Annotated in this window: 45 protein-coding genes, 1 pseudogene and 2 riboswitches (1 of these 48 running past the window's edge); of the genes and pseudogenes, 30 read left to right on the top strand and 16 right to left on the bottom strand. The window is 45.5% G+C overall.

Translation table 11 applies throughout. The annotated features are described in order from the left end of the window. The 6 genes and pseudogenes from J7529_RS05755 to J7529_RS05730 all read left to right on the top strand — a co-directional run. A pseudogene (locus J7529_RS05755) lies at positions 1-1048 on the top strand (hypothetical protein); the annotation flags it as partial. A gap of 41 nt (positions 1049-1089) precedes the next feature. After that, complete coding sequence (locus J7529_RS05750) at positions 1090-1944, top strand: hypothetical protein (protein ID WP_271936466.1); 855 nt, start codon at positions 1090-1092, stop codon at positions 1942-1944. A 35-nt stretch (positions 1945-1979) separates the two neighbouring features. Next, entirely contained in the window at positions 1980-4202 is a 2223-nt protein-coding gene (locus J7529_RS05745; RefSeq protein WP_318728199.1) for a VgrG-related protein, read from the top strand. Positions 4203-4326: 124 nt separating this feature from the next. Continuing rightward, positions 4327-5487 (top strand): DUF4336 domain-containing protein, encoded by a 1161-nt coding sequence (locus tag J7529_RS05740; RefSeq protein ID WP_318728198.1) that lies wholly within the window; start codon positions 4327-4329, stop codon positions 5485-5487. A 78-nt stretch (positions 5488-5565) separates the two neighbouring features. After that, positions 5566-6225 (top strand): NAD(P)H-dependent oxidoreductase, encoded by a 660-nt coding sequence (locus J7529_RS05735; protein ID WP_318728197.1) that lies wholly within the window; start codon positions 5566-5568, stop codon positions 6223-6225. Positions 6226-6309: 84 nt separating this feature from the next. After that, on the top strand, positions 6310-6561 hold the full coding sequence (locus tag J7529_RS05730) for a hypothetical protein (RefSeq protein ID WP_318728196.1): 252 nt from the start codon (positions 6310-6312) through the stop codon (positions 6559-6561). A 120-nt stretch (positions 6562-6681) separates the two neighbouring features. On the opposite strand, the gene J7529_RS05725 is transcribed toward J7529_RS05730, so the two are convergent. The 3 genes from J7529_RS05725 to bchD form a co-directional block, all read right to left on the bottom strand. After that, a complete protein-coding gene (locus J7529_RS05725) occupies positions 6682-7410 on the bottom strand; it encodes a Bax inhibitor-1 family protein (protein WP_318728195.1) in 729 nt (242 codons plus the stop codon). Positions 7411-7503: 93 nt separating this feature from the next. Further along, entirely contained in the window at positions 7504-7716 is a 213-nt protein-coding gene (locus J7529_RS05720) for a hypothetical protein (RefSeq protein ID WP_318728194.1), read from the bottom strand. A 153-nt stretch (positions 7717-7869) separates the two neighbouring features. Next, positions 7870-9894: a magnesium chelatase ATPase subunit D gene (bchD, locus tag J7529_RS05715; RefSeq protein WP_318728193.1), complete on the bottom strand. Its 2025-nt coding sequence runs from the start codon at positions 9892-9894 to the stop codon at positions 7870-7872. 106 nt (positions 9895-10000) lie between these two features. On the opposite strand from bchD, the gene J7529_RS05710 reads away from it, so the two are divergent. The 6 genes from J7529_RS05710 (at position 10001) to J7529_RS05685 (ending at position 14276) form a co-directional block, all read left to right on the top strand. Further along, positions 10001-10930 carry a hypothetical protein gene (locus tag J7529_RS05710; protein ID WP_318728192.1) on the top strand — a complete coding sequence of 310 codons (930 nt, stop codon included), beginning with the start codon at positions 10001-10003 and terminating at the stop codon, positions 10928-10930. 14 nt (positions 10931-10944) lie between these two features. After that, a complete protein-coding gene (locus J7529_RS05705; RefSeq protein ID WP_318728191.1) occupies positions 10945-11151 on the top strand; it encodes a hypothetical protein in 207 nt (68 codons plus the stop codon). A gap of 71 nt (positions 11152-11222) precedes the next feature. After that, positions 11223-11363, top strand: a riboswitch (cobalamin riboswitch). A 239-nt stretch (positions 11364-11602) separates the two neighbouring features. Continuing rightward, a complete protein-coding gene (locus J7529_RS05700) occupies positions 11603-12340 on the top strand; it encodes an energy-coupling factor ABC transporter permease (RefSeq protein WP_318728190.1) in 738 nt (245 codons plus the stop codon). After that, a complete protein-coding gene (locus J7529_RS05695; RefSeq protein WP_318728189.1) occupies positions 12337-12654 on the top strand; it encodes an energy-coupling factor ABC transporter substrate-binding protein in 318 nt (105 codons plus the stop codon). Before J7529_RS05700 ends, J7529_RS05695 begins: the two co-directional genes overlap by 4 nt. After that, a complete protein-coding gene (gene cbiQ / locus J7529_RS05690; RefSeq protein WP_318728188.1) occupies positions 12638-13438 on the top strand; it encodes a cobalt ECF transporter T component CbiQ in 801 nt (266 codons plus the stop codon). The genes J7529_RS05695 and cbiQ overlap by 17 nt, the downstream gene beginning before the upstream one ends. Further along, on the top strand, positions 13431-14276 hold the full coding sequence (locus J7529_RS05685) for an ABC transporter ATP-binding protein (RefSeq protein ID WP_318728187.1): 846 nt from the start codon (positions 13431-13433) through the stop codon (positions 14274-14276). The genes cbiQ and J7529_RS05685 overlap by 8 nt, the downstream gene beginning before the upstream one ends. A gap of 124 nt (positions 14277-14400) precedes the next feature. Here J7529_RS05685 and J7529_RS05680 read toward each other — a convergent pair whose 3' ends face one another. Both J7529_RS05680 and J7529_RS05675 read right to left on the bottom strand, forming a co-directional pair. After that, positions 14401-14610, bottom strand: coding sequence for a hypothetical protein (locus tag J7529_RS05680; RefSeq protein WP_318728186.1), 210 nt, complete (start codon positions 14608-14610; stop codon positions 14401-14403). Between the two features lie 78 nt (positions 14611-14688). Further along, positions 14689-15426, bottom strand: coding sequence for a GUN4 domain-containing protein (locus J7529_RS05675; RefSeq protein WP_318728185.1), 738 nt, complete (start codon positions 15424-15426; stop codon positions 14689-14691). Positions 15427-15556: 130 nt separating this feature from the next. Next, positions 15557-15706, top strand: a riboswitch (cobalamin riboswitch). A gap of 24 nt (positions 15707-15730) precedes the next feature. Between J7529_RS05675 and cobW the strand changes: the two genes are divergently transcribed. Beyond that, positions 15731-16771: a cobalamin biosynthesis protein CobW gene (cobW, locus tag J7529_RS05670; protein ID WP_318728184.1), complete on the top strand. Its 1041-nt coding sequence runs from the start codon at positions 15731-15733 to the stop codon at positions 16769-16771. Positions 16772-16818: 47 nt separating this feature from the next. On the opposite strand, the gene J7529_RS05665 is transcribed toward cobW, so the two are convergent. Beyond that, positions 16819-17526 carry a hypothetical protein gene (locus J7529_RS05665; RefSeq protein WP_318728183.1) on the bottom strand — a complete coding sequence of 236 codons (708 nt, stop codon included), beginning with the start codon at positions 17524-17526 and terminating at the stop codon, positions 16819-16821. A gap of 314 nt (positions 17527-17840) precedes the next feature. Here J7529_RS05665 and J7529_RS05660 point away from each other — a divergent pair, with 314 nt between their 5' ends. Together J7529_RS05660 and J7529_RS05655 are read left to right on the top strand one after the other, a co-directional pair. Then, positions 17841-18203: a response regulator gene (locus J7529_RS05660; RefSeq protein WP_318728182.1), complete on the top strand. Its 363-nt coding sequence runs from the start codon at positions 17841-17843 to the stop codon at positions 18201-18203. A 168-nt stretch (positions 18204-18371) separates the two neighbouring features. After that, positions 18372-19427, top strand: coding sequence for a putative bifunctional diguanylate cyclase/phosphodiesterase (locus J7529_RS05655; RefSeq protein ID WP_318728181.1), 1056 nt, complete (start codon positions 18372-18374; stop codon positions 19425-19427). Positions 19428-19450: 23 nt separating this feature from the next. Here J7529_RS05655 and ruvB read toward each other — a convergent pair whose 3' ends face one another. After that, positions 19451-20560, bottom strand: a complete 1110-nt coding sequence (gene ruvB, locus J7529_RS05650) for a Holliday junction branch migration DNA helicase RuvB (RefSeq protein ID WP_318728180.1) — start codon at positions 20558-20560, stop codon at positions 19451-19453. Positions 20561-20674: 114 nt separating this feature from the next. On the opposite strand from ruvB, the gene J7529_RS05645 reads away from it, so the two are divergent. Next, the gene (locus tag J7529_RS05645) at positions 20675-21211 is read left to right on the top strand and encodes a hypothetical protein (RefSeq protein WP_318728179.1); all 537 of its coding nucleotides are present in this window, start codon (positions 20675-20677) and stop codon (positions 21209-21211) included. A 17-nt stretch (positions 21212-21228) separates the two neighbouring features. Here the strand turns inward: J7529_RS05645 and J7529_RS05640 are convergent, their stop codons facing one another. After that, positions 21229-21597 (bottom strand): hypothetical protein, encoded by a 369-nt coding sequence (locus tag J7529_RS05640; RefSeq protein ID WP_318728178.1) that lies wholly within the window; start codon positions 21595-21597, stop codon positions 21229-21231. Between the two features lie 206 nt (positions 21598-21803). Between J7529_RS05640 and nuoH the strand changes: the two genes are divergently transcribed. The 5 genes from nuoH (at position 21804) to J7529_RS05615 (ending at position 25811) form a co-directional block, all read left to right on the top strand. Next, complete coding sequence (gene nuoH, locus J7529_RS05635; RefSeq protein WP_271936109.1) at positions 21804-22922, top strand: NADH-quinone oxidoreductase subunit NuoH; 1119 nt, start codon at positions 21804-21806, stop codon at positions 22920-22922. 47 nt (positions 22923-22969) lie between these two features. Next, positions 22970-23563, top strand: a complete 594-nt coding sequence (ndhI, locus tag J7529_RS05630) for an NAD(P)H-quinone oxidoreductase subunit I (RefSeq protein ID WP_318728201.1) — start codon at positions 22970-22972, stop codon at positions 23561-23563. 5 nt (positions 23564-23568) lie between these two features. Then, on the top strand, positions 23569-24180 hold the full coding sequence (locus tag J7529_RS05625; RefSeq protein WP_271936108.1) for an NADH-quinone oxidoreductase subunit J: 612 nt from the start codon (positions 23569-23571) through the stop codon (positions 24178-24180). Positions 24181-24224: 44 nt separating this feature from the next. Beyond that, the gene (gene nuoK / locus J7529_RS05620; protein WP_271936106.1) at positions 24225-24536 is read left to right on the top strand and encodes an NADH-quinone oxidoreductase subunit NuoK; all 312 of its coding nucleotides are present in this window, start codon (positions 24225-24227) and stop codon (positions 24534-24536) included. 525 nt (positions 24537-25061) lie between these two features. Continuing rightward, positions 25062-25811: a GDSL-type esterase/lipase family protein gene (locus J7529_RS05615; protein ID WP_413038817.1), complete on the top strand. Its 750-nt coding sequence runs from the start codon at positions 25062-25064 to the stop codon at positions 25809-25811. Between the two features lie 13 nt (positions 25812-25824). Here J7529_RS05615 and amt read toward each other — a convergent pair whose 3' ends face one another. After that, positions 25825-28326 (bottom strand): ammonium transporter, encoded by a 2502-nt coding sequence (gene amt / locus J7529_RS05610; protein WP_318728176.1) that lies wholly within the window; start codon positions 28324-28326, stop codon positions 25825-25827. 188 nt (positions 28327-28514) lie between these two features. Between amt and J7529_RS05605 the strand changes: the two genes are divergently transcribed. From J7529_RS05605 to J7529_RS05580, 6 genes are all read left to right on the top strand, one after another. Beyond that, complete coding sequence (locus J7529_RS05605) at positions 28515-29180, top strand: ThiF family adenylyltransferase (RefSeq protein ID WP_318728175.1); 666 nt, start codon at positions 28515-28517, stop codon at positions 29178-29180. Positions 29181-29264: 84 nt separating this feature from the next. Next, positions 29265-29678 (top strand): hypothetical protein, encoded by a 414-nt coding sequence (locus J7529_RS05600; protein WP_318728174.1) that lies wholly within the window; start codon positions 29265-29267, stop codon positions 29676-29678. After that, positions 29675-30628 (top strand): DNA polymerase III subunit delta', encoded by a 954-nt coding sequence (locus J7529_RS05595; RefSeq protein WP_318728173.1) that lies wholly within the window; start codon positions 29675-29677, stop codon positions 30626-30628. Before J7529_RS05600 ends, J7529_RS05595 begins: the two co-directional genes overlap by 4 nt. 182 nt (positions 30629-30810) lie before the next feature. Beyond that, positions 30811-31515 carry a hypothetical protein gene (locus J7529_RS05590; RefSeq protein WP_318728172.1) on the top strand — a complete coding sequence of 235 codons (705 nt, stop codon included), beginning with the start codon at positions 30811-30813 and terminating at the stop codon, positions 31513-31515. 294 nt (positions 31516-31809) lie between these two features. Beyond that, positions 31810-33459, top strand: coding sequence for an adenylate/guanylate cyclase domain-containing protein (locus tag J7529_RS05585; RefSeq protein WP_318728171.1), 1650 nt, complete (start codon positions 31810-31812; stop codon positions 33457-33459). A gap of 239 nt (positions 33460-33698) precedes the next feature. Continuing rightward, a complete protein-coding gene (locus J7529_RS05580) occupies positions 33699-34880 on the top strand; it encodes an RtcB family protein (protein ID WP_318728170.1) in 1182 nt (393 codons plus the stop codon). Positions 34881-35149: 269 nt separating this feature from the next. Here J7529_RS05580 and J7529_RS05575 read toward each other — a convergent pair whose 3' ends face one another. Next, positions 35150-36097, bottom strand: a complete 948-nt coding sequence (locus tag J7529_RS05575) for a DUF1517 domain-containing protein (RefSeq protein ID WP_318728169.1) — start codon at positions 36095-36097, stop codon at positions 35150-35152. A 259-nt stretch (positions 36098-36356) separates the two neighbouring features. Between J7529_RS05575 and J7529_RS05570 the strand changes: the two genes are divergently transcribed. Continuing rightward, entirely contained in the window at positions 36357-36935 is a 579-nt protein-coding gene (locus J7529_RS05570; protein WP_318728168.1) for a hypothetical protein, read from the top strand. A gap of 87 nt (positions 36936-37022) precedes the next feature. Here the strand turns inward: J7529_RS05570 and J7529_RS05565 are convergent, their stop codons facing one another. Together J7529_RS05565 and J7529_RS05560 are read right to left on the bottom strand one after the other, a co-directional pair. Then, entirely contained in the window at positions 37023-38798 is a 1776-nt protein-coding gene (locus J7529_RS05565) for a DUF3352 domain-containing protein (protein ID WP_318728167.1), read from the bottom strand. A gap of 67 nt (positions 38799-38865) precedes the next feature. Beyond that, the gene (locus J7529_RS05560) at positions 38866-40308 is read right to left on the bottom strand and encodes an efflux RND transporter periplasmic adaptor subunit (RefSeq protein ID WP_318728166.1); all 1443 of its coding nucleotides are present in this window, start codon (positions 40306-40308) and stop codon (positions 38866-38868) included. 61 nt (positions 40309-40369) lie between these two features. On the opposite strand from J7529_RS05560, the gene J7529_RS05555 reads away from it, so the two are divergent. Further along, on the top strand, positions 40370-40987 hold the full coding sequence (locus tag J7529_RS05555) for a hypothetical protein (protein ID WP_318728165.1): 618 nt from the start codon (positions 40370-40372) through the stop codon (positions 40985-40987). Positions 40988-41110: 123 nt separating this feature from the next. Further along, positions 41111-42028 carry a hypothetical protein gene (locus tag J7529_RS05550; protein WP_318728164.1) on the top strand — a complete coding sequence of 306 codons (918 nt, stop codon included), beginning with the start codon at positions 41111-41113 and terminating at the stop codon, positions 42026-42028. On the opposite strand, the gene J7529_RS05545 is transcribed toward J7529_RS05550, so the two are convergent. The 4 genes from J7529_RS05545 to hemH form a co-directional block, all read right to left on the bottom strand. Further along, positions 42025-42924 carry a nucleotidyl transferase AbiEii/AbiGii toxin family protein gene (locus tag J7529_RS05545; protein ID WP_318728163.1) on the bottom strand — a complete coding sequence of 300 codons (900 nt, stop codon included), beginning with the start codon at positions 42922-42924 and terminating at the stop codon, positions 42025-42027. The genes J7529_RS05550 and J7529_RS05545 overlap by 4 nt on opposite strands. Next, a complete protein-coding gene (locus J7529_RS05540) occupies positions 42908-43690 on the bottom strand; it encodes a DUF3226 domain-containing protein (RefSeq protein ID WP_318728162.1) in 783 nt (260 codons plus the stop codon). Before J7529_RS05540 ends, J7529_RS05545 begins: the two co-directional genes overlap by 17 nt. Beyond that, positions 43687-44859, bottom strand: a complete 1173-nt coding sequence (locus J7529_RS05535) for an AAA family ATPase (RefSeq protein WP_318728161.1) — start codon at positions 44857-44859, stop codon at positions 43687-43689. Before J7529_RS05535 ends, J7529_RS05540 begins: the two co-directional genes overlap by 4 nt. A 299-nt stretch (positions 44860-45158) precedes the next feature. Further along, positions 45159-45262 carry the 3' portion of a ferrochelatase gene (gene hemH, locus J7529_RS05530; RefSeq protein ID WP_318728160.1) on the bottom strand. Its footprint extends 1063 nt past the window's final position, so only the last 104 of its 1167 coding nucleotides appear in the window; its start codon lies beyond the right edge, outside the window — the gene reads right to left on this strand; its stop codon occupies positions 45159-45161.

Below are 45262 nucleotides of genomic sequence, written 5' to 3'. Positions count from 1 at the left end.
CACTGATTCTCCTGCTGCACTCACCTCAAATCACCCAACTCCCTCGCCTCAAAGAACAGAAGAAATCACTGATTCTCCTGCTGCACTTTCCTCGGAAAAATTAACTCCCTCACTTCAAAGAACAGAAGAAACACCTAACTCTCCTACTGCACTTTCCTCAGAAAACTCAACTCCCTCACTTCAAAGAACAGCAGCTATCACTGATTCTCCTACTGCACTTGCCTCAGAACAACCAACTCCCTCGCCTCAAAGAACAGAAGAAACACCTGACTCTCTTGGCACACTTGCCTCAGAAAACTCAACTCCCTCACTTCAAAGAACAGAAGAAACACCTGACTCTTCTGGTGTACTTGCCTCAGAACAACCAACTCCCTCACTTCAAAGAGCAGAAGCTATCACTGATTCTTCTGCTGCACTTGCCTCAGAAAACTCAACTCCCTCGCCTCAAAGAACAGAAGAAACACCTGATTCTTCTGGTGCACTTGCCTCAGAAAACCCAACGCCATCAATACAAAGAATAGAAGAAATTAATGACTCTATATTAAATTCTGAGGGTAGTGTGTTAAGTGAACTTTCTGCTTCAGACAATGTGTTGCAAGGTCGTCTGGGTAATTCTGGAGATGGTTTGATGAGGAATAGGGGAATTTTAGGGAGAAGTAAAAAAATGCTGAATGTTAAACAGTCTATGTTTTTGCCTTCAGGTATTTCTATGAGTGCTAGTGGGGAGGTTTCTAGTAGTGATTTTACGAATAAACCTAGGAATTTAGAGCAGTTGATTCAAGAGTCTTTAAAGGCGAGAAGTGAATTAAAGGAAAAGGTTTCTCGACGTAAAGCGAGTGAGGTAAAACCTATTAGTAAGGACGAAACAGAACTTTACGAATATTCAGAAAATGTTACAACAGAAATGGAAGAGGAGGAAGAAAAGGAAGAAGATAAAACGGATGTGGTTGAATTGTTGGCTAGGGAGGTTTATGGATTGATTCGTCAACGATTGACTATTGAGCAAGAGCGCTATGGCTCTTTTTACTCTGGTCGTTTGCCTTGGTGATTTGGTTAAATAGGAAGGGTTAAGGATTAAGGAGGTGGGCAATGGGACTTTCGGATGCATTAACGTCGGCGACTAAGGGAGCGGTACTAACGGGTGCAGATCTACTGATGATGGAGGCAGCGATCTCCGCAGACAAAGAACGAGAAAATATTTATGATATAGTCGAGGCTGAAAAGCAGAAGGCTGCACTCCAACTCTATCAACAGCAGTTTCTACAAGGGGATGTACGTTTAGTTAAAGCGGCGTTGATTCCGAGGGATGGGGAAGCGAGCAGTATTATTCGCTTTATGTTTAATCCAGAGGAATTACGATTTAATCGGAGTGTTAAGATTGAAGATATGCAAGGGGCAAGAACGGAACGGGGCTTGCCGAAAGTGAATTTTGGATTTGTGGAACCCTACAAACTAACTTTGTCTAATTTAATTTTTGATACCTATGAGTCGGGAACTAATGTTTTAACGCAAATTCAACCCCTTCTAGATGCGGTGGATTTTAGTTCATTTAAAGATCCATTTGATGAACAAAAAGTTACAGTGAATGGAAAGAACTATTCTTATCAAGAACGAACCTTGGCGGTTTCGCTCGGAGATTCTATGCTCTCTTCGTTTACGAAGTCTATTAGTGGTGTTGATGTCTATGGTTTGGAGGAATATGGTTCAGAAAATCTATCCAAACAAGCGATTGAGTTAAGACGACCTCCTGTGTTTTATTTTATTTGGGGAGATAAGATTTATATGCGCTGCATGGTAGAGTCTTTGGATTATAGTTTGAATATGTTTCGGCCTAATGGAGTACCGGTCAGAGCTGTGGTAACCTTAAACTTGAAAGAGGTTGATCTAGGGGTGGCTAGTCGTAAGTTTAGCGAACGCCAGAGTTTTGTTCAAGGCGCTACTTAATATTGAGTGGATTGGTTTTTTGAGGAATTACGAGTATGAGTGATGAAACGCTGTTTGTTTCGACTCCTATGGTTGAGATTGAGGGAGCAACTGAGGAGGAGATGAGTAGTTTTATGCGGGATATTTTGCAAATTTCTGTGGAGGAGAGTTTGCATTTACCGGGAATGTTTACGCTGGTTATTAATAATCCGTATAGTCCGTTGGATGATGAGACACAAACTTGGCAACACGATCCTTTAATTCAAATTGGAAAAAAGGTTAAGATTGGTTTTATTGGCAGTACGTCGGAGGAAAATGAAGAGGCGAATCAGGATTGGTTGATTGATGGGGAAATTACAGGGATGGAAACCCATTTTACGAATACGACTCAAGCGCCGATTGTGATTCGAGGCTATGATTTATCCCATCGTTTGCATCGCGGACGTTTTAATCGTTCGTTTCAGGATTATACGGATAGCGATATCGTTCGGAAAGTTGCTAAGGAAATGGGGATAGAGGAGGGGCATATTGATGATAGTGGCAAGACTCACCCCTATGTTTTCCAGGAAAATCAAACGAATATGGAGTTTTTGCGGGAGAGGGCGGCGCGAATTGGGTTTGAGTTGTTTGTGCAGAATGGGACGTTGCATTTCCGCAGTCCGACGGAGAGTGAGGTGTTGCAGTTGGCTTGGTTGACGGAGGTGGAGAGTTTTCGGGTGCGGGTGACGAGTTCTGAGAAGGTGGATGCGGTTGAGGTACGGAGTTGGGATTATCGGTATAAAAAGCCGATTGTGGCTAAGGTTGATCGCCACAATCTGATCACGAATGTGGAGGGAAAGGGTGAGGGAATCGTGGATACGAGCGATACAAATGACAGCAGTATCCATTTTATTGAGGATAACTTTGGTTCTAATTTACCGTCTCCTCGGCTAATTGTGGTGGATAAACCGGTGGCTAGTCCGGATGAGGCTGATCGCATGGCTCAAGCGATTTATGATGAGTTGGGGGGGGAGTTTATCTATGCGGATGCCCATGCTCAAGGGAATCCTCTGATTCAGGTGGGTAAGGTGATTGAGCTAACCCAGATGGGGCGCTACAGTGGCAGGTATTATGTGACGGAAACTCGCCATCTCTATTATCAGGGGGTTTATACAACGGAATTTAGTATTCGGGGATTGCGAGGAGGGTCGATTTTCGATATTTTATCGCCGCAAAATCGTTTACGGCCGGGGCAAACGTTGATGGTGGGCATTGTGACGCATAATCGAGACCCGGAGGGGTTGGGGCGAGTGCGGGTTAAGTTTCCGACGCTGAACCCGGAACCCGATGGTAGTGCCCATGCGAGTCAGTGGGCTAGGGTGGTGAGCGTGGGTGGAGGTAAATATCGGGGGTTTGATTGTTTGCCGGAAATTAATGATGAGGTGTTGGTGGCGTTTGAACATGGGGATGTGCATCGTCCTTATATTATTGGTGGGTTGTGGAATGGGCAGGATAAACCGCCAGAACCGATCAATCGTACGATTTCCGATCGCGGAAAAGTGCGCTTAAGAACGTTCAAAACGCCTAGTGGCCATACCTTGCAGTTTGTGGAAGAAGACCAATATGCTAGTCGAGATGGGATTTATCTGCGCAGTAGTGCCGGTCATGAGATAGAACTCAATGATAGCGATCGCGCCCTGGAAATTACCACCAACGGCCAAAACAAAATCCGTTTTGATGACCGCAACCAGCGCATCGAAATTCAGACTAGAGGCGGCCATCACTACATTCTTGATGATACCCGGCATAATATGACCCTAAAATCTACGGGAACCATGAACCTGAATAGCTCTAGAGGGGTGCAAATTAACCCAGGACTGGGTCAAGTGGGTGTATCTGGGAATCTGAGCTGTCAAATCTTAACAACGGGACAATTGATTATCGGATTTGGGGCGAATCAAGTTAATGTGGGAGAGGCGATCTCTAACCTACAAAAACAGGTCACTCAACAACAACAAAGCTTCCAAAACTACGTTCAACAGCAACAAACCCTCGATCAACAGCAAGATGCAGCTCGAGCGCAACTGGCTCAACAACTGCAACAAGCACAAAACCAAGCGGCCCAACTTACCCAAACTCAACAACAACTCTTGCAAGAACAGCAACGCCAACAAACCGTCGATCAACAGCAAAATGCTGCACTACAACAAACTCAAAATCAACTGAATACTCTCATTAACCCAGCCAGTCCGAGTCCGAGTCCTACCCCTACTCCAACTCCAACCCCTCCCGCACCATAGCTCCAGAGTTCCAAGCTATGAGACAATATAAAAGGCAGTTTGGGCAGGTCTACTTCTTTTTGAAACAATAAACTTTTAATCCTATCTCCCCATTCCCTGTTTAATCTCTAACGTTCAACCCCCCTTGAGTGACCTATCTTGGCCCTTTTGGCCCCTCTTACCTCTCTATCCCTACGGTCAACGGCGAACCCTGCGCCAAGAAGTCGTCCAAGACACCATCTGGACGTTTGACCAGCTTCAAGGCATTCTCTACGTGGTCGTTCCCATTCGCATGACGATTATCAAACTCTCCTCTGGGGGGTTACTGGTCTATGCACCGGTTGCACCTACTCCCGAATGTGTGCGATTGGTGAATGAATTAGTCGATCTCCATGGAGATGTTAAATATATTATCCTGCCCACGGTTTCGGGACTCGAACATAAAATCTTTGTCGGCCCCTTTGCCCGTCATTTCCCCCAAGCTCAGGTTTTTATTGCTCCCCACCAATGGAGTTTTCCCTTCAATTTACCGGTGACCTGGCTGGGGTTACCGGGCAACCGCACCCATATTTTGCCTACGGACAGCCGTCAAGCCCCCTTTGGTGCTGAATTTGACTACCATATTCTCGGGCCGATTAACCTCGGGCCGGGACAGTTTGAAGAAGTTGCCCTGCTCCACCGAGCTACGGGTACAGTCTGCGTCACGGATACCATTATCTCTCTTTCTGAACAGCCACCAGCGATCGCCCAATTTGACCCCTATCCTCTCCTCTTTCACGCCAAAGACAGCGCCTCAGATCCCATTCAAGATACCCCAGAAAACCGTCGCAAAGGATGGCAACGCATTTGTCTGTTTGCCCTCTATTTCCAACCCAGCGTCCTTGAAACTCCCAAATGGTCAACGGTTTTAAAAAAAGTCATCAGCGCCCCAGACCGGTCTAAAAAAGCCTACTTCGGTCTCTTTCCCTTCAATTGGAAAGCCAATTGGAAACAAGCCTTTCAACCCCTGAAAAATCGTCTCTGGGTCGCTCCTGTTCTACAAACTTTGATTCTCAACCGCGCTCCCCAAGAAGTCTTAAATTGGTCTGAAAAAGTTGCCCGCTGGGACTTTCAGCGTCTGATTCCCTGTCACTTTAGTGCCCCCATTCGTGCCACGGGTTACGACTTCCGACAAGCCTTTTGCTTCCTCAAACAACACCCTCTTAGTCCCTATTCCTTACCCCCAGAAGACCTCAAACTTCTGCAAACGATCGATCGCAATTTATCCCAACGCCGAATTGTTCCCCCTGCACAACAGAAAGTTTAGAGGTAGTGATTCTGTTCGGTTAAGCCCTGCGGTAGGATAATCAATGCGATCGCACTAAACATTCTTGAGAAAACACCTATGACTGTTGATACCGTCTCCGCTGATAGCGTCCTGAATCAACTCCAGTGGCGTTATGCCACCAAAAAATTCGATCCGACGCGCAAAATCCCAGATCCTGTATGGAACGTCCTAGAGCAAAGCTTAGTCCTAACTCCTTCTTCCTTTGGACTGCAACCGTGGAAATTTTTTGTCCTCACAGACTCTCCTGTGCGCCAGCAGTTACTGGAGCATTCTTGGGGACAAACCCAAGTTGTAGAAGCTTCCCATTTAGTCGTATTGGCAATTAAAAAAGACTTTGGTGTAGCAGAAGCAGAGCGATATATCGAATATATGGCGCAAGTACGAAATACCCCCATCGAAAAACTAGAAGGGTTTGGGAAGATGGTTAAAGGGTTTTTGGGGAGATCGCCCGATCAATTTAATGTCGATGATTGGTCCACTCGGCAAGTCTATATCGCGATCGGTCAATTCATGACTACTGCTGCTATGCTAGGGGTAGACGCTTGTCCCATGGAAGGCTTTATCCCCGATAAATACGATGAAATCCTCGGATTAAGTGCAAAAGGCTATCATTCAGTTCTCCTCTGTCCTGCTGGATATCGTGCTGAAGACGATAAATACAGCCAACTACCCAAAGTTCGCTATCCGACCGAAGACATTGTAGAGTATATCCAGTAATCATTACAATCTTGAGGGTCAGTCTGAAGGTTTGACCTTCATCCCTCTAACGCATTAAACTCACTTACCCCCTAAAAAACATTCATGCTTGATGACCTACTCAATTCCAAGAAAGCCAGGAAGAGCTTAAAAAAAAGCTTTTCAACCGTTGAAAAACTAGCAACCAACAGTTTGAGCAGTAAAGAAACTTCTGACTTGATCTATAAATCAAAGAAAAATGACTTAAGCGATCAAGAGGTTGCCAACTTACGCGAAAAAGGGATAAAAGGCTATAAATTTATTCAAGAAAATTTCCTCAGTAAGAAAAAGAAAAAGAAGAAAAAAGATCTTTTCTAGAATTCAGTCATCTATAGCACTTCGCGCTATAGATGTGTTGACCTAAAGGATGCGGGTTAGCTGAAACCCCTCCAGCTAACCCGCCTTTATGTTAATTCACATTAATCGACAGTGAATGGCTTAATCTCGGCCAAAAATTGCAATCAGCAGGCGCAAGATAAACACAAACAAGTTAATGTACGTTAGGTACATCGACAGAGCGGCAGATAGATATTGCTCATCCCGATAGGTACGGGGGAGAATAAAGAAATCTACTACGGCAACGCCACAGAAGAGGAAAACGCCAAAACCAGAAATGGCAATTTCTAACCAGTTGGGGGTATAAACGCCAAAGAGAGAAAAGATAACTTGGGCTAAGATAACCACGACAAAGGCAACTAAGGCCATTTGAATCGTTTGGGTTAGAGCCAAACCATCTTGCTCAGAGAGGTTCGATCCAATTTGGCGAGCGAAGACAAAAGCGACTCCACAACCGAGAGCAGCGAAGGCAATACCTTGCATTCCTACACCTTCGGTTCCTAGGGCAACGTAAACTAAGCCACTCAGGGTATAGCCAGACAGGAGACTATAGGTTGCCAGCAACGGGAGAGCAGTGCTGTTATTGGCTTTTTCTGCAACTCCTCTAGCAACAAAGAAAAGCACTAACTCGGCAATCATGGCCACAATAAAACTGGGCATGAAGATACCGGGGTTAGTTTGGATGACGGTTAAGCCACCATAGGTTCCGAGAGCGGTTAAAACCAAGCCTCCGCCGACATAGGGAAGGGCGTTAGGAATTACATTGGGTCCAACAACCAGTTGTCCCTTTGCTTCACGAATGTCATTGAGAAAGTTTGAACTGTTACTCATGGGTGTTTCAATGAAACGTCTATTACAAAGCCATATTTTATATTGTGGCGCAAAGCTCCGTGGAGTTTCCAATAATTACCCAGTTTGCTTAATCTAAAGGAGGATTAACAGCACAATCACACTGAGGAGGGCAAGGATCGCAGCAGAGGGGCGATCGCCTTCATCCTCTCGATAATCGCGATCGCATCTATCCAAAGAGCGCTCTAACCCACATTTGAGACAAACATAGCGACGGGGGTTTTTGGGATCTTGCACAAAAGGACAATAATTTTGGGAACAATCCGTCAGACAAGTTTTTCTAGACATAAGCAGAAATCCTCAACCCTTCTGGTTGCTCCATACAGGGGGGTTGAGGTTGCTTCCGGAAGATGGAGGATTGGGGGATTGGGAAACACGGAGACACGGAGACACGGAGAGAATCAATCACCGATTACCGATTACCGATTACCCATTACCCCATCATCTGGCTTTGATATCGGCGATCGCACTTCGAGCAACGCCGGCGATCGCCTGATCCGTTGCTTTGGGCAAATGATAATAACTCCCACCCGCCGTTTTTGCTAACTCCTTACCAAATCCTGTGGAAATAAACTTGCGCTCCGTATCAATGACCAACAGCTTAATCCCCAGGGCACGAATACGAGCTGCAATTTCTAATAACTCGTTCTTAATATCCGGTTTTTCCTCCCCTTCCAAGGGTTCACCCAAGGAACGTGCCAGGGGAATATTCCCTCGACCATCCGTAATTGCCACTAGAACCACTTGACCAATATCGCCGGATTGTTGGGCGTTCATGCCCACGCGCACCGCCGTTGTCAAACCATGGGCTAGGGGAGAACCGCCGCCACAGGGCATCACTTCCAGTCTACGGCGGGCAGAGGCGATCGAACGGGTGGGGGGTAACAAGACCTCCGCTTGCTCGCCTCTGAAGGGAATGAGGGACACCTGGTCGCGATTTTGATAGGCCTCCGTGAGCAGTTGCATCACCGCACCTTTCGCTGACTGCATCCGGTTGAGCGCCATAGAACCCGACGCATCCACCACAAAAACCACCAGCGCCCCAGACTTGCGGGCTAACCGTTTAGAGCGCACATCACCCGATTCCACAATCACACGGCGGTGGGGGTTGCGGGCGCGTCTGGCTTTCTGATAGGGAGCGGCTGCTCGCAGGGTGGCATCGACGGCAATGCGACGGACTCTACCTTTGGGTAACATCGGTTTTACATAGCGGCCGCGATCGTCTGTAAAGATCAGGGTACGACTCCCCGATTTTCCTTGCCGTTTGGCCATTTGAGCAAAATAAAGCACGCTGGAATCGAGAACGACCCCTTCGGGATCGAAGATAAATTCTTCCGGGACACTGGGTTCATCCGGTTCATTCTCTTCTGGGGGATCGTCGTCCTCTTCTTCTTGATCTTCGTCGTCATCATCCCGATCCTGATCTTGGTCTTGGGGAGGTTCCGGGGGAGGAGGAGGCGGTGGAGGTTCATCCGGAGGTGGGGCTTGAATTACGGTTGCTCTGGGCACAATCACCAGTTGGACGGCGGTGCGTAAATCTTCTGCACTCACCTCCGTGCGTCCTTCTAAGGCAGCCGCTGCTTTAGCCACTTTCACCGCAAAGAGTTCAGCCCGATGACCTTGCACGGCTCCCCGAATGGCTTCCTCAACCAGATAGCTTACTTGCTCCGGGGTAATGGTGACATCTTTGAGCCATTCCCGCGCCAGTAAAATTTGGGTTTTCAGGTTGTCGAGTTCTTCCGTATAGCTTTCTAGGAAAGCTTGGGGAGATTGGGTGTAGGACAGGGCTTGGCTCACGGCATCTACCCGTTGATCGAGGCCAAGAACACCATCAGCAGAGAGGCTAATGGCTATCCTATCTAAGAGATGTTCCCGAAGCGAACCTTCTTCCGGGTTGTATGTGGCGATCAGAATGGCTTGACAGGAATGTTCAATACTAATCCCTTCCCGTTCGATGCGGTTGCGTCCTTCACTGAGAACAGTGAGCAATTGGTTACTGATTTGGTCATCCAGAAGGTTGATTTCATCCACGTAGAGAACGCCACGATTAGCTTTTGCCAGCAGTCCCGGTTGAAAGACGGTAGCTCCTTGCTTAACGGATTCTTCTACATCCACCGATCCTAAGAGCCGGTCTTCGGTAATACCGAGGGGAATTTGCACAAAGGGCGCGGGTATAATTTCAGTTTCTGTGTTTGCTTCTGGATGTAATGAATCATGGGGAGCTTGGTTCCAGAAGGAGTCTTTGACGATTTCGATCGCCGGAAGCAGGTCATGCATTGCTCTAGCCATGACTGATTTTGCCGTACCGCGACGACCGGCGATCGCCACTCCTCCTAAACCCGGATCGACAGAAGCCAGGAGCAGCGCCAGTTTAATGGCTTCTTGGCCGATAACAGCAGTTAAGGGAAAGTTTCGGGAGGACGTGGGGTTTGGGGCGATCGCAGAGGGAGACTCGGTAACAGGCATGGTATATCAATAAAAGTTAACCATCCTCTAGGATACCGAAAAAGGGGATGGGGGAGATAGAGGAATACAGGATAACGTAATCATGATTCATTCAAGTTAAATTCAAATGACGGATTACGACTCCCCCTGGAAAGAAGCCATCTCCTTATACTTTCGCGACTTCCTAGAATTCTTCTTCCCCAACATCGCTGCTGACATCAACTGGCAACGGGGTTTTGAATTTCTCGATACCGAACTGCAACAAATCAAACGGGAAACTGAAACCGGAAAACGAGATGCGGATAAATTAGTCAAAGTTTGGCGCACTGACGGCACGGAAACCTGGGTTTTGGTTCACATTGAAATTCAATCCCAGCGCCAAAGTAAATTTGCTGAACGCATGTACCTGTATCACAGCCGGATTTTTGACACTTACCGTCGCTCCGTTGCCAGTTTAGCCATCCTAGCTGATGAACAAACTCGATGGCGACCCACTCAGTATCAAAAAAAGTTATGGGGATGTCGCGCCCTGTTAAAATTTCCCATGGTCAAACTCTTGGATTACGATCTGAGTCAATTGGAGCATAATTCTAATCCTTTTGCTGCTATAGTTGCTGCTCACCGGGCTGCCCAACAAATGGGAGAGGATGTACAACAAAACTATCAGCGCAAATTACAATTGGTGAAAAGCCTCTATCAACGGGGACTAAGTCGAAATGATATCGTAGAACTATTTCGCCTAATTGACTGGTTGATTGCCCTACCAGCAAAAGAAGAGCAGCGTTTGTGGACAGAAGTTGAGAGTTTAGAGAAGGAGGATCAAATGCCTTATATTACCAATGTCGAACGCTTTGGAATCCAGAAAGGTTTACAACTCTCTCTTGTTCGTGTCCTAGAAGCGAGATTTGGTGAGATTCCTTCATCGTTGAGGGAGCAAGTGAGTCAGATTAGAGACTTGGAAGCGCTAGAGAGGCTTGTGGTGCAAGTAGTTAGCATTCAATCTCTAGAGGCTTTTGAATCCGAGTTGAATTCCTTGATGCCTAACGAGACAGAATAAAGAAGGAGAATCAAATGCCTTATATTACCAGTGTGGAGCGCTTTGGAATCCAGAAAGGTTTACAACTCTCTCTTGTTCATGTCCTAGAAGTGAGGTTTGGGGAGATTCCCTCGTCGTTGAGGGAGCAAGTGAGTCAGATTAGAGACTTGGAAGCACTAGAGAGGCTTTTCGTGCCAGCGGTTAGTAGTCAGTCTCTAGAGGCTTTTGAATCCGAGTTATAGTTGATTTCAATAAGAATGAGACATGGTTGTAGGGGCGAAAAGTTTTTCGCCCCTACATTGTGGTATGATAACTCATTCTGATGGGGAGCAGCCATCAGAGGTAACGGGGAAAGCTTGGTGCAAATCCAACACTGTCCCGCAACTGTAAGGAGATAGAAAACATCATAAATCATCTCTAAGTCAGGATGCCCGCCGAAGTAAGTCTCTTTAATCACTATTCTGCGAGGTACAGAATCATGTCACAAGTTTATTGCTTCTAGTTACTTTATCGATACCCCCAACCCCGCCTTAAAAAAGGAAGGCGATAGGGAAAGTTAGGGGTATCTTGCTGCATTGTGTGGACTAGAAACTGAAGTTCGCCCTCAACACTTCTTGTTGGTTATTACCCATTACCCATTACCAGCGCGACGCGCTATAGTCTATGAACGATCGCAAGCTTCTTTTTCGACTGATGGCTGGTTTTCTCGCCTTCAGTTTTACCCTCGTATTATCACTCTTCCCCGCACCTGCCCAAGCGATGCATATTATGGAAGGATTTCTGCCTCTACCTTGGGTCATTTTTTGGTGGGTTGTTTTTCTGCCCTTCTTTGGCTTAGGACTCTATCGCATTAACCAAACCGTACAAAAAAATCCCGAACTGAAACTCCTCCTCGCCTTATCTGGAGCCTTTGCTTTTGTACTTTCAGCGCTCAAAATTCCCTCAGTGACAGGTAGTTCCTCCCATCCCACAGGAACGGGTTTAGGAGCGGTATTATTTGGCCCGTCAACCATGACCGTTTTGGGAACTTTGGTACTCTTATTTCAAGCTGTACTTTTAGCCCATGGAGGCATCACCACATTAGGTGCCAATGCCGTTTCTATGGCTGTGATTGGGCCATTTGTCGCTTTTGGTATTTATCGCTTGGTCATGTCGATCAGTCAACGGCAAACCCTAGCCGTTTTTCTGGCAGCGGGGTTGGGAAACTTAGCGACTTATGTGGTCACTTCCTTACAATTAGCCTTGGCGTTTCCCGTGGAAAATGGAGGCATTTGGGTCGCTTTTCTGAAGTTTGCGGGCATTTTCGCCGTGACTCAAATCCCCCTAGCAATTATTGAAGGACTCTTAACTGTCATGGTTTGGAATAGCTTACTATCCTATTCTCAACCGGAATTAAAACTTTTGAATTTAATGAAATCTGAACAGGTATGAAAATACAGCAAAATCAATGGCCAAACGGTCTGTTATTATTGGTAATTATCGGGATAACTGTCTTTCCCTTAATGACGATTAAGGATAGTGAATTTGGGGGAGCCGATGGCCAAGCTGAGGAAGTCATTACAGAAGTCAATCCCCAATATGAACCCTGGTTTGAACCCATGTTAGAACCGCCCGGTGGCGAAACAGAGAGTTTGCTATTTGCTCTGCAAGCGGCTCTTGGTGCAGGAATTATCGGATACGGAATCGGATGGTATCGGGGACGTTCTCAGTCGCATCCTTCTGGGGAAAATGACGCTACCGACTGATACTTGGGCGTATCAAAATGGTTTAAATCGGTTACCTCCAAGTCAAAAACTGGGGTTTTCTTTGCTCATGTTGGGGTTCGCTTTGGTGAGTCAACCTCTGACGCAAATTGCCCTCAGTTTATGGATGGCCGTTTGGACAATTGGATACGCTAAAATCCCGATGAAGTTTTATCTGAAATTACTTCTGGGTAGCTCTACGTTTGTGTTGATGAGTTCCTTGGCATTTCTAATTGATGTGCAGACGGTAGAGAGTGGTCATTTAGAGGTGCCTGGACTCCTGATTGGTTGGTCAACCGGATCTCTGTATTGGTCAATTTCGCAAACGGTCTTGGATTTGTTTATGCGGCTGATTTTACGGGCAGTGGCTTGTCTCTGCTGTTTCTTTTTCTTGATGCTCACGGTTCCAATGGTGGAGATAGTTCAAGTATTACGTCAGTGGCGTTTTCCAGAACTGTTGCTAGAGTTAATTTTACTGATGTATCGGCTGATTTGGGTGTTGCAAAAGACCGTTTCTGACCTGCGACTGGGACAAAAAGCGCGGGGAGGATATGGCAATTTTGCCCAAAGTTTGCGCAGTGTGAGTTTGTTGATTCGGCAATTGTTACATCGAACCTTAACGGATTATCATCGCTTTTCTTTAGGGGCGATCGCACGGGGATTTGAGCATAAATTTACAGTTTTGTCAATGAAACAGTATGAGCGATCGCCCCGTTACGAATGGGAAGCCCTCCTCGGATTTGTCCTCTTGCTGTCTCTAGAACTGTCAGGAATAGCACATGGATAACTCTAATTTGCTCGAACTCAGGAACGTGAGCTATTACTATTCAGGACAGGCTCATGGAGTATTTGATCAACTGAGCCTTAAGATTCAACCCCATCAGAGAACTGTGATTTTAGGGCACAATGGCTCCGGAAAATCTACCTTGTTTTTACTGATGACAGGATTATATCCCGTAGACCGAGGAACGATTTTCTGGCAGGGAAACCCCCTAGATTATCAGCGCCAAACCTTGAAACAATGGCGGCAAAATGTAGGATTAGCCTTTCAAAATCCAGAACATCAACTCGTCGCAGGAACGGTAGCAGAAGACCTTTCCTATGGACTGTGTAACTTAAAGTTATCCAAGCCTGAAATTCGCTACCGAGTGGAACAGGCGATCGCCGATTTCCAACTCACCGAAATTGCCCACACTCCCCTCCACCACCTCAGTTTAGGACAAAAGCGCCGGGTTGCCCTAGCTGGAGTGATGGTCTTACAACCTAAACTGCTGTTACTCGACGAACCCACTGCTTATTTAGACCCGCAACAACTGCAAACCTTACTCCAAGAGTTACACAAAATCGAACAAAAGGGAACAGCGATCGCGATCGCCACCCATAACCTAGATTTCGCCTATCAATGGGCAGACTGGTTTATCATTCTCAACCAAGGGCAACTCATTCTAGAAGGAGATGCAGAAACCGTTTTTTCTCAACAGAAATTGCTCACTGAAATCGGTTTAGGTGTCCCCACCCTCTGGGAAGCATGGCACAGTTTACCCGTTTCTTTCCGTCCTCAAGTTCGGGAAATTCCGCGCACGTTGGAGGATTGGAAAAGCATTTTTAGTTCCCACAATCTATAGCATTTTTAAATGAGTATTCAGAATCTGTAGGGGCGAACGGCCGTTCGCCCCTACATGCCGAATCGCGGTTTAATGAAACCCCTACAAGATAAGCACCCTATGGGGCTAGAAACTCGGTTTCTAATCAGGTTTGTAAGTATTCTAGAAGTTGTTCGCGAGACCATTGACCGAGTTTTAGCAATGCGTTGGCAAACTTCCCTGTGGGAAGGGCGATCATTTTTGGCTTGATGGCTAAGAGTTCTTCATCAATTTCGGTAAATTTGTCCTTTAAAAAGGCATCGATGAGAGTTTCTCGCTCTTCTTCTAGTTCCCTGGCAACTTCTTCTTTGTACAAGTCAGAAGATCTAATCCGTTCTTTTTCGGCAAACTGTCTCGTTTGTATTTCAAGGTCTGGAATGGCTGGAAATTGAGACTATTCTTCACGAAAGAGAAAAATTTTATAGTTAGATGCTGCTACTCCTCGTAGATAAGGTAAATGTCCTTTTACTGCTTTTTCAGGATCAAAGATCAATTCATGAGACCCAATCCAACGCCGATCTTTATACCAACCTACAATATGTCCCAGATCTTGAAAGACTACATCTCTAGATTCCAGGTTACCGCCCACTTGCTTATAAAATTGACTTTGAAGACTAAAGCCAAATTTGCCATGACTATATTTGAGCCAAAGACGCTCAATAATCTGTAGATCTTCAGAAGAAATAGTTTTCCAGTCATCTTGAGGGATGGAACCCAAAGACCTCTTTTGTGCCACCTTAACCAAATGTAGGCATGTTTCTTCGTGTGCTTCTTCCCAGCGTCCATTCCTGAACAGAAAATCTAACCGTAGATAATCTTGTCCAGAAGAAGATTGTAAGGGGATGTCATCTGAGGGTGCATCGAGTTGAGTTTCTGACTGTAAGGGTTGAGTGTCAGCAGGGGGAGCGGGTTTCGCCGGTATCGTATTGGATAAACCAGATGCTTTCATCTGGGCAAGCTGCGCTTTTAGATCTTCCTGTTCTGTCGTTAACCGATCCACCTGTTCCGAAAGTTGGATCAAACGCACCTCAAAACGAGTCTCTACCTCTTCCATAGTCTTCTCCAAGGGGATGTAGGATTGAGTTAGGGATGACCGGATGTTACCGTGACGATCGCGATCGACCCCATCCATGAGTATATCAGGATTAGAGCAATATTAAGCACTGGCTCGTGGTGAGGGCGGGTTTACACAATTGATGTATTTGTATCCTAGATTTTGGTATAACCCGCCCCTACGGGGAATGAATGGGGTTGAAATTATGGTATAATCAACGATTTCTGATGGGGAGCAGCCATCAGAGGTAACGGGGAAAGCTTGGTGCAAATCCAACACTGTCCCGCAACTGTAAGGAGATGGAAAACATCTACATCATCTCTAAGTCAGAATGCCCGCCAAAGTGAGTCTGTTTAATCACCATTCTGCGAGGCACAGAATCATGCATAAAATTCCCGTAACCATTATCACTGGATTCCTGGGGGCAGGGAAAACGACCCTGATTCGCAATTTACTCCAAAATCAGGAAGGGCGCAAAATCGCCGTTTTAGTCAATGAATTTGGTGAAGTTGGCATTGATGGGGACTTGTTGCGCTCCTGTCAAGTGTGCGATGAAGAAGAAGACCCCAATAATAATATTGTGGAACTCACCAATGGCTGTCTGTGTTGCACGGTGCAAGAAGAATTTTATCCCACCATGCAAAAGCTATTGGAGCGACGAGATCAACTCGATTCGATTGTAATTGAAACTTCTGGACTGGCACTACCTAAACCTCTGATTCAAGCGTTTCGCTGGCCGGAAATTCGCAATGGGGCAACTGTAGATGGGGTGGTGACGGTGGTGGATACCCATGCTTTAGCCACGGGAACTTTAGTGGGAGATTTAGACGCACTGGAGGAGCAGAGAAAAGCCGATCCAAATTTGGATCATGAAACTCCGATTGAGGAATTATTTGAAGATCAATTAGCTTGTGCGGATTTGATTTTATTGACGAAAACGGATTTAGTCAATGAACCTGGCTTAGAACAAGTACAAAACTGGTTACAACAGGAAGTTTCGCCTGCTGTGAAACAAGTGAGTTGTCATCAAGGTCAAATTGATTCTCAAGTCTTATTAGGCTTTAATGCTGCTGTTGAGGATAATCTAGACTCTCGTCCCAGTCACCATGACCATGAAGAAGAGCATGAGCATGACGATCATATTAATTCAGTTGAGGTCGTGTGCGATCGCACCTTCGACCCCAAGCAACTCACCCAAACCCTACAACAATTTGTCCAAAACCACGAAGTTTACCGGATTAAAGGCTTTGTCCAAGTCCCCAATAAACCCATGCGCTTAGTTCTCCAAGGCGTTGGAAACCGCTTTGATACCTTCTACGACCGCCCCTGGAATACCGATGAACCCCGACAAACCCGCCTCGTCTTCATTGGTCGAGATCTAGAGCGACAACCCATTGAAAGCCTACTCGATAGCCTGAACTAACCGCAATACTTAGTATTCCCAGGGAAGCAAATTCCGGGTCATGATTCTCAGGATTGTTCCGTAGCCACTTCAGACGCAGACGATTCGGAAGCAACGGACTCAGAATCAGACTCTTGAGAAGCTGGCTTCGGTTTCAATGGATAAGGCTTCCCACTGGGTTTACCCTTCCCTTTTGGTTTTCTATCTTTTAATCGATCTTTGATCTTTCTGGCTTCGAGGACAACCAATGTCTTGCCCTCACGCCCCAACATAAAATCCCAAAACTCCCCTAAAGTATTTTTCGGTTCGCTCGGTAATATCCCCTGAAACGTTAACTTAAATGGCTTTTCTAGCTTAGAGCTGGGATCTTTCCGATTGGGATTAATACGAACTGCAATTTTGCCCCCATAATTAAAAATAATCTGTCCCCGTACTGAAAAGACATCACCACTGAGGTTCTCTGGGATGGGATTCAGGGCATTGCGAAGAATAAAATGATAGCCCGCTTCGCGATCGGGTTTAGTCCAACAGCGAAACCAATGGAACTGCTCCAAATTATCATCTTTTTCCAGCCACTTAAAGAAATAGCCCCAACGGATGGAAGCGGGGAAGAACTGATTATCCTCAGTAACAATTAATCCTTTGAGCTGGAAGCCATTCTCATCAGGTTGAGGGATATATCGTCCCCAAATTAAACCGGTACTCCGATATTGGATATCCGACTCTGGAGGACAAATAAGGTTACTAATGTTACTCTTATCTTGACTATTGGACAAGGTTCTTTTCAGGAAGTAAGGTGGACGACTCCCTCCAAAATCCAGAGGGGAATAGGGAGGGACAATGGAAGGCCCACTGGAAAGCTGAGGATTATTTTCCCCAAAAGTGAACCTGCTCCATTGTACCTTGTGAAGGCAACTACAAGGGCCATGCTCTAACCCCTTTGAAGGTCTACGAAACTGGGAGTCGTTAGCTATTGCCTTATTTATCACTTACAGTGTAGGGTGAGAATTAGTTATTAAATTTAATTAAATCTATATATCCTAGCTCTGATCGGGGCGTTCTTCCTCAAATGGCAAGCAAACATATATTAATGATCGATGATGAAATGGACATTCGAGAAATTGCTCGGATTAGCCTAGAAAAGTTGAGAGGTTGGCGGGTAACGGGTACAGCATCTGGATATGAAGGGGTAGAGTTGGCCCAAAAACACCAACCCGATGTCATTCTATTGGATGTGATGATGCCTGAGATTGACGGTAAAGAAACTCTAAAGCTCTTAAAAGCAAATCCTAAAACTAAGCATATTCCCGTGATTTGGTTGACTGCTCAAGTTCAAATGACTCGTCGTGAAGCCGCTGCATCCGGAGGTGTTGGGGTATTGATCAAGCCTTTTGATCCACTGGAATTACCGAATCAAATCGAGGAAGCTCTAAATTTCCAAACAGAGGAATGATTCAGATTAGTGCGTTTATCACTGAGTCTAATTTAAGTAAAATTGATTGCAATTTGGGGCTTCGCAAGGCTCGAAGGATTGCTGATTCTTTCACAAGAATTTCATATTTCCTCTCTAAGGTAAAGGTGATCATGACTAAACGACTAACTCATTGGGGCGATCGCGATTATGGATAAAGAACATCTTCAATCCACTCCCCCGGATTTCCACCCTGAACTCTCGATGGATGAAGCAATTATGCTCCTGAGTCACGAACTTCGCACACCTCTAACCTCCATTCGAGGTGTGGTTCGGCTGATGCAAAGTGGCCATGTTACCCCAGAATCAGCAGAAGGCAAGTATATGTTGTCCATGGCCATTAAAAATATTGGTCGGTTGGAGCGCTTGGCTCAAACCATTGAACAGCAACCCACCCTTCCCCTAACCCTGTTTAAGAAAGAAGATCTAGAAAAAATTCAATTAGAACTCGATCTCAAGCAAGCAATTGATAAACAAGAGTTAAGCCTCGTTTATCAGCCAATTGTCTCTTTATCTCCTAGAAAAGTAATGGCCTTTGAGGCCTTAATTCGTTGGCATCATGGAGGGAAAGGTTTGATTTCACCCGCTACGTTTATTCCAGTGGCTGAAGAAACGGGTCTGATTCATGATATTGGCCAGTGGGTGATTCGTCAATCTTGCAGTCAGCTTAAGAGATGGAAGCATAAACTGCCCTCAGATTATTCATTACTCATGAATTTGAATTTGTCTCCTCTCCAGTTGCTTCATCCTCAGTTTTCAGAACAGTTAAAATCCTTAATTCAAGAGTTACACATTAGTCCCCATGAAATTCGTTTAGAAATCACGGAAACCATGTTAATGGAAAATCTGGAGGTGGCGACCAATACCATTCAAGAATTGAGGGATTTTGGATTTGAGTTTGATATTGATGATTTTGGTACCGGTTATTCTTCTTTGAGTCGCCTCAAAAATTTGGCGGTAAATGGTCTAAAAATAGACCGATTTTTCCTTAAAGAGAAACAGTGGAATTTAATTAAAGCGATCTTACTCATTGCCTCTGACGTAGGCTTGGATGTCATCGCTGAAGGAGTAGAGACAGAAGAAGATTTTGAAAAACTCAAAGAATTAGGATGTCAGTATTTTCAAGGCTATTTCTTTTCTAAACCGGTTGATGAAAACTTAGCGATCGCCTGGATGGAAAATCAACTCTCTTGTCCCATTGGCTAGTGCCCACTACTAGAGCAAAGTGCTTAATACGGTTCATCCGGATGAGTATATCCCAAGTGCTTCCAAGCCGCAGGTAAGGCGATTCTACCGCGAGAGGTGCGCTGCAAAAAACCTATTTGCAGGAGATAAGGTTCATACACTTCTTCAATGGTTTGGGCATCTTCTCCTGTCGCAGCAGCTAGAGTTTCCAAACCTACGGGCCCCCCGCTAAAATTCTCAATCATGGCACTTAAAATCAGTCGATCTGTCCAATCTAAACCGCAAGGATCGACATCATAGAGTTCCATGGCTTCAGCCGCTATTTCTTCAGAAATTGTACCCAGTTGTTTGACTTGGGTATAGTCCCGGACTCTGCGTAAAAGACGGTTGGCAATGCGGGGAGTGCCGCGCGATCGCCGTGCGATTTCCGTCGCTCCTTCGGGCGTGATTTCTGTGCTTAAAACTTTAGCCGCCCGTTCAACAATTATACTTAATTCATCTAACTCATAAAAGCGCAATCTTTGCAGTAATCCAAAGCGATCGCGCAACGGAGAGGTTAACGCCCCCACTCGCGTGGTTGCCCCTACCAGAGTAAACGGTTTCAGGGGAATGCTGCGTGTTTTCGCCGTTTTCCCTTTACCAACGGTAACATCTAAGCGAAAATCCTCCATCGCTGGATATAGTAATTCTTCCGCTACCCTAGAAAGACGGTGAATTTCATCCAAAAACAGGATATCTCCAGCTTGCAAACTCACCAATAAGCCGACAATATCGCGGGGACGCTCTAAAGCTGGGGCAGCACTAATTTTGCAGGTTACGCCCATCTCGGCTGCTAAAATTAAGGACATCGTGGTTTTGCCCAATCCTGGCGGACCATAGAGTAATAAATGATCCAGCGGTTCTTTTCTCGCTTTCGCTGCTTGAATCGCAATTTCCAATACACTTTTCAGGTCTTTTTGTCCCACATAATCGGCTAATCGGTGGGGACGTAACTTTTCTTCCTGTTTGTCCGTTTCCTCTAAGTTCGCTTCAGGTTGTAATAGGGATTCATCAATCTCCGGTTCTTGGCGCTGGGATTGGTAGTTTTTGCGACCTGAACGCATTCGCCGTTTTTTGGGATCGGGAGAGGATTGGTAGGAAGACTCAATGGCCATAATTGGGGAGTAAATGCGAAAAGACAACAGGCAAGTGACAAACGGCAGAGTAAAATAACAATATTTAGAATTTCCGATACCGAAAGGTCAACGATCGCGATTAAACTTGAGATTATGTCTTATCCCTCCTTAACTGTGCCAGAAAATGTCAGCTTTGAACAGGCGATCGCCGTCACTCAAACGTTTCTTGACCTCCTGGAAAAGGAAGAATTAAGCGAAGATGTCATTCAAACTACTGTCCATGAGTTAGTGAAGACGGAAAACGGAGCCAGAGGATTTTTTGTCACCTATCTAACCGACAAGCGATCGGTGAGCGATCGGCCCACTTCTGGCGTAATTGAAGGATTACAGACCTCTCCAGAAATCGTCAGTGAATTGCTGGTCAAAAATGTAGCGATGTCTACTGCCATGGCGATTACCCATACACGCAATCAAAACCTGGAGATGGCAGGCAATTCCCAACAAGTCAAAGAGCGTACGACCCATCTGATCGATCAACTCCAACTTCCCGAAGTTAAAACCAGAGCCAAACAGCTCTGTGAAAGTGCCCAAACTGGAACAGGAGAGTATCAAAGTTTTCTGGAGCGCTGGGGATATGATGTGGAGCAAAAAAAAGCGATTCAAGATGCTCTAGGTGACTTTAGTTTGTAATCAGTTAGGTGCGATTTTCAGTCATCCGTAGCATCATCTTCTCGCTCCTGTTGATTGAGTAGGATATCCAAGATACGACGATTCTCCGTTTGCAATCCGCGAATCTCTTCTTGTCGTCGATCCATTCTCTCCAAGAGTTGATCCATTCTTTGAGATAACTGTTGCCGTTCCTCCCCTGCTTCTACTACAGCATTGGCTAGAGCTTGAATCACACGAGCATTACTTTCGATCAGGTGATTGTGGTTCTTAGCCATTTCAAATAACTGTTGCCGCTCTTCCCTCCCTTCTGCTGAGACCTGGGTTAAAGCTGCCATCATACGACTATTGCTTTCGATCAGATCGGCTAAACGGTCTAACCGCTCATCATCCCAGCGCTCTGTACTCATGAATGTGTCTCCTTCAATCTACTACCTTTTAGTTTAAAAGAGTTGAAGAGGCGATCGCCCCATGCCATTCCCCCATGGGACTATTTATGGTCAAATAGGAAGCATGTTGATGGGTCTAATTAGCAGATCAGACCCAAAAAAACCTCAATAAACTCTAAAATCCATAAAGGAAGTAATCCTTCCTTTCACTGGAATCGCGAGGAAAGATGAATTTAGGAATTGACTTACAAAGAAGTTTTATCGAATTACTGACTAACTTCGGTCTCCCCCAGGGAGCAGCAAAAGCCCTGTGGATTCCCCTACCGATGTTAGTGGTTCTGGTGGGTGCAACGGTGGGTGTATTAGTCACCACCTGGTTAGAAAGAAAGGTATCGGCTGCCGTACAACAGCGTATTGGGCCCGAATATATGGGTCCGTTTGGGGTCTTAGTCCCAGTTGCTGATGGCCTGAAACTGCTGTTGAAACAGGATATTATTCCCGATAAGGCCGATCCAATTTTGTTTACCCTGGGGCCAGCGCTGGTGGTGATCCCGGTCTTTTTGTCCTTTCTAATTGTGCCTTTTGGAGAAAACTTAATGATCTCCAATGTGGGAATTGGGATATTTTTGTGGATTGCCCTTTCCAGTGTTGCCCCCATTGGCTTGTTAATGTCAGGGTATGCCTCCAATAACAAGTATTCCCTGTTGGGAGGATTACGGGCAGCCGCGCAATCGATTAGCTATGAGATTCCCTTAGCCTTTTGTGTACTGGCGATCGTCATGATGTCCAATAGCCTCAGTACCATTGATATTGTGGATCAACAATCGGGTTATGGGATTCTCGGCTGGAATGTCTGGCGGCAACCGGTCGGATTTATCATTTTTTGGATCGCTGCTTTAGCGGAATGCGAACGCCTACCCTTCGATTTACCGGAAGCAGAAGAAGAATTAGTGGCTGGATATCAAACAGAATACGCAGGCATGAAATTTGCCCTGTTTTACCTGGGTTCTTATGTAAACTTAGTACTTTCTGGTCTTCTGGTTGCTGTTCTATACTTAGGGGGATGGGAGTTTATTATTCCTATTGAGCAAGTCGCCCAGTGGTTGGGAATACCCGAAACGACTGCCTGGTTACAAGTGCTGATGGCGAGTTTAGGGATCGCGATGGTGATCTTCAAAACCTATTTACTGGTCTTCATTGCTGTTCTGTGTCGGTGGACTTTGCCCCGTGTACGGATTGACCAACTCTTAGATTTAGGATGGAAATTCCTCCTACCGGTTTCTTTGGTCAATCTTCTATTGACAGCAGCCTTAAAGTTAGTCTTTCCCTTTGCCTTTGGCGGATAGTTGAGAGTGACCTGTTTTGTGTCGTTACGAGTGGTTAATCCATCATGTTGAAGTTCTTAAAACAAGTCGGTGATTACGCGAAAGGGACGGTAGAAGCAGCGAAATATATTGGTCAAGGCCTCTCGGTGACATTTGATCATATGCAACGTCGTCCCATTACCGTGCAATATCCCTATGAAAAACTGATTCCTTCGGAACGGTATCGGGGACGGATTCACTTTGAGTTTGATAAGTGTATTTCCTGTGAAGTTTGCGTTCGGGTTTGTCCCATTAATCTTCCGGTGGTCGATTGGGAGATGAATAAGGAGTCGAAGAAAAAACAACTCAAGCACTATAGTATCGATTTTGGAGTTTGTATTTTCTGCGCCAATTGCATTGAATATTGTCCGACGAATTGTTTATCTGCGACGGAAGAGTATGAGTTGGCGGCCTACGATCGCCACGAGTTGAACTATGATAATGTGGCGATGGGCCGCATTCCTTATAAAGTCACCAATGACCCCATGGTTCAACCGATGCGTGAATTTGCTTATCTGCCCAAGGGAGTCATTGACCCTCATACCGTATCCCATAGGTCACGAGGGGCGGGACTGCGGCCAGAGGAAATTCTGGAAAAATCGGAAACACCAAACAAGGATTAAAGAACGTGAATTTAGCTGAAGGGGTTCAATTGGTCTCATTTGGGCTGTTGGCGATTATGGCGATCGCCGCAGCCCTCGGCGTAGTCCTACTGAAGAATATTGTCCACTCTGCCTTTTTGTTGGCTGGGGTGTTGATCAGTATGGCTGGGCTGTATCTGTTACTCAATGCGGGGTTTGTGGCAGCCGCTCAAACCTTGATCTATGTGGGCGCAATTAATGTCCTCATCCTGTTTGCCATTATGTTGGTGAATAAACAGGAAGACTATCAACCCCTGGTTCGGGGGTGGATTCGCAAGGGTGCAACGGCTGCCGTGTGTGGGGGGTTGTTTGCCCTATTGGGTATGATGGTTCTGCAAACGCCCTGGCAACTCTCCACAGAGGCGATCGCCGGGGATAGCGCAACAGTGCTGATCGGTTTGCATTTCTTTAGTGATTTTCTCCTGCCATTTGAGTTGGCTTCTGTCCTCTTATTGATGGCTTTAGTGGGGGCAATTATTCTCGCCCGTCGGGAAGAAATTCCTGACCAACGTCCCCAGGGTAGAGAGATTTCCGATATTTTACAATTGCCGGAACGACCTAGAGAATTGGTCTCATCGAGTAAAGAAACGGAATCTTAAAGGCGAACAGAGCTAGTTCATTGATTGGGAGAAGTGGAAACACAATGGTTTTACAACTTGAATATTTTTTGCTCATTGCAGCCGCCCTATTTTGTATCGGTATTTATGGCTTGATTACGAGCCGAAATGCGGTACGAGTGCTAATGTCGATTGAGTTATTGCTCAACGCAGTTAACTTAAATTTGATGGCGTTTTCTAATTTCTTAGATCCCCAAGGCATTCGCGGCCAAGTGTTTACGGTATTTGTGATTACCGTAGCCGCAGCCGAAGCAGCAGTAGGCTTGGCGATCGTGCTATCGATTTACCGTAACCGCAATACGGTCGATATGGAGCAGTTTAACTTACTCAAATGGTAAGGGTGATGTTGGGGTTGGTTAACCCAACCCCAATAGCACCTGGCAATGGTAACAAGTAATAGGCGATAGCCAGATTTACTTCATTATTAATAATTAATTAACCGGAACTCAGGTTAAGCAGAAGGTAGTAAAGCTTATTCCAAGTGAACTCTAGGCTCCTGGGTTTAAGGGCAATAGGCAATCAACCCAAAAATCAGGTTAACAAAACTGACAATATTTAATACGAAAGGCGATCGCTGTTTAATCAGATCCACACATAAGAGGGCATCAAAGGTCAGGGCTGCCAGATAATTGGATTAAATGATTGAGGCGATCGCCTTGGATGACTTTGTTAATTTTCTGTTACGGTGTACAACTATATTGAGGCGAACACACCGGTCAGCCGGTGAGTGACTCATGATGATATAGCAGTGGAAGGATAGGTAAGGCATTTTCTATGGCCTTTTGCCTCAAACCATACCCGACTATCCTAACCAACTCATTCACTGCCATACGGCTGTACACCTTAGTTTGAGTATTCTCTCTATGCACTATTGTCCTACTGCATCAGTTTCCCCGGGTTCAACTCAGAACAATTCTAAGGGTTCTGCACTCAAAATTATTGCCTTTGGAGATAGTCTGGTGTACGGGTTTGGAGATCTCGAAGGTGGGGGTTGGGTAGAACGCCTGCGCCGCTCGTGGATGGCTCCAGAGACTGCGGGCCATGTGGTTTATAATTTGGGTGTAAGAGGCGATCGCACCCCACAAGTCGTCCAACGGTTAGAATGCGAGTTTTGTCGTCGGGGAGAGTTGCGTAATCGACTTCCCGATCTGTTAATCTTATCCGTAGGATTGAATGATTCCGCTTGTGTGTCTCGTCCCCACGGACGCAACTATACAGATTTTAATAAGTTTCAAGCAGAATTAAGTTACTTATTGGATCAATCCAAAGAACTCTGTCCCGTCCTCTACGTGGGCATGATTCCGGTTGATGAATCCAAAATGCCCTTTTTAGACTGTTTGTACTATAACCACGAACAACAATATCGCTACAAGGAGGCTACGCGCCAAGCTTGCGAACAGCACCAAATTCCCTATTTAGATTTGTTCGATCTCTGGACGCAACATTCCCTCAATTGGCAACAAGAGCGGCTTGGCCCCGATGGACTGCATCCGAATGTGTTAGGATACCAGACTATTTTCCAACAAATTTGTCAGTGGGAACCCATTCAGAGATTAGATCGGGGGACTATTGAGTCTCAAGGGTCTCAGCAATTACTCCAATGTAGCGCTTAGAGACTATTAATAATTATTTACGCTTAAATATCACCAATGTAATATCATCGTACATGGTGTGGGAACCGATATAAGAGCGAACATCCGCAATCAGGCGATCGCGAATCTCTTCGGTTGAGTAATGCCACACCTGAGTAATGCGATCGCACAACCGATCTAAACCATAACGTTTACCATCACTATTTTCCGCTTCCGTAATTCCATCTGTATACAAAACACCGCCATCCCCTGGACTTAGATCTACCACAATTGAGTCAAAAAACTCAGAGACATCCTCTTGTAATCCTAACGGAATTCCCAAATCAATTGTATCAATGCGCTCTATCCTTCCATCTGCACGCACAATTAACAGCTCCTCATGTTGACCACTCAACCTAAGCTGTCCCTGAGTATAATCCAACATACTTAACGTTAAACTTTTTTCCGATTTCATTCGTTGTACATTATGATAAATCGTGCGATTTAGAATATCCAAAAAGCGCTCCGGATCGGTTTCTTCTGCTTCCAACAACGTCCGGACTGCCGTTTGCACCATAATTGACAATACCCCACTTTCCAACCCATGACCCGTCACATCACCAATAGCAATTTTTACCCCTAAATCGTGAAGCAATACATCATAATAATCCCCACCCACCTCAAACGCTGGTTCCATAAATACAGCAAAGGTCAATTCCGGAATAGCGGTCAACTCTTCCACTTTTGGCAACAAAATTTTTTGCAACTTCCGAGTCACATCTAACTCAGAACTCATGCGTAAATTTTCCTCTTTAAGCTGCTGATTGAGTTCCAAAATTTCCGCATTAGCTTTAGCGAGATCGGCTTGGGTTTTCTTCCGTCGAGTAATATCTCTAAATGTTCCCACATAAAACGTGCGATGCTCGCCTAAATTCGCCTTTGTTAAGGTTGCTTCTATTGGAAATTCTTCCCCATTCGATCGCAATCCAATCGCTTCATGCCTTCCCGGTTTGATCAGTTCTCGAATCACCGTTAACCGGTCCGCTAGGGGATCGCTTGGAATCGAAATCAATCGATCAATAGATACTCCCATTAACTCCGCCAGAGGATAACCAAAAATCTTTTCTGCACTGGGATTCGCTTTGCTAATTTCTAAATTATCTAGAGTAAACGTTAAAATCCCATCACTGGCCGTATTAAACACCGCCTGAGTTTTACTCACTGCTTCCTCTAGAGCCGCCATCACTTGATTGTAACGATGGGCAATTTGTCCCACTTCTGTAAAAGGTTCTACCGGTACGCGCAGAGCTAAATCCTGAGTATTAGCTTGCTCTTGCATCACTTGAAAGAGATCGTGGATTTCCGTTTGTGCCTGATGCTCAGAAATATTCAAACCAATCTTTTCTTCCGCTAAAGAAACCCGTAAAGCAATCAACTGGTTTAGGCTCCATAAAATTGCATAGGTTAGAGAAAAAGCCCACACTCCAGCAACGATAATTCCTAACAGTTGTACCCCAAATTGTTCTCGAACCGTTAACCCCGTTCCCAGAATCTGGGGATCGCCAAACCAAGCAACGGCTAAGGTTCCCCAAATACCGGCTCCTCCATGGACTGCAATAGCATCAACGGCATCATCAATTTTAAGATCTTCCAACATTTGAGCGACAATCATCATAATCCCCGCTCCTATGATGCCAATTATGACAGCTTCTAATGTTGTGACGGCATGACAAGAAGCGGTTACGGCAACTAAACCAGCCAAAGAGCCATTCATTAAGGCTTCAACCTGGGGAATTTTGCGCCGATACCAACTAATGGCTGCACCGGTTAGCATTCCTGACGATCCGGCCATCATGGTATTAACCATAATTCCGGGGACTTGGTCATTGAGGCTTAACGTACTGCCCCCATTAAAGCCTAACCATCCGAACCATAACAGTAGAGTTCCTAGGACAGCAAGTTGCATATTAGATCCATGGATTTTACGGGGGTGGCCCGAATATCGAAATCGTCCGGAACGGGGCCCAACCACGGATAGTGTAGCTAAAGAAACCCACGCCCCAATACTATGAACAACCGTTGAGCCAGCAAAATCGACAAACCCCAGATTCTGTAGCCAACCGGAGGTATTTTCTACGTTCAGACCATTCCAGGCCCAACAACCGAAAATGGGATAAATGAGGCCAGAAACGAGACCGGCAACCACGAGATAGGAGATAAATTTCATCCGTTCTGCGACTGCACCTGAGACGATGGTGGTGGAGGTGCTGCAAAACATGGTTTGGAAGAGGAAAAAAGTGGCGACTGAGGGGGTACTAATATTAATAAAAAAATTACTGATGCCCAGCCATCCACTGGGATTTTCCCCAAACATCAGGGCATATCCGATCGCCCAAAATAGGGTAACAGAGATGCCAAAATCGGCTATATTTTTAACGGCAACGTTGATGCTGTTTTTGGAACGAGTCAGGCCAGATTCTAAACACATGAATCCGGGTTGCATGAGAAAGACTAGCCCCGAACAGACGAGAACCCAAAGAATATCAGTCACATTCATAAAGCAGGGGGATCGGCGATCGCCCCAAGGTAACCAGCTCTCAAGGGAATGATCTTTAAATTTAGTGCGGAAAACACTCCAAACACCCAGACGCGGAGAATGGGAGAAGTCCCTCTCTTACGGGAGAAGGCTTGATCTCCAACATTATACAATGGAGGTTACCGATCGCAGGTCTGGCAGGCATCACTATGTCTATGTTTTTTCATGAAGAATTACACCGCACAGCCCCTATTATGGCCAAGCTCAAGAGTTTTCCGATCGCCATTTGTGGTGCCGGTGCCTTGGGGGGAAATCTGACGGAAAATTTGGCCAGAACTGGACTGACTCAGATTAAGGTGATTGATGACGATCGCATTGAGGAGCGTAATCTCTCAACCCAACCCTATTATCAATCGGATGTGGGCGCTTATAAAGTTAAAATCCTCACCAATACTCTCTATCGAGCGTTAGGGATAAGTTTACAAGGAATTAATCAATGCTTAACCGACGACACCGTTCATAAATTGCTCAAAGGGTCCTCTTTGGTGATTGATACGTTTGATAATAGTCCCAGTCGCCAAAGCGTCAAAGATTATTGCACAACGCACCAAATTCCCTGCTTACATATTGGATTAGCCACTGACTATGCGGAAATCATTTGGAACGATCTCTATCGCGTCCCTTCACCGGCTAATGATGATGTTTGTGACTATCCCTTAGCCCGTAATTTGGTCTTGCTCGCAGTAGCTGTAGCGTCCGAAGTTATCTTAACGTTTATTCGCGATCGCCAGCAGGACAACTATACGATTACATTTGCCGATTTTGCCATTACTCCCCTGCCCATTTCCGATGACCGGAAACAAGTGAATCGATAAAATCATCTGATCGCATAACCCTAAAGTCGTAGACGATAAGAGTAGGGCGCTGCCCTCATTCTTTCTTCATTCGAGGATTAACCTATGAATAGACCATCTGTAGCGATCCTATCTATCCTAGCCGGGGCGATCTCCTCCCTGACTTCCCTAAGCAGTCTAGCCCAAACTACCCAGAAAACCATCAGTCCTGGGTTTCAACCCATGGAACTCACGGGTACATCTGGTGGACCCACTGCGGGTGATTGCGGCAATTTAGCGGCTGCGCCCAATGTGAGACTGACTGTCACGGCCGATACTTCCATTCATTTCCGCCTGCAAAGTTCCGGTAACCCCACCCTCAAAATTGACGGCCCCCAAGACTTTGACCTCTGTGTGCCGGCCCATGATGGCTCAACCGTCGAAATTCCGGGTCAATGGCCTCCAGGGGAATACCAAATATTTGTTGGCGATCTCGAGGGCGGATCTCATGGATATACCCTGAAAATTTCTGAGCAATGAGCATTAAATTTGAAGAAGTGATGGGCCAACCCCAAGCAGTGAGGTTGCTCAGTCAGGCGATTGACAAAAATCGTATTGCCCCCGCCTATTTGTTTGTCGGACCTGATGGCATTGGTAAGCGCTTGAGCGCTCGTTATTTTGTCGAGTATCTAGCCAGTCGAGAAGATACTCCAGAACACCTAGCACGGATGAGAAAACGTATGGAACAGGGGAACCATCCTGACCTGTTATGGGTGGAACCCACATATCAACATCAAGGACAATTACTGTCGATAACTCAGGCAAAAGCTGAAGGGGTGAAACGGAAAGCACCGCCCCGGATTCGGATTGAACAAGTGCGAGAAATTAGTCAATTTCTCAGTCGTCCCCCTTTGGAGTCCCCCCGGTCTTTAGTGGCGATCGATCGGGCAGATTTGATGGCGGAAGGGGCGGCTAATGGGTTATTGAAGACCTTGGAGGAACCGGGTCAAGCGACGATTATTGCGATCTCCTCTTCTGAGGCTGCCCTGTTGCCCACGATTGTTTCTCGCTGTACCCGAATTCCTTTTTATCGTTTGAGTCCAGAGACATTGGCGCAGGTTTTGCGATCGCGCGGTTATGGGGAAATTATCGATCAGCCAACCGTGATGGCCTTAGCTCAGGGCAGTCCTGGGGAAGCGATCGCCGCTTTTGAGCAGTTACAAGCTTGTCCACCAGAACTCTTACAGTCTCTACAAAATCTTCCCCCCACTCCTCGAGAGCGATTAACCTTAGCCAAAACCATTCCTCAAACCTTAGATACCCCCACCCAACTGTGGCTGATTGGCTATCTGCAACAGTTCTATTGGCAAAATCACCAGTCTTCCCAAACGCTACAACCGTTAGAAAAAGCCAGTCGTGCCCTTCTGAGCTATGTCCAACCCCGATTAGTTTGGGAGGTCACCTTATTGGCGATGGGGAGTGGGCAGTAATAAATAAGGCGTATTTAAATTCTGTAATTTCTCTGATAACAAATTAAATTCACCCAATAAGAGGATGTTTTCTCGCGATCCCTTATGGGAAGATTAACCCTGTCGTGCTTCAAGTCAGGGTTTAGATGCGCCGATTATCCGGGTTCAATGTATTCAAAAAATATGTTAAACAACAGAGATTAATGATTCTCTGTTGGGTGCAAATTTTGGCAACTTTAGGATTAATTGGAGGCTTATTTTCCCCCACAGGAGCACCGACAGTTGACGGCGATCGGGCCCGCAAGCGGCAGTTGCCTGGATTTACGGTATCAGCCAAATTAGTTAATCTCTCTACAGAACATCTGTTTGCAACTCCCAACTCCGTAGGGGCGATCGCCATTGGAGTGGCTGAAGGAACCCGTACCCCTAACGGAGGATATACCGATCTCTACTTTGGCCATACCGATCCGGGAAACTCCAAACATAACCTAGGAACCTTCGCCTATCAACATGGTGCAGACAGCCCCGAAGAAGCAGACTTCAAACAACTGCGACGACTTAAACCGTCCATCCTCCAACTCCAAGAAGAAGCTCAAAGCATTGGCATTCACCTGGGCACCTTTGAATTGTTAGCTGGAGTGGATTTAATCAATCAATCTCCCCTAGCTGGAAAAGACTATATTCAACACCTCAAAACCTGTCACCAACTGGAAGAAGACCTAAAAAAAGCCATACTCTGTGCCCGCGTGCGCTCTTTCGTCAATCCCACCACCCGAGAACTAGAAGCCGATGGACTGGGTTCCTATCGCAGTACCGTCCGAAAAGATCAAAAGCGGCGCTTAGATGGGATAGAAAGGGTACTCAACTCAAAGAATAGGTTTGGGCACACATCAATCACTCATCAGTAACATCAGTACAATTTCCCTGAGATTGACTGTAGCTACAGATGATTCTCAGGCTCATTATTTACAATAGAGAGAATCCCCTGCCAACAATCGGTTGACAGGCGATACTAGGGTCAGGGTTCATCCGATTTAGTTCTGGATTACTCGATAAAGAGATAATTTATAGCGTATGGCGTTCCATTCAGACTTGAGTGACTACTTTGATTGGACTCAGAAAATGGGTAAGTTAGATTTTTCTCAATTGCGTTGGTTGTCCGTGAATGTTGAAAGTACTATGGCTCAAGGGGTTGAAAGACAATGAGTCAACTCAAACTGCGGATACAAGTTGAGGGGAATACGGAAGGAACCGTATTGGTGGAAGATAATCCCTTTGTTTTAGGGCGATCGCCAGATTGTAGCCTATGCCTCCCTTTTTTTGGTGTTTCCCGTCATCATAGTCAAATTATTGCCCGTGGGAATGGATGGCTCATCGAAGATATGGGCAGTCTCAATGGCACATTATTAAATGGATTACCCGCCACATCTGCACAATGGATTCATCATGGGGATGTGGTGCAAATTGGAGTTGTGTCTCTGGTGGTTCTCATTCTGCAACCCTCTGGAGAGGAGATTTCTAAAGGGCCAGAATTGAGTACCGATGGTACAACGATTCTCCGTAATGTTAAAGATCTGCAACGATTATGGCTGCAACCCCATAATGAACAAGATACCGCCAGCAGCAACCGTAAGGCGATCGCCCGGCTCAAAGATCTCGTAGACATCAGTAAAGGACTCAACTCGGCTGGTTCCCTCGAAGCCATCTTTCTTCAAGTCCAAGAAGCCGTTTTTCGAGACCTCAAACGCATTGACCGTCTAGCCCTCCTAATTGACTTAGAAGCCATTGGACAACTCAAATTAGTTCGCCTAGCAACCCGTCATCAAGGTCAAGATACCCTCACGGCTGATAGCAGTTGGATTTCCCACAGCATCTGTCAAAAAGTCTTTGTCGAAAGAGTCGCCATTCAAACCGCAGACGCACAAGCCGATGAACGCTTTGAAGGGGAAATGAGTATCCTCAGTAAAGGTATTCGTTCTGCTATGGCTGTTCCCCTGTGGGAAGAAGAACAAGTCTTTGGCGTTCTTTATGCCGATGCCCATGTTTCTTCCCAGTACACCAGTGTAGAAGCAGAAGAAGACCTCAGTTTTTTCTCTGCTCTAGCCAACTTAGTCGCCTCTTCTGTACAAAGATGGCTTCTAGAAGAAAAACTCAGAGATGAAGAAAATATTCGTCAGCGTCTCGAACGCTATCATACCCCTTCCGTTGTCCAGCAAATGATGGCAGCCGGAGCGCTCACCAATGGCCGTTTACCCCTAGCTGAATATGAAATTAGTATTTTATTTGCCGATATTGTGGGCTTTACTGCCCTCTCTGAACGGCTTTCCCCCTCAGAAATTGCCGAACTTTTAAATAAGTTCTTTGAAGAAATGCTCCAGGAAGTATTTGTAGCTAAAGGAACGTTAGATAAGTTTATTGGCGATTGCATTATGGCCTTTTTTGGCGCTCCAGAAGTGCAACCGGATCACGCAGACCGGGCAGTGGCAGCCGCTAGAGGAATGCTTACTCGTTTAGAGCATTTAAATAAAACCAAGCGTTTAAATGAACCCTTACAACTGAGAATTGCCATTAATAGTGGGAAGGCAGTCGTCGGCGATATTGGCAGTTCCCAGCGAGTCGATTATACAGTATTGGGATCGACCATTAACTTGGCTTCTCGTATGGAAGGGATTTGTCCTCCTGGAGAATGTGTGGTCAGTGAAAAAACTTATAAGTTATTGCGCGTTCGTCGGGGATTTATGCCTATGGGAAGTTATCGCTTTCGGGGGATAGAACGACCGATTAGAGTTTATCAAACAACGCGCACCATTCCTGAAGAAACAGAAACTCACACAACTCAGATACAGGAATAATCTTCAATATCAACTCTTTCACTGCTATAGCAGAAATAAATCAATTTGATATACAGCGCTTTGCTTGCCTTATGAAACACAAGCTTGAAGCCTCTCTCTCCATGTACCACAACCCTATTCCCCAGGGCAAAGCACTGTAACTCAGCAGTTCTAGTAATTGACAGATATCACTTATCTGTATTATCCTGTAGTACAGATCAGCCATCTGCTCTAATGCTGGACAGGAGAAGATTATTCCCATGCCTTATGAACATCTGCAATTTGCCCAAGCCAAACCCGTACTCTCTTGGGCAAACCACCCCCTAGCCCACGACGAAACCCGCATGGCAAAAAATGTGGCTTCCTTGCCCTTTGTCTTTAAGCATGTGGCGTTAATGCCAGATGTTCATTTAGGTAAAGGAGCCTTAGTTGGCTCGGTTATTGCCACCAAAGAAGCCATTATTCCTGCCGCCGTAGGTGTCGATATTGGCTGTGGTATGGCAGCCGTTAAAACCCCTTTTACCGTCGCTCAACTTGAGGGCAAACTAAAAAAGATTCGCCAAGACATTGAATCCACAATTCCGGTAGGTTTTAATGACAATAAAGATATCGAAAAAACAGTCACCAACTGGCAAGGATGGCAAGACTTTAAGGACTTACACAAAGGGGTACAAAACCTGGATGGTAAAGCCATGAAACAAATGGGATCTTTGGGGGGTGGCAACCATTTTATTGAAGTTTGCCTCGATACAGAAGATCGAGTTTGGTTAATGCTCCATTCCGGTTCTCGGCATATTGGCAATCGATTGGCTCAGAATCATATTCACACAGCCAAGGACTTAGCCAAGCTAGCTCAAGAATCCTTGCCTGACCCCGATTTATCCTATTTTGTCGCTGGGACTCCGGAATTTACTGCCTATTGGCACGATTTACAATGGGCACAACAGTATGCTCGGTTTAATCGGGATGTGATGATGGCGAGATTAAAGCGCATTATCGAAAAACACCTCACTGGAGGCAAACCGATGAAACCTTTACTTGAGGTAAATTGCCACCATAATTATGCCGAACAAGAAACCCATTTCGGTGAATCGGTTTATGTAACGCGCAAAGGTGCGGTACGAGCGCAAGAAAATGATTATGGGATTATTCCTGGTTCCATGGGTGCAAAATCCTATATTGTCAAAGGGAAAGGCCATGTGGACAGTTATTGCTCTTGTTCCCATGGTGCAGGGCGATTAATGTCTAGAACTAAGGCAAAAAAATCCTATACTCTCGATGATTTGATTGCCCAAACCGATGGCGTTGAATGCCGTAAAGATGCAGGGGTTTTAGATGAAATTCCAGGAGCGTATAAGCCCATTGAGCAGGTGATGAACAATCAGTCTGATTTAGTGGAAGTGGTTGCTACTCTAAAGCAAGTCGTTTGTGTGAAAGGCTAATCGAGCAGTGAACTCGTTAAGTTAGGACGGTTAGGTTATTGTTTGAGGCAATAGGCACGAATAGCAATAGAAAGTCTCCTAACTTTCCCTTTCACTGCTCTATGATTTCTCTTGAAGTTTGCTATTCATCGATCCTTGGGAGGCAAGTTACTCTGATACCATTGTTGTATGATGTTGTGCTGAACAATTGGATCGGAGCAACTTGCCTATCCAGGGGAATCGATGAGTTACAGAAATGGATAAGTATTGGGGAGGAATTTCCCAAGAGCTTAAACCAATTTCAAATTCGGATAAGCGGCTAAAATATCATCACTGGTAAGGGTATCCCCACTGGCTTGGGGAGTCCAAAGAACTTCGATCGCCAATAGATTATCTTCCCCTAACGATCCCATTTGACTCAGGGCACGTCGCAAGTCTTGAGAACCATTAATTGCAGGTAACTCTAATTTGCCGAAGGTGGCTGCGACTAAAGTCACTACAATATATTCACCAGAGGCTTGCCCTAACTCGTTAGTTGCTTCTCCCGGTAATGCACCCTTACTTTCTGCTTGTTTAAGCTGGTTATTGTAATTGGTGAGAGTTTCTTCCGTGAACTTACTGCGCTCGGCAATGGAGAATTGGTTAAACCTAGCTTCTGCTGTATCGAGCCGTCCTGGAGAGCTTTCGGCACTACCATACACCCAATATTCTGGATGGCGCAAGAGGGAAAGAGTCGCTTCTTGTAGAATTTGGGCGCGTCCAGTACCGGTAGTGGGGTCGCTGGTTTGAGCAATTCGGTCTAAGTCAGTTTGCAAGCTACGTGCATCAGCTAAGAGTCCCACTTGCACTTGAGCAACGGAGGTCGTGGGATTCGAGCTACCGGCGACCATTTCCGTACCCCCATCCCCCAGGCGGCGCATGGTTTGCATTAGGAAGTTGGCGATCGCCACAAAAATCAGGATTGTAAATAGCCCACCAAACCCTCCTCCAAAGCCGAAGAAGGGCAGTAAAAAGGGAAAACCGAATCCCCCCCCAAAGCCATATCCACCCCCTGTATAGGTGCGGCTAGGGGCACTATAGGTGCGGCTGGGAGCGCGGAATGAGCCGCCCCCAATGCGTCCGCCGGTTCGGGCAGCTAGGGCGCTGGTAGCACTACCCAAGGTGATGGAAACCATCAAAACGATGAGTACCAGGGATTTCCAGGCATGTTTGCGATTGAGCCAAGATAAGTTTTTCATGGGTTATGGTATTGAATATCTTGATGACTAGAATGAAAGGAAAACGAGATCGGGTTCTCCTCCCTTTAAAGTATCTTTAGATTAAACTCTTGGAATTGTCGGTTATCCCCCTTTGCAAAGGTTGGGTAACCTGAATTCGAGAATAATGGCGGGTAGGGTGAGTAGGGCATAGAGTTGTCGAAGTTGAATCCATCGCTTATGCTCTTGCCCACCCTACGATGATTGGCAATTATCAATGGTTCTTTCCCAGGAAACCCCAATGTTGACGATAACAAATGTGAAACTGAGAATATTGGCGATCGCCGTAATGCTGACTCCCCTCGGCTTTGCTCTTCCCATTGAAGCAAGCCAGGTCTTGCCTTCCAATACCCATTCTCCCTTAGTTCTGTCTCAGTCTGATTGGCAAACCTATACCAGAACCGGACACTTTAGAGTCGAGATGCCAGGACAACCCGAAGAGGAAAGGAGTTCTGAAGATTTTGGCGGTGAAACTCTGACCATTGAAGAAATTCAATTTGAAGACGAAGGGGGAATCTATGGAGTATTTTATATGGAGTTGCCCACTGAATACCTCCAGCAAGCCAGCGATAAACAGATTCTCGACGAAATGAGCGATAGCTTTCTAGAGGGGATGGAAATGCCAGACCTCAAAAGCCAGGAGCAATTGATCGATCTCAATGGCTACCCTGGTCGTGAATACCGCGTCACTGAAATTGAGGGGGAAGGGTTGCTAGTTCTGCGCTTGTATCTAGCAGAAAACAAAATTTACTTCCTTGTTAGCGCATCTTCAGTGGCTGATTTAGTTGAGCGCTTTATGAATTCCTTTGAGTTGTTATAGCCAGAAACTCGTTAAGTTCGGATAGTTAGGCAATAGGCAGTAGGCAATAGGTAAAAAACTTTGTTTTACCCTAGCCTATTGCCTCATTTATTCTTCTGACTCTTCTGGAGAAGGTTCTGGAGAGGGTTCCGGTGTTGGTGAGGGGTTTAAGCTCGGAGAGGGTAGGGGGCCGGGTTCCTGACCTTTTTTCAGGCGCACCAGCAGGTTATAGCGGGTGGTACGGGGGCTAGTAATAGCAGAGGTTACGCCAATGGAGTCAAACGCCTTAAAGAGATTCGCTTGATCCGGAGGCATAATAATCGGTAGGGGGAGATTTTGGTTAAACAGGCGCTCGATATCGGCGTAAAAATAACCACTTTGGGGACTCAGACCTTCGGGAAGACTGGTTGTGAAGCTTTCGCTACTCGCGAGGGGATCTTCAGGAGGGGTGATGATACGGTTGGAGATGGGTGCGCCAAAGGTCATCATAACTAAGTCATCACTTAACCAGGCTCGACTAATGTCAATAATCCCAAAGGGAAGTTGCCATTGAGTAACTTCGGTTTCACCGATGGTTTCCGAGTTAATTTGCACCTGATATTGATCTTGCATGGCTTGGTCGAGGCTGGCAAAGGTTTCGTTAGCCGCTTCTCGATCGCCGGTATTCACCATCACCGCAAAGCCAAATGGAATCGGAGACGTATTTTGATCGGCAGGAATCATAGCGATCGCAAATGCACCATTCATCCACTTAAGTAAATCTTCTTCTAAATTTAATCCCGTGGTGTCCAATAAACCTTGTTTTAAGCCTTCTGGATTTAAGGGTGCTAAGGGATTCCCTTCCACACCTGTGGCATATTGATTCCACGCCTGATTCAAATTACTGCCGGTGAGCATCATCAACGTATCACTGGGAAGATAATTGCCCAGATCCAAGCTTAGGCTATCGGTTGTTAATTTCCGATCCGCTTGGTTACTCAGCCAAGTAATCCCCTTAAACACTAAACCATTCGAGGCCACTTCTAACGTAGCCGCTAATCCCTGATTAGTTTGAATCTTGTCCAATTCTTCTGGGGCGATCGGGCGTACAGAATTGGCGGCAGCCACTCTAGTGGCTTCGGGAATATTGACATACATGCGTGCCAAACCTGAAGACGTTCCCAACTGCTCTAAAGCATTTTTATATCCTGGAGTCGAAGCCACAGAAGCCGATCCTTTAAAGGTATCAATGACCCGTTCCGTGGCTTCTGGAGCGCTACTAATGACCAAATATCGGCCATCCAAAACTGTCGAAGAAAATACCACATCTGCATCGGGTTGGGTTTCTTGGATTTCAATATCCTTATACGTGCGTTGGGTCAGTTCTTGATCGACTAATTTGCCCGAAATTTCTTTTGCTTTCAACGGATTGGCAATGGGAACAATCATCACCCAAGAGGGTTGTTCCACCATCACTATCCGTTCTTCTTCAGAGAGGGATTCATCCTCAGCTATTTCTGGCGCTAAATAGGCCCAGGTCACCTCTTGTCCCACCCAAGGCTGAATATCTTGGAGGTAATCTAATTTCGTTTGGGTTTGAAATTGATAGCGCAGTTGGGCTAAACTTTCGTCTAATGCTGCTTGAGTATTGGGAGTACCAAACGAGCGTAAATTTTCCCATTGACGCTCATTGGTGGATAAAGAAATGGTCATCAGGGAATCTTGAGGAACCACATTGGCTCCCAGTTGCATATCTTTAGGAACTTGAGTCCGTCCAACGAATAGCCAATAAGCCAGGCTACCGGTTGCACCCAGGACAATGATTCCAGCGATCGCCAGTAACCCTAGCTTTTTTTTGGAATCTGAAAGATTTTGCAGCACAGTTAGAGGGGTTTTATCGGTCATAAAAATTAAGGGAAAAGCAAGAGGCAAAAGGCAACAGGCAATCCAAGAAAACCTAGGTTTACCCAATTTATGGGGAAGAGAGGATACTTAATTCTATGCGATCGCCATCCTCAAGAGGTCGAGAACTTTGCAAGACATAGCGTTCCCCAGGTTCTAAACCGGAGACAATTTCCACTTCACCATCGCGGGTTGTTCCCAGGATGACCCGTCGAGAGGTTACGATGTTTCCACTGGTCTCATCAATCAGAAATAGGGTAGCATCCTCACCTTCTCGGTTCACCAAGGCCCTTTGGGGAACCCGGATCGTTTGGCGATCGCCCACTTCAAAGTTCGCTCGGGCTAATAATCCACTCCCTAAGCGCCCACTACGATTAGAAATGGTTACTTCCACGGGAATTAACCGCGCCACCGGATCGGCTGCTGGGGAAATGCGGGTGACTTCTCCCGCAAATTCTTGGTCAGGAAAGGCATCTAAAATCACCGACACATATTGCCCCAGATGGATTTGATATAAATCTAATTCTGAGACTTCCACATTCACTTTCACGCGGCTAAAATTGCCAATTCTGAGCAACTCATCTCCGGGTCTTACCACCGTACCTGATTCTGTTTGTCGGTTTAAAATAGTGCCAGAAATAGGGGCTTCGACTTCCGTATAGGATTGACGCTCTTGGGCTTGACTGAGAATGGCTTGTTGGGCAGTGACTCGCTCTTGAGCTGCGGCGATGACCTTATTTTGGGTAATGATCTGAGCTTCTGCTGCCGAGAGAGCTTGTTTAGCTCTTTCGGCAGAAGTGCGGGCTAATTCCGCATCTTGTTTAGAAATGGCTCCTTCTTTATACAACGTTTCCAAACGTTGGGCATCGGCTTCAGCTTGGCTTAATTCGAGTTTGGCGATTTCAATTTGGGTTTGTAACTGGCGAATCTGGCTTTCACTTTGGGCAACTTCTACCCGACGAGCCGAGAGTTCTGCCTGAGCTTGGTTAATTGCTGCGGTGGGTAAGGCTTTATCAATTTCGGCAATCACTTGGCCTCGACGGACACGATCGCCCACATCTACACTCAGATAAAGGAGCTGCCCTTCACTTTGCGATCGCAATGTCACTTCCTGAATCGGTTCTGTGGTTCCCGTATAGGTTAAACGCGTTCCGCGATCACTAGCCGCAGCCGTTGCCACATCCACGGAAATGGTCTGGGGTTGATTGGCGACGGGTTGGGAAAAGGCACTTGATTCAGGACGCGGGAGCAATTTACATCCCGTGGTTGTCAACAGTAGAGCCATCAGTAAGAGCAATTGCACAGGAGGATTTTTAATCGCGATCGGCCGATTTTCGGTGAGTGTATCGCGCCCTAGACTCACATTCCGATCCGATACCTTAAATTGACTGAATCGATCCCGTTGCCTCATAAACCAAATTGGGGTTAAGGTGACATCTGCATAGCCAGAGAAAATCCTTGGAGCTGTTGTCGGCAGGATTTTCCCTTTATTGTAAACAATTGTGCCCTTCACTGGTGCACATTTCTCGATTAACCGCGATCGCAGGATTTACTCTCTTAGTTAAACTAGCCCTATGAACAAACCAACGAAACGCTCTAATTTTATCTTCTCTATTTTTGCTCTCACCCTTGCTCTAACTAGCTCTAATTTCATCATAGGGCAAGCGGTTGCTCAAGCGAAGACCATCACCCTAACGATGCAATTTTTTGGGACGAGGCGTGAGGTAATTGGGCAAGGTCAATTCAGTTATGATGATTCCGAACCCTATCGAACGATTCAAGATGTAGACTATTTTGCCATCTCAGATTTTGAAGCTACGTTTAAGAATACTCAAACCTGGTCTTTAGATGATTTGGTTTCTGGCGATCAACCCTTATTATGGGCCCCAGAAGGAGAATCCTATCCCATACCGCGCATTGCCACCATTGGTGGATTTGGTGCGTTGACCCAGGGATGGGCATTTTTTAAATCCAGAAGTGTTGATAGTGAAAATTATGGGGTACTCCTGATTAAAAACCCCGCTTATCGGAATCAGGGAGATTTTGCCCTCACAGTTGGAGTGCAAGATATTACCCAAGGAGGGGTTTTTGAAATTCAAGAGGCTCCGTCTACTTCTTCGGTGAGTCTGGATTCCCAGGCTCAATTGAATGGATTTTGGAAACTGGGATTAGTAGGTGTGGGTATATTTTAGGGAATAATTAATCGTTAAGTATTCTATTGGCGATCGCTGTAAACTTTAGATAGAGTAGGGTGCCCTGCACTTTTGTGAACGCACCCTACGGGATTTGCTTACGCTATTACCCGGAAAAAGTTTATGATTGCTAAGTTTCCTATCCTCAACTGGTTCTCTTCTGTTTTAGCTGGCACTGTAACCCTAATAACTCTGGGGGGTGTGGTTCCTGAAGCGGCTCAAGGGGAAAGTATAACGTCACAGATTGCCCAAATGGATCGGAGTGTCCCCCAAAATATATACAATACGGGGCAAACTTCCCTAGAACAGCACAATTATCAACAAGCCCTTACTTATTTTAATCAGGCGATCGCCATCAACGGTGAGTATGCCCAAGCTTATCAAGGCCGTGCTTTAGCCCGCGATGCCATGGGAGACTCGGAGGGGGCAGTCTCTGATTTACGCACCGCTGCCAGCTTCTATTGGAAACAAGGCAATGCTGTAGCTGCTTATGAGGCGATTCGGTTGATTGAGCAAATGGGTAAAAAATTTGTCTGTCGCCAGAGTGGAGGGCAGTGGCAAACGGTCATGAACCTAAAGTCGAAAACCTATCCGTTGATTATCTGGCACGATCGCAGGGTATGGGATGTTGACGGTAATGGAAACCCAGTTTTTCTGGGGCAAGATTCCATAGTGACGACGACAAGAACCGAAAAAAATACCAACTTATCAGCTCAAGGACGTTGCGCCAGTGTTTCCGAACGGTTGAATAGTATTAGTGATGCTTTGATGCATAGGGGAGCGCAACACTTATTCAGAGTCGCCACCCTGGAAAGGACAGTTGAAGAAAGCACACGAACCGGCCAAGTTTTAACCTTGGAGCATAAGATTCAAGTGGCGTGTATTCCCGATATTCAAGGAGTCTGCGATCGACAAAATGCCATTTTTACCCTCACAGGACAACCTGAGGGTGAGGGCGTTACGGAAAATAATCAAAAGCGTCTGGAGCGCTTGACTCGTTTGATCGATCACCCCGGTTCCGGTGAACCGATTCATAATTAACAAACCCTGCTCAATTGCCCTAAACCTTCTCTAATTTGGGTGGGGTTTTGGATCTGTAGGGCTTGGTAATATCGATCGCCACCATCAGCCAATTCCCGGAAAGCGGCGATCGCCCGTTTCAAGGGTTCTCGTACCGGATACGCTGCTTCTGCTTTGATAAAGCTGCGATCGGGTAAGTCTCCATGGTAGGCGAGGATAGCTAGGTCAATCAGATCTCTAGAGAGTACGGAGCTATCCATCCAGCGATCGCTATTGGCTAACAACTTTTCTGCTGCGCGATCGACTAAACTCAAGCAAGGCACGGGACACCACTCTAGGGTGTCTGGATCGTCTAGCTCAATGCGTCCTTCAGAAACAATTTCCAAGCGAATATTTACGTCATCAATCATAATGGGAAACCGAACCCCGTAGCGATCGGCTCTAATTTCCCTAGGAAAACTTAAGCCTTCTGTATTCTTAAATAGAGCTGCATATTGCTGGGTAAAAATCGCTTCACGCAATTGCCGATATCCTTGCCGATCTGAGCAAAGAAAGTCAATGTCCTGACTCTGGCGATATTCACCATACATCAAGGCTAATAAGGTTCCTCCTCCAAAATAAACGTTGCACTTTTGCAGAAAATCCGCCCGCAGTTGATGCAAAATTTGTACAATCCTCTGATGCTGTCGATCTGAAAACATAGAATTTAAGCAAGAACCATACTCTTTGACTAAGGAGCGGATAAACGCCATTTCCTGGCGATCAATATCCGCCAAAACGCCCCGATAATGCCACCCTTGCTCATAGCGGCGTAGCATTTCTTGGGGACTGAAGCGATGGATATCTTGGATCTGCCAGCAAATGGCTTGCAAAAACGGCAGGCGATCGGGAATGAACCCATCAGGCACTTGCATCATCGTTCTTTAACCCTAACAAATCCTCTAAAAAAGAGACCAATTTTTGCAAGTCTTCAACGGACTCAGCCGTTTCTGAACTAATCCATTGATTATCAGAAATACTGGTTTGATTGGTTTTACCTGGTTTGAGAACACTAACCACTGTGGCAATAATGGCTTTTTCTCGATCAAAAGGTTTCCATTTGAGTTTTTTGCGTTCTTCTTCTGAAAAGCGATCGATATAATCGTTTGCCCTTTGCAAATAATCTCGATACGCTATCTCACCACATTTTAACAACACAGTTTCCAAAACGCCTTGCTCTTCATTGTTAGGCAATACAAAAATCCCCGTTCTTATCCCACTCCAGTTAACTTCTCCTGGAGTATCAGGAAATTGAGGAAAAAACTCTCGGAAATCATTACAATAGTTTTTGGCAACGGTTTCAGGTCGATCGTTGTCCGCATCAGCAATAATTGCAAAAGCACAAAGTCGATCGTAATCCATATTCGATAACTTATCTTCTAAATTAATCGATAAATTGCTCCCACCACCCGCGTAGATGGCCACAGAAAGAGTATCCTTGAGTAAAATTGTCGGCATATCTAATCTAATATAAAGTTTGCCTTGCTTGGGAGGATATCGAGGGACAAACTTTTCCCAAAATCGATCGAGATCCTGCTCATTACCAAAGAATTCTTTGAAGCCTAAAATTTTTCTGAGTATTTTACTAATGAATGCCTGATCGTGATTCCCTTCAACTCCAATCAGTGCATATTTCTGCGTCACCAACGTACCTCCTGACCTAAATTTTCTCGAAGTCTTTTTAATCGCTCCCTAGGATGTCTGGTCACTTTTGTTTTATTATGGCCCTGTTCTAAACGATAGAAGACTAAATCAACATCAGATTCTGTGACATCTAATAAATTATCGATCGCCTCTAAGCTATGGGTGGTAGCAAAAAGCTGCACATTCATTTTTTTACACCCATCCACTAGCCATTGAAACGAATCTTCTAAGGCTTCGGTATGAATGGTTGATTCTAATTCATCAATCAGCAAAATCCCATCTTTTGCTCTCGGAAGTTGTAGAGCAATATGTAATAAGCGACGAACTCCATCGCCAAACGTATTTAGAGGAGTAAGTCCGAGTTTCTTATGTTGAATGTAAATACTGGCTTGATTGCTTACCGTTTGGGGATTGATCAATATTTCTAAATCTTCAATATCATCATCCATAATTTTCAGTAAGCCGATGACATCGGACTTAAAGTTTTCAAAGTTTGCTTTTGAGAGTAGGCGAAGCTGGCCAAAGTTAGAACGATGAGACTCAGAGGTTATAATAGCAATTGGCAATGAAAATAGTTTCCATGTGTTCAATTGCTTTTGTGTTTCAGCCAAAGGAAATATTTTTCCAGTATCAGAAAAGATAATTATTCGTCCTACTCCTAGAGGAATTACAACCTTAAACTTAGGTGATTTTGAGTTTGCTGTTATATTTATTTTAATTTCTAATTGAGAGTTTATTTCTTGAAATCCTTTTTCATGTTCTGCAAAAGTATCTTCAGGAGTCACAAGTTCAGTTTTAGGAAACAAGCTAATTTCTTCTCTATTTCGATCATTAATAATTACCTCTTCAATTGCTAAAGAACCTTGGCTTGATATTTTAATTCCTGTTGGGTCTGATTCTGCTTCAGGTATTTGAGGATGTTTCGGAAATAACCATTGCAGACTTTCAAATCTTGAACTGGGGCTTCTAACTGCGTCTTCTCTGAGTCTGGATAATGTCAGCCAAGTTTTGATATCTAGGGGATTGGCATACAAAAGTAGTGCCTCTAGAACACTGGTTTTACCACAGTTATTCATCCCAACCAGGAGATTAATCTGTCCGAGATCTTTGAGTTCTAAATCTCGTAGTCCTCGAAATTGATGGATGGTTACCGTGTCTAGAGGGTGCATGAGTATAATTAATAATGAATAATTAATAATGAATAATTAATATCAAATCGGGTTAAATAGTTGTCATTGCGATCGCAGGTGACAGAACTAAAATGGTGCATTAGATTTCCTTCGTTGTTGCGCTTTAGCGCTATGGCAGCTCTGAGCGCTAAAGCGCAACAACAAACCTAGTGGACTGTTTCACCTAAAATAGGGCTTTGTTTGTAGTAAGCACTTTAGTGTTTAAAAGCCTAGCTGGAGATTGCTCAAGCCCTCACTACAAACAAAATCTAATGCATCACATTAGATGAAACAAGGCACTACAAAATACCGATCGCATGTAAAATGCCTTTACCACTAAACAATTCCACCAGTAGGGCAATGAAGCCCAGCATCGCTAACCGACCATTCCAGACCTCAGCGC

The organism is Roseofilum sp. Guam, assembly GCF_017746735.1.
In the GTDB taxonomy this organism is placed as follows: Bacteria; Cyanobacteriota; Cyanobacteriia; order Cyanobacteriales; family Desertifilaceae; genus Roseofilum; species Roseofilum reptotaenium.
The sequence above is the reverse complement of the archived record's forward strand: the minus strand, read 5'-3'. Positions and strand labels throughout refer to the sequence as shown.

What these genes read in the sequence shown, in the direction of transcription:
- J7529_RS05720 (WP_318728194.1), bottom strand. Translation starts at nt 7,716, where the DNA reads ATGTCTAGAAAAACTTGTCTGACGGATTGTTCCCAAAATTATTGTCCT.
- J7529_RS05580 (WP_318728170.1), top strand. Translation starts at nt 33,699, where the DNA reads ATGCCTTATGAACATCTGCAATTTGCCCAAGCCAAACCCGTACTCTCT.
- J7529_RS05600 (WP_318728174.1), top strand. Translation starts at nt 29,265, where the DNA reads ATGAATAGACCATCTGTAGCGATCCTATCTATCCTAGCCGGGGCGATC.
- cbiQ (WP_318728188.1), top strand. Translation starts at nt 12,638, where the DNA reads ATGACGCTACCGACTGATACTTGGGCGTATCAAAATGGTTTAAATCGG.
- J7529_RS05675 (WP_318728185.1), bottom strand. Translation starts at nt 15,426, where the DNA reads ATGGATGGGGTCGATCGCGATCGTCACGGTAACATCCGGTCATCCCTA.
- J7529_RS05550 (WP_318728164.1), top strand. Translation starts at nt 41,111, where the DNA reads ATGATTGCTAAGTTTCCTATCCTCAACTGGTTCTCTTCTGTTTTAGCT.
- J7529_RS05660 (WP_318728182.1), top strand. Translation starts at nt 17,841, where the DNA reads ATGATCGATGATGAAATGGACATTCGAGAAATTGCTCGGATTAGCCTA.
- nuoK (WP_271936106.1), top strand. Translation starts at nt 24,225, where the DNA reads ATGGTTTTACAACTTGAATATTTTTTGCTCATTGCAGCCGCCCTATTT.
- J7529_RS05640 (WP_318728178.1), bottom strand. Translation starts at nt 21,597, where the DNA reads ATGAGTACAGAGCGCTGGGATGATGAGCGGTTAGACCGTTTAGCCGAT.
- J7529_RS05710 (WP_318728192.1), top strand. Translation starts at nt 10,001, where the DNA reads ATGACGGATTACGACTCCCCCTGGAAAGAAGCCATCTCCTTATACTTT.
- J7529_RS05725 (WP_318728195.1), bottom strand. Translation starts at nt 7,410, where the DNA reads ATGAGTAACAGTTCAAACTTTCTCAATGACATTCGTGAAGCAAAGGGA.
- amt (WP_318728176.1), bottom strand. Translation starts at nt 28,326, where the DNA reads ATGAATGTGACTGATATTCTTTGGGTTCTCGTCTGTTCGGGGCTAGTC.
- J7529_RS05705 (WP_318728191.1), top strand. Translation starts at nt 10,945, where the DNA reads ATGCCTTATATTACCAGTGTGGAGCGCTTTGGAATCCAGAAAGGTTTA.
- J7529_RS05565 (WP_318728167.1), bottom strand. Translation starts at nt 38,798, where the DNA reads ATGACCGATAAAACCCCTCTAACTGTGCTGCAAAATCTTTCAGATTCC.
- J7529_RS05735 (WP_318728197.1), top strand. Translation starts at nt 5,566, where the DNA reads ATGACTGTTGATACCGTCTCCGCTGATAGCGTCCTGAATCAACTCCAG.
- J7529_RS05700 (WP_318728190.1), top strand. Translation starts at nt 11,603, where the DNA reads ATGGCTGGTTTTCTCGCCTTCAGTTTTACCCTCGTATTATCACTCTTC.
- J7529_RS05645 (WP_318728179.1), top strand. Translation starts at nt 20,675, where the DNA reads ATGTCTTATCCCTCCTTAACTGTGCCAGAAAATGTCAGCTTTGAACAG.
- J7529_RS05535 (WP_318728161.1), bottom strand. Translation starts at nt 44,859, where the DNA reads ATGCACCCTCTAGACACGGTAACCATCCATCAATTTCGAGGACTACGA.
- J7529_RS05545 (WP_318728163.1), bottom strand. Translation starts at nt 42,924, where the DNA reads ATGATGCAAGTGCCTGATGGGTTCATTCCCGATCGCCTGCCGTTTTTG.
- J7529_RS05750 (WP_271936466.1), top strand. Translation starts at nt 1,090, where the DNA reads ATGGGACTTTCGGATGCATTAACGTCGGCGACTAAGGGAGCGGTACTA.
- J7529_RS05595 (WP_318728173.1), top strand. Translation starts at nt 29,675, where the DNA reads ATGAGCATTAAATTTGAAGAAGTGATGGGCCAACCCCAAGCAGTGAGG.
- J7529_RS05605 (WP_318728175.1), top strand. Translation starts at nt 28,515, where the DNA reads ATGTCTATGTTTTTTCATGAAGAATTACACCGCACAGCCCCTATTATG.
- J7529_RS05575 (WP_318728169.1), bottom strand. Translation starts at nt 36,097, where the DNA reads ATGAAAAACTTATCTTGGCTCAATCGCAAACATGCCTGGAAATCCCTG.
- J7529_RS05655 (WP_318728181.1), top strand. Translation starts at nt 18,372, where the DNA reads ATGGATAAAGAACATCTTCAATCCACTCCCCCGGATTTCCACCCTGAA.
- J7529_RS05685 (WP_318728187.1), top strand. Translation starts at nt 13,431, where the DNA reads ATGGATAACTCTAATTTGCTCGAACTCAGGAACGTGAGCTATTACTAT.
- J7529_RS05590 (WP_318728172.1), top strand. Translation starts at nt 30,811, where the DNA reads ATGATTCTCTGTTGGGTGCAAATTTTGGCAACTTTAGGATTAATTGGA.
- nuoH (WP_271936109.1), top strand. Translation starts at nt 21,804, where the DNA reads ATGAATTTAGGAATTGACTTACAAAGAAGTTTTATCGAATTACTGACT.
- J7529_RS05570 (WP_318728168.1), top strand. Translation starts at nt 36,357, where the DNA reads ATGTTGACGATAACAAATGTGAAACTGAGAATATTGGCGATCGCCGTA.
- cobW (WP_318728184.1), top strand. Translation starts at nt 15,731, where the DNA reads ATGCATAAAATTCCCGTAACCATTATCACTGGATTCCTGGGGGCAGGG.
- J7529_RS05730 (WP_318728196.1), top strand. Translation starts at nt 6,310, where the DNA reads ATGCTTGATGACCTACTCAATTCCAAGAAAGCCAGGAAGAGCTTAAAA.
- J7529_RS05695 (WP_318728189.1), top strand. Translation starts at nt 12,337, where the DNA reads ATGAAAATACAGCAAAATCAATGGCCAAACGGTCTGTTATTATTGGTA.
- ruvB (WP_318728180.1), bottom strand. Translation starts at nt 20,560, where the DNA reads ATGGCCATTGAGTCTTCCTACCAATCCTCTCCCGATCCCAAAAAACGG.
- J7529_RS05615 (WP_413038817.1), top strand. Translation starts at nt 25,062, where the DNA reads ATGCACTATTGTCCTACTGCATCAGTTTCCCCGGGTTCAACTCAGAAC.
- J7529_RS05555 (WP_318728165.1), top strand. Translation starts at nt 40,370, where the DNA reads ATGAACAAACCAACGAAACGCTCTAATTTTATCTTCTCTATTTTTGCT.
- J7529_RS05745 (WP_318728199.1), top strand. Translation starts at nt 1,980, where the DNA reads ATGAGTGATGAAACGCTGTTTGTTTCGACTCCTATGGTTGAGATTGAG.
- J7529_RS05585 (WP_318728171.1), top strand. Translation starts at nt 31,810, where the DNA reads ATGAGTCAACTCAAACTGCGGATACAAGTTGAGGGGAATACGGAAGGA.
- bchD (WP_318728193.1), bottom strand. Translation starts at nt 9,894, where the DNA reads ATGCCTGTTACCGAGTCTCCCTCTGCGATCGCCCCAAACCCCACGTCC.